Origin of the sequence: Borrelia coriaceae (assembly GCF_023035295.1) — a bacterium.
GTDB lineage: Bacteria > Spirochaetota > Spirochaetia > Borreliales > Borreliaceae > Borrelia > Borrelia coriaceae.
In genome coordinates this window covers 1-57671 of record NZ_CP075099.1, presented here as the reverse complement: position 1 = coordinate 57671, position 57671 = coordinate 1, and the positions used below count along the sequence as shown (strand labels likewise).

Sequence of the window (57671 nt, the reverse complement as noted above, 5' to 3'; positions counted from 1 at the left end):
TGTAGTGAATCTACTATAGAATTTTGCACTAGCAACACAAACTCTAAAATACGAACAATGGCCGTTGAAAAACTAAAAGACTCTGATCTGATTAAAGATTTACAAACAATAGCGGAATCTATAAAAAGTACTAATCCTCAAGCATTGAATAATTCAATTGAAAGCTTAAAACAAGCCATAGAACAAGCTTATCTTGTAAAAGATAACAATAATGCTAATTCATTTAAAACCATCAAAGATGTAGGTGAGGCTTTCATTAGTACTATAAATACTGCAGTAACAGCTTATATCGATGCCTTTGTTACCATCACTTCTAACTTTAACTCTAACAATTTCATCGAGGCTGCTCAAGCTTTTGCTAACGCTGCTAAGATCTTCCATAAAGAAGTTGACATCGTAGCTTTTAGCCCTATAATTATGACATTAAGAGGAATGGTTTTCCAACTAAACAACTCTATAGAACAAACAAAACAATATACTATCAACCTGAATGACAATCACTACACTGGAGGCACAACTTTTGCTAATGCTATTAATACACTAATTTCCGCTTATAAACATGCTACTAATTAATATATACAAATAATAATTATATAAATAAGTATAGGATCTTTATTATATAAAGATCCTTACAATTAAGCGCATATACAAACTTTAAACATAAAGTTTGTGATAAAAATTCACAGCATAAAAACTTATCCCCCCACGAAGAAAAACCTCTTTTTTATTACACATAATAGCAAAAAGCTTTATCAAAGGCCTTATTATCAATTTAAATTTATCATTAACAGTTTAAAAATACCTTTCAAATTTGGTTATATCATATAGTAAATAAAATAAAAATTTGAAAGATACTCACTTAAATAAAATAATTTAAAGAGGATCTCCCTTTTAAGAAAGACCCTCTATTTCAAAAAACCAACCTAAACCCTAATTATCCCCACATATTTTCTTATTTTTTAAAACTAGCTAGAGCAGATTTTGCTTCTTCAACAAATTCTTTAATTCTTTGAAGATCTGCCTTTCCTTCATTAATCTTGATAGAAGAAGATAATGCCTGTTCTAGTGAATTTTTTGCATATCGTCTTGCATCCATGGATAACACTGTTAACTCATATTCTCTTATTAAATATCTATTTGTCACTCTCTGTAATCTTCTGATAATAGATTCATTTAAAGTTTCTTTAGCTTTTTCAAATAGACTCTTTGCAGATTTTATATTATTTATTGCAATATCAATTCTAGTCATAATAACATCAAGATTAGAAAACTCAACTTTTAACTGATTTTGTAAACGAATTAATGCCCGCCTCTTTTCACTTTGATTCCTAAAATTTGTTCCTAACAATTCTTTTTCATATTGAACTTTCTCATATAAATCTTGAACAGACACATTAATTTGCCCGTATTTATCTTTAAGTTTATGGGCTTCTTCTATCAATAATAAAAAACTAGAATTTTGAAGAGCATTTTCTACCTCTTTAATTGCCTCCTCTGCTTCTTTTTCTTCCTTAGTATCTGGAGTTAAATTCTTATCTTTTATCTCTATTTTTTCTTGTTGAAGCACTGGCATCTCTGGTATACCATTCACACGAACTACAGAGGATTCCAAAACCTCATTAACAGGAGCAATAGGAACTTCATTAACTGAAGCAGCCTGCACAACTTGCCGTACTCCTTCTTCAGTCTTTTTAAGAATACCTACTTGTTTTTCTTTAACTTTTTGATCTTCTTCTATAGATTTTAAATTTTCTACCTTGTTATTTTCTTCTAAAAACTTTTCTCTTGCTTTGCCTAGCAATTCATTTAAAGCATTTATATCACATGATAAAAAACACAATAGTGTTAACATACATATTACCAAAATGTTTTTCTTCATATTTCCCTCCGGAGATGTCAATTTATTTAATTATCAAATCTCTACATTGAAATACAATAATTATTGGTAAATATATACCTTTTATTTTAAATTTCAAATAAATCTATTAAATTAATACAAAATTATCGGTATGACATACTTATAAGATCTGAGATAACTATTTAAATAAATAAAACTTATACAATACAACATCAAATACAAAAAAATAGATTTATCCTAACTATTATAATCAATTACATACAAATTAAACTATTTAAATAAATAATTAACATCAGCTTTACTTGCAAAAGAACTTTACTAACATACTAAGCAAAACTAATCTAATGAAACAACCAAAAAAGAATTAATAATGAAATACTTTTCTATATCTTGTTTTAGCACAAACCTTAATACTAAAAGTATCAGAAACCATATCTCCACAAAAGAAGTGAAGACAATTAAGAAATCATTACCTAAATTAACAAGTGAAGATAAGAACTGATTTTTCTTTTCAAGTTCTTCTATTCCATTATTACAAGAAAGAAATAATGTTGCACAAATACCTTTTAATCTAATATTTTTAATATTTATTTTCATATATTACGTACACCCTCTTTCCCATCCTTCAATTAAAAAGAGGCCAAACATAAAAAAAGGAAAACTACTCTCATATAGAGAAGTGTTTTCCTTTAATAACTTTATTATTTAATTTACTTATTTCTTATTATTTATTTAGTAACAGTACTAGCTTCAATAGTTTCTGAGGACAGATCTTCTTGTTTAACTCCAGCTAGTGTTTCACTTATCTTTTTTAAACCAGTATCAACGGTATTTCTAATAGCAATTATAAGAGTACTTAATATCTTATTTACAGCACTAGCTGCTACAGCATTTACTGCATGAGCTGATTTTTCTTCACTTTGCTTAGCAGAAAATTTACCATCTTTTGCCATAGCTCTTAAGGCAATGCCAGCTGCTATTACTGCATCATTTTTTACTGCGGCATTAAGATTTTGAGAAGCCTTAGTAGCAACTGCAATCTCTGCCGCATTAGTTACTGCATTAAGATTTTGAGTCTTAGCATCTCCTGACTTTGATATAGCTCTCAATATATCAGCACCAGTTACTGCTCCAATAGATGCGCTCGCTGCTGCTGCATGCGTTTCATCACCATCATTACTACTTTTTTGACCAAACAACTTACCAATTGTTATTTGCTGTGCGTTATTAGTCTTAGTAGCATTAGCGTCTCCTTTATCCTTTAAAGCAACTCCAACCATCTCTCTAATTCCTTTAACAAGTGCGTTTACACTTGCAATATCTGCCGGTACAGCATCCTGGCCATTAGTAGGAATACCACCAATAGCTTCGCTATCTACAAGTCCCACTTGCTGCCTCCTTAGCACCTGCTGCAATTCTATCTAATGTATCTGTAATAAACGTATCAACTACTTCTTTGATTTTTATATAATTCCCATTTTTAGCAACTTCTGCTAATAAATTTTCCTTAACTGATATCATAGTCTTTTCAATATTAGTGAAATACTTTCCTATATCTTCTTTTTTAGTATCAACATTAATACCCAAAGTGTCCGTCACCATATCACCAAAGGAAATAAAAATATCTAAAAACCCTTTCCCTAAATTAGCAAGTGAGGATAAGAAAGTATTTCTCTTTTCAAGTTATTCTATCCCATTATTACAAGAAAGGAATAAAGAGAAAAATAATGTTGCACAAATACTTTTTACACTAATATTTTTAATATTTATTTTCATAAGTTACATGCACCCTTCTTCCCTTTCCCTTAACTAAAAAGACTAAATACAATAAAAAAGATAAACAGCGCTCATGTGAAGCAATGTTTCCCTTAAATGACTTTATTACTTTATTTATTGCTTATTAAATTCCAATTATTGATTTTTAGAATCAGTAGTTACAGGAGTATCATTAGAATTAATTTTCATAACGACTTTAACTTCCTGAAGTCCTTCATCTATTGTTTTTCTTATTGCTATAGCTAATGTATCTAATGCTTTATTTACCGCACTAACTGCTGCTCCTTTAACAGCAACAGCAACATCATTACCAGTAGTAGTACCATTAGCAAATTTACCACCCTTAGCCATCGCTCTTAAAGCTATGGCTCCTGCTATAGTTCCATCTTTTGCATTAGACACAACACCAGAAGAAATAGCTCCAGTATTATTAGCTAGCTTAGCAGAATCAGGATTTTTAGCCATAGCTTGTAATATGTCAGCACCAGTTACTGCTCCTACAGCTTTTGCTGCATCTGCTGCTACTTGTTTATCATTAGAACTAGCTCCAGCACTACCATCAAATAATTTATCTGCTCCATCACCATTCCTTGCATTAAGAGCATCTGCTTTCTTATTATCACCAGCATCAGATTTTCCTTTATCTCCAAGTACTACGTCTACAATAGTCTTAATTCCATTTACTAAGTTTGCAACTCCAGTTCCAACAGCACCACTTTTATTGCTATTGCCAGTCTCAATATTACCAAGAAGTTCACTAGCACCATCAATAGCCTCACTAGCGGTCTTTGCACCTTCAATGATCTTAGTAAGTTTTTCATTTAAAGTTGTTACAGCAGTCTCAGTTGCAGCAGTATTAGGATTTTCTTCTCTCTTCATGTTCTCAATAATTTTATTAAGCTTACTCTTAACTCCTTCTACAGTTTTTTGAATATTTTTAAAGTAATCTCCAACCTCAGACTTTTTAGTATCCTTATTAAATCCTAAAACACCACCAAATGAATCGCCAAAAGAAGTGAAAACAGATAAGAAGTCATTACCTAAATTAGCAAGTGAGGATAAGAAAGAATTTCTCTTCTCAAGTTCTTCTATTCCATTATTACAAGAAAGGAAAAGAGAGATAAATAATGTTGCACAAATACTTTTTATCCTAATATTTTTAATATTTATTTTCATATATTACGTGCCTCCCTTTTTTCCCATTCCTTAAATAAAGAGGCTAGACATAGAAAAAGGGAAACAACTCTTATACAAAAAGAATTTCCCTTTAATGATTTTATCTAATTAATACTTACTACTTATTTAGTAACAGTACCAGATTCTGTAGCTTCACCAGTGCTCTCAGAATACTTTATTTCCTTAACAGCTTCTCTTACTTTTTCTAGATGTTTATTTACTATTTTACTAATTATTAAATCAAGTATTCCTAGTACCTTATTTACAGCACTAGCAGCAGCTGCCTTAACTGCTCCAGCATCATCATTATGAGCACTAAATTTACCCTTTTTAGTCATAGCTTTTAGTGCAACAGCTGCTACTAGATCAGCATTGGTAGCAGCCTTTGCACCATTGTTACCCGCTGCATTGCTACCAGTAGCTAATTCGCCAGCATTATTGCTGGCAGCAGCATCAAGAGCACCTTCTTTAGTCGTAGCATTTCTAATTTTGTCAATCATTGCCCATGAATCTGCTTTAGACACCTCATCAGCTAATTTAGAACCACCCCCTGCAGCAGTTACAGTCCCACCAAGTATATCAGTTGCAGTATTATCTGCAGCAGAAGCTCCAGCACCGCCATCATCTCCAGGCTTAATTTTTATGCCAGAATTCTCTGCTAAGTCAATAATCATCTTTACACTTTCAATTACAGTCTTAACATCACCAGGATTAGCAGCTACTGCAGCACCAGTACTATTATGACCAATATCAGTACTATCAACCGCTCCAGCAAGTTTAGTTATAGAGTCAATTAGCTTTGAAATCACTTCATCAATGGCTTTTTTAACTGCTTCTTTAACAGCTGCAACACCTTTGGTATCAGCATGTGGAGTAGAAGATATTTCCTTTGCTAAACCATCCAATTTCTCTTTAGTATCTTCTAATCCTTTTTTGACCTTATTAAAGTGTTCTCCTACTTTGTTTTTTGGGTCATCAGATTTAACAGCATTAAATCCTAATGCATCACCAAATGAACCAAAAATTTCTTGAAATCCATGACCTATTTTTATAAGAGAATCAAAGAAAGTATTTTTCTTCTCAAGTTCCTCTATTACTCCACTATTACAAGAAAGGAATAGAGAGATAAATAATGTTGCACAAATACTTTTTATCTTAATATTTTTAATATTTATTTTCATATATTACGTGCCTCCTTTTTTCTCTCTCCTTTAAATAAAGAGGCTAAATATAAAAAAAAGGGAACGACCCTCCTATAAAAGAAGCATTCCCTTTAATGACCTTATTTTCTACTTTAGTATCTATTTATTTAGTAGTAGGTTGAGTAGTACCAGATTCTATCGCATCACCATCATTCTCTGAGTATTGTATTTTCTTAACAACTTCTCTTATCTTTTCCAGATTGCTTGCTACTGTTTTCCTAATTATCTCGTTCAGTACTCCTAATACCTTATTTACTGCATTTGCTGCTGCTGCTTGTACTGCGCCAACCTCTTCATCATTACTATTAACACTAAATTTACCTTTTTTAGTCATGGCCTTTAGTGCAACAGCTGCTGCTAAGTCTGCAGTACTTTTTGCTCCAGTACTATTAGCGTGAGTAGTAGCTTGAGTAGCCAGGGCTACTACTTCATTAGTAGTATCATTAGCAAGTTCACCACCAGCGTCAGTCTTAGCCTTCCCAATCTTACTAATCATTGACCATGCATCTGCTTTAGCAACCTCACCTGCTAGTAAAAGACCAGCTTTAGCGCCAGCTTTATTACTATTTTTACCAACAAGTGCAGCAGGGGCCTTATCACCATCAGAATTAGCCACTGGACCACCATCATTTCCAGGTTCAATCTTTATTCCAGACCCTTTGGCAGTCTCAATTATTTCTTTAACTCCTTCAATAGTAATCTTAACGTCATCACCATCAGCACCAGTAGGTTTTGAATTATAATCAACAGCAATAGGAGTATTATCTTTAGTTACACTAGCCAATTTAATTAATGCACCAATTAATTTATCAAAAATATCATTTGCACCTTTAATTGCACTATTAATAGCTTCAACACCCTTAGTATCAGCATTTGGAGTAGCAACTATTTGTTTTGAGAACTCCTCTAATTTAGTTTTAGTACTCTTTAATCCCTCTCCTATTTTTTCAAAGTGTTTTCCTACCTTATCTCTAGTATCAGTAGATTTAACAGCAGTAAATCCTAAAGCATCATCCATAGAATTACCAAAGGAAGTAAAGACAGATAAGAAGTCATTACCTAAATTAGCAAGAGAGGATAAGAAAATATTTCTCTTCTCAAGTTCCTCTATTACTCCACTATTACAAGAAAGGAATAGAGAAATAAATAATGTTGCACAAATACTTTTTACTCTTATATTTTTAATATTTATTTTCATATATTACGTGCCTCCTTTTACCTTTCCCTTAAACAAAGAGGCTAGACACAAATAAAAAAAGGAAAACTACTCTCACATAGAAAAGTGTTTCCCTTAAATCAATTTTATTATTTAGTTTGCGTAATTTTCTTAAAAGCTAATCAATTTTTACCCTCAATTGCCCCATCAATAATAGCCTCAGAATATTTTATTTCCTTAACTGCTCTCCCTATTTTTCTAGATTGCTTACTACTGTCTTTATAATTATTAAGTCAAGTATTCCTAATAACTTATTCACTGCACTTGCTGCAGCTGCCTTAACTGCTCCAACTTCATTAGATTGAGCTTGAGAAAATTTACCATCCTTAGTCATAGCCTTTAGTGCAACAGCTGCTGCTAGATCAGCAGTAGTTTTAGCCCCAGCATTAGCATTACTAGCAGTAGCAGTAGCTAATACTCCAGCTTCAGAACTAGCAACAGGAACAGCAGGCGTAGTAGAGGTGGTATTATTAATCTTATCGATCATTGCCCACGGGTCAGCATCAGATACTGCCTTAGCTAATTTAGAACCATCCCCCTGGATAGCTTGAGCATTACTGATTAGTGCTCTAGGTCCTTCTCCATTAGCCACTGGATTACCATTATTTCCTTTTTGAATAATATTTATACCCAAATTCTTTTCTACTTCATTTGCTACATCAACAATTTTTTTTACATTTTTAATCACAGATTTCACGCTATCTTCATTGGCACCAGCAGCAGCACCCTCAGCAATATCAATTTCAGCATTAGTTACTTCAGTTAGCTTAGTCAAAGAGTCAATTAGCTTTGAAATTACTTCATCAATAGCTTTTTTAATTGTTACCGTAACATCTTCAACATCTTTAGTATCAGCATTCTTTGTTTTAGATATTTTATCAGATAAAATACTTAGTTGATTCTTAGTATTTTCTAATCCTGTTTTGACCTTATCAAAGTGTTTTCCTACTATATTTCTCTTATTGTCAGATGTAACAGCACTAAATCCTAATGCATTCCCAATAGAATCCCCAAAGGAAGTAAAGACATTTAAGAATTCATCACCTAAATCAGCTAAAGACTTTAAGAATTTACTCTGAGGAGTCTCTTCAGCAACAGCTCCACTACCACAAGAAAGGAATAAAGAGATAAATAATGTTGCACAAATACTTTTTACTTTAATATTTTTAATATTTATTTTCATATATTACCTGCATCATTTTTTCCCTTCCGTTAACTAAAGAGGCTAGAAACAACAAAAAGGAAAACTACTCTCATATAGAAAATAGCTTTCCTTAAATGACTTTATGATTTAATGATTTATAATTCTTTATTTTTGTCCACTAGCTGTTATGTCTGCTGTATTAGTAGTATCTTCAGATTTATCTTCTTGTTTAACCGTAGCAAGAACATCATTTATCTTTCTTAAACCATTATCAACAGTATTTCTTATTGCTATTATTAAAGTATTTAATGTCTTATTTACTGCACTTACTGCTACACCCTGAGCTCCCCCAACTTCAGTGTCTTTTCCAGAATCAGCACTCTTTACAAAAATATTACCACCCTTGGCCATAGCTCTTAAAGCAATACCAGCTGACATTACTGCGTCTTTTTTTGTTGCTGAATCTAAATCAGTAGTCCCACCGGAATCACATTTAGCCATTGCAAGCCCTGCTGCATCTTTGGCCTCTTTTGCTTTAACATCTACTTTATCACTACTAGAATTAGCTATAGCTTTAAGTATATCAGCGCCAGTAACTGCACCTATAGATGCACCTGCCGCTGCTATATGTTTAGCTTCTGCTCCTCCATTAGTAGTATTATCCCCAAATAATTTTCCTATTTCTTGCTTGTCATTAGAAGTAGCTTTAGTCACATCTTTTGTTCCATCACCTTCTTTTTCCAGTACCACTTCAACTATAGTTCTTATTCCTTTAACTAAGTTCCCTACACTAGTTGCATCTGCTCCTGTGCTACTATCAGCAGCTTTTTTTATATCTCCTAATTTACCAGTAGAATCTTTAAAACCACTAAATGCTTCCTCAGCGCCCTTTTCTATTGTTACTAATTTTTCAACAAATTTCTCAACCTCTTTTTTCACTTTTGAATAGTGTTCATTCTTAACAACTTCAGATGTCAATTGCTCTTTAACTGTTTTCATAGTCTCTATTATTTTAGTGAAACACTTTCCAATCTCTGATTTTTTAGTATCCGATTTAATTCCTAAAGTATCAGTAAACATCTCACCAAAAGAAGCAAAAACATCTAAGAAGTTTTGTCTTAAATTAGATATGGAGAGTATAGACTGATTTTGTTTTTGAAGTTCTTCTATTCCATTATTACAAGAAAGGAACAAAGAGATAAATAATGTTGCACAAATACTTTTTAATCTAATATTTTTAATATTTATATTCATATATTACGTGCCTCTTTCTTTACCCTATCCTTTAACTAAAGAGGCTACACACAAAAAAAGGAAAAAACTACTCTCACACGGAACAGTATTTCCCTTTTTTAATGACTTTATTATTTAGTTTTCTTATTCTATTTATTATTTACTTAACCTCACCAGCTTCAATAGTGACAGGAGTATCACTATAATTAATTTTCATTGCTTCTTTAACAGTCTTAAGGCCTGAATCAATGGTCTTTCTTATTGCTATTGTGAGTGTATCTAGTGCCTTATTTACTGCACTAATTGCTGCATTTTTAACCTCAATAGCATAATCACTAGCACCTAGATCAGAACGATTAGCACCAGGAAATTTACTATTCTTAGTCATAGCTTTTAACGCTATACCTCCGCTATAGTTCCATCTTTAGCATTAGCTTTAGCAGCATTAGTAGCAATAGATTCACCATTTGTAACTATGGATTGTAAGATATCAGCACCTGTTACTGCTCCAACAGCTTTTGCTGCATCAACACCAGTTTTCTTGGCATTATTATTAGCAATAGCAGCACTAACAAATAATTTTCCTGCCTCACCATCACCAGTCGTTCTTGCATCACCATCACTAGCTCTATGCTTAGTTCCAGCCTCAGGATTGCCTTTACCCTCTTTTAATACTATCTCTACAATTTTTTTAATTCCATCAGTAAGTGACTTAATCGCACCTGCCTCACCAGCAGCATCATTAACATCAACATTACCGAGTTCACTAGTATCATTGCCAATAGCCTCACTTACAATCTTAGCTCCTTCAATTATCTTATTAAGTGTGCCATTAACGAATTTACTTATTTCACTCCCCACCGCAGTAGCATTAGGATTTCCTTTATCTTTCATATCAGCAACAATTCTTTCAAGAGCTGTCTTGGTTCCTTGTACAGTTTCTTGAATCTTTTTAAAGTAATCTCCAACCTTAGACTCTGGAGTCTTAGTATCAAACCCTAAAATACCACCAAGTGAATCACCAAAAGAAGGAAAAACATCTAAGAATCCTTGTCTTAAATTAGATATAGAGCGTAAAGACTGATTTTCCTTTTGAAGTTCTTCTATTCCATTATTACAAGAAAGGAATAGAGAAATAAATAATGTTGCAAAAATACTTTTTACTTTAATATCTTTAATATTTATTTTCATATATTACGTGCCTCCTTTTCCCCACCTTTAACTACAGAGTCTAGATATAAAAAAGGGAGACAGTTCTCATATAGAGAACTGTCTCCCTTTAATGACTCTATTATTTATTCTCTTAATTTGCCTTATTACTTACTTGGTTCTAAAACTGCTGATTTTGGACCTCTTGCTTTATCTATTTCTCCTTTAGCTTTCCCAAGAACATTTTTTACTGTCTTTTTAATTATATCTTCTACTGCCACTAATAATTTATTTGCTGCAGTTATTCCTACTCCTTCTGATTCTTTTTGTTCGCCTGTACTACCATTGTTTCCTCCTGCTGCTAGTTTACCCTCTTTAACCAAAGAACGTAATGCTATTCCTCCTGCTACTGCTGCTGCTTTAGCGTTTTCAGAATTTGCTAGGTTACCTGCCGTTCCTCCTTTTGCAAATTTTAATGCACTTGTTGAACCATCTGCATTGCCTGATACCCCTGTATCTGCATCTCCCTCTTGTGATCCAACTATTGAAGCTAGCATTTCCCCACCACTTACACTTGCTAGTATTGCTGCTGCTTTAGCTGGAGCATTTTGTGTTGCACCTCCATTTGTAGATAATATTTTGGCTCCATCTTTATTATCTACCCCTACTCCTCCAACTTTCAATGTTGTATTTCCAGCGTCTAATGCTTTAATAACACCTGAAACTTTTGCTAATTCTACAATTTCTCTTAATGCTTTAAATATATTTTTTAACTCACCTGGATTTGCTGATACTCCTTGTGTATCACCGGTTGCCGCACAACCCACCTTGTTAGAATCACCTATGCTTTTTAAGGATTCTAAATGTCCTTTTAATGTCTCCAATGTCTTCTTAGCTGTATCAACAGCTTCTCTAATGGCTAAAGCTATTGGTCTCTCTTTAGCTCCTTCCACTTCTGACTTTTTTGCTACTTCTTCTAACCTTTCTGATGCTTTTCCAAGTTTCTCACCCAGACCACCAAAATAACCTGCCACATCACTCTTTTTTGTCTCTGCAGTTACTCTAAAGCCTAGTGTATCTGATATAAGATCAATAAAAGAGTAAAAAACATTCTCAGTACTTCTACCTACATCCATTAGTACTGAATTTAATCTATTTTCAGCTTCTGCACTCTCCCCTGAATTATTACAAGAAAGGAAAAGAGAGATAAATAATGTTGCACAAATACTTTTTACTCCAATATTTTTAATATTTATTTTCATATATTACGTGCCTCCTTTTAAACCCACCCTTTAACTACAGAGGCTAAACACAAATAAAAAAAGGAAAACATCTCTCCTAAAAATAGAAAAGTGTCTTCCTTAAATGATTTTATTATTTAATTATCTATTTCCCATTAGTTATTTATTAACAGGACTAGCTTATACAACATTTGTTCCAGTAGTTTCAGAATACTTTATTTTTCAACAGCATCTCCAATTTTACCAAGTTCAAGATTCACTGTTTTCATAATTATTAAATCAAGTATTCCTAATACCCTATTCACAGCACTTACTGCAGCTGCTTTAACTGCTTCAACATCTTGGATAACAGAACTAAATTCATCAGTTTTAGTCATCGCTCGCAATGATAATGGTGCGTCACAAATGAGGTATTATCTAAGACAGTTGGCAAAAATGTAAATGATATAGTGTCTTAACAACTATGATTAAATAGTGATGTTATTCTTAAAACATTAGCTAAGATTAATCATTATGACATTAATTCTGCCCACTAAAGATACGAAAGTAGAGATGATTCCTCAAATTTCATGCCAAATAAAATATCTCAATGCCTTTAACAGTGACATTTAATTTATTAAAATAATTACCCTAACATCAGACTTTTTATTTTTAAAATCAAAGCTAAATACCTACCTACTAAATGCTCTATTTCTCTTTTTATCTATCTTTTACCTCCCTTGTTTTTATCTATTAAGTCTAAAGAATTAAAATATATAAACTATAAATGAAATGCCATACTTAAATTAACAAATAACCAATGCATACAATAATATTGTTTTACCTTAATATACTAAAAGAGAGCCCTAAAGCTCTCTTAAATTATTTCATCACACAATCTCTTAACTACCTTTTCTTACACAACAAGTATCATAGTTATGATTACTCTAATTATTCAGTAGCCTTATTCTCCAAAACTTTCTCTCTGTTTAACTTCTCCTAATACTTTACTAATCTCTTTTAACCCAACATCCACTGTATTTCTGATTGCTATTGTTAGTGTACTCAAAACTTTAGTTACTGCATTTGCTACCACTCCATTGACTGCATTAACATTTTTGCTATCAGAGTTAGTGTTGTTACCCACAAATGTACCATTCTCTGCCATAGCTCTCAATGCGATTCCTGCGGCTATTACTGCATCATCTTTTAATGAACTACTAAACTCTTCGGAGGCTGCATTAGCAACTGCAATCTCTGCTGCATTAGTTACTGAAGTAATAGCTTTATTAGTAGCAATTCCTGACTTTGATATAGCTTTTAATATATCGGTACCAGTTACGGCTCCAATTGATGCACTTGCTGCTGCAGCTTGTTGTTCTGTTCCATCAGAAGCATTCACACCAAGCAATTTACCTATTATTTTTTGCTGATTATTATTGATCTTACTAACCTCTGCATCACCTTGTCCTTTTGATACCACCTCAACAATTGCTTTAATTCCCTTAATTAATGAATTAACACTGTCAACTTTTGCTGGAGCAGCATTTTGCCCTTGCTTAGCGTTTCCAATAGCACCTGCGCCTGTAGCTCCTTTAGCTGCTTCTTTAGCCCCTTCTGAAATCTTATCTAATGTCTCTTTAATAAATTTCTCAACCTCTTCCTTTACTTTTGGATAATTACCATTTTCTGCCACAATATCATTTAATTTTTCTTTAGTTTTGTTAATAGTGTAAGCAAACTTAGTAAAATACTTTCCTATATCGCTTTTTGTAGTATCAGCTCTTATTCCCAAAGTATCAGTAAACATCTCACCAAAGGAAGTAAAAATATCTAAGAATTGTTGTCTTAAATTAGATATAGAGAGTATAGAATCCCTTTGCTTTTCAAGTTCTTCTATTCCATTATTACAAGCAAGGAATATAGAGATAAATAATGTTGCACAAATACTTTTTACTCTAATATTTTTAATATTTATTTTCATATATTACGTGCCTCATTCTTTCCATACCCTTTAATTAAAAGAAGCTATATAAAATTAAAGGAAAACACCTCTCATATAGAGAAGTGCTTTCCTTTAATGACTTTATTATTTAGTCTACGTAAATCTTATTAAATTTTAATCAGTTCTTACCTTCAGTTGTCTCACTAGTAGTCTCTGAATATTGTATGCCCTGAATAGCTTCTCTTACTTTCTCTAAACTTTTTGATACTGTTTTTCTAATTATTTCGTCTAATACTCCTAATACCTTATTTACAGCACTTGTTGCTGCCCCTTTAACTGCGCCCTCTTCATCAGAATTTTGAGCACTAAATTTACCACCCTGAGTCATTGCTTTAAGAGCAACAGCTGCTGCTAAGTCAGCATTTGTCTTTGCTCCAACATTATTAACTCCAACACCAGCAACAGCAGTTGCTAGTTCTCCAGCATCATAATTGCTAGCAGCAAGAACAGTACCTGTTTTAGCATCTTTGATTTTATCGAGCATTGCCCACGGATCAGCTTGAGCAACTCCTCCAGCTAAAGCAGGACCAGCATTAGCATCAGCTTTATTATTACCTTTACCAACAAGCACAGCAGGGGCCTTAGACCCATCATTAGTTACCGGATCACCGGCTTTTCCAATATCAATCTTTACTCCAGAGCCAATAGCAGTACCAATTATCTCTTTAATTTCTGTAATAATAATTTTAATATCATCAACAAGAGCAGGCTTTGGCGCACCACCGGTCTCTGCATCACCAATCTTATCAGTAGCCTTAGTTACTCCAGCAAGTTTAGTTAATGCAGTAATTAGTTTGTCAAAAACATCATTTGCACCTTTAATTGCATTTTCAACGCCTTTAGTATCAGAATTTTTTGTTTCAGATATTTTACTTGATAATTCATTTAACTTATTCTTAGTTGCTGTTAGTCCATCTCCTATTTTCTTAAAATGGTCTCCTACTGCACTTCTATTATCAGTAGATTTAACAGCGCTAAATCCTAATGCGTCTCCTATTGTATTCCCAAAAGAAGTGAATATTTCTTGAAAGCTATGACCTATATTTACAAGAGAATCAGCAAAAGTCTTTTTCTTTTCAAGCTCTTCTATTACTCCACTATTACAAGAAAGGAATAAAGAGATAAATAATGTTGCACAAATACTTTTTATTCTAATATTTTTAATATTTATTTTCATATATTACGTGCCCCATTTCTTCCCTACCCTTTCACTAAAGAGGCTAGATACAAATAAAAAAAGGAAAACAACTTAGTGTTTTCCTTTAATGACTTTAATTAGTTTATACTTATATTCTTCTAATCTTAATTAATTCTTAGCCTCATTAATCACAGGAGTATCATTAGAATTAATTTTCATTGCCCCTTTAACAGCTTTAAGGCCATCACCAATTGTTTTTCTTATTGCTATAGTCAATGTATCTAATGCTTTAGTTACTGCACTTACTGCCGTCCCTTTAACTATAGGAGCAACAACTCCTCTATCATCATCACTAGGACCAGCAAATTTACCATTTTTAGCCATTGCTCTTAATGCTATAGCTCCTGCTATAACTGCATCTATTTTAGTATTACCCTGTTCATCTTGAGCATTTGCTAATTTAAAAGCACCACCAGTATCACCTTTAGCAATAGCTTTTAATATATCTGCTCCAGTTACTGCTCCAACAGCTTTCGCTGCATCGGTTGCTGATTTTTTTGCATTTCCATTATCACCAGCATTAGTATCGTTAAACAACTTTCCTGCTTCAGCATCTCGAGCATTGCCACCGGTTCTCGAGCCCGTAGTATCAGCTTTCTGATCGGTACCAGCATCAGAATTTCCTTCTTTTTCGCCAAGCACAACATCTACTATATCTTTAATCCCTTTTACTAAATTTTTCACACCATCACCTTTAGAACCTGTAGCAGCTGTGTGAACAGCAACATTACCAAGTAGTTCACTACCATCATTACCAATAGCCTCACTAACAGTCTTAGCTCCTTCAATTATTTTATCAAGTGTTTCACTAACTAATTTGTTAACAGCAGTCTCAGTTGCAGTAGCATTAGGATTATTGTCATTTTTCATGTTAGTAACAATGTTATTAAGGCCTGTCTTAGTTCTTTCTAGAGTAGTTTGAATTTTCTTAAAGTAATTAGCAACCTCAGACTTTTTAGTATCAGTATTAAAACCTAAAACATCACCAAGTGAGTCCCCAAAAGAAGAGAAGATAGATAAGAAGTCATTACCTAAATTAGCAAGTGAGGATAAGAAAGAATTTCTCTTCTCAAGTTCTTCTATTCCATTATTACAAGAAAGGAATAAAGATATAAACAATGTTGCACAAATACTTTTTATTCTAATATTTTTAATATTTATTTTCATAATTACATGCCTCCTCTCTCCCTTTTCTTTAACTAAAGAGGCTAGACATATAAAAGGAAAACGACCCCTATAAAAGAAGCGTTTCCTTTATGATGACTTTATTAACTCTTTACATCTTTTATAACAAATGATGAATTCCAGGTTATTAAAGCAGTTTTTGTGTAAAAGAGTATATAATTTATGTGATCAATTAAAGTAATCCTACCTGTTAACACAATTTTTTTAATTTATCCTTGATATTTTTAGATAAATTAATTGTACTTTTTACTCATCATTGCTAACTAAGGAACTTAATATATGATTATAATCATTTTTGTTATCTTTTCAATTTTTAATGGCATTATACATAACTACCATAGCTTGAATATCTTTCAAATGTTAACAACGTTTTTATATTTAGCGTTGATAATAATACAATTATTATCAAATTTACTGTGATCTAGTCCTTTTATTATCAAAAATTTAAATACACACAATAAAAGGTTCACCGCCTTAAAGTAAGATAGTAAACCTTATTTTATTTATTTTATATTACATATTAAACTTTTTTGAACAGCTTATTTATACATATTATCTAGATCTTTAGTTTTACTTTTTGCAGTAGTTATAGCTTGTTTTACTTCTTCAAGTACTTTGTTTACTGTCTTCATGATTAAGGTTTCTACTGCCCCTACTAACTTACTTGCTGCGGCCACTCCTACTAATTGTACTGCCTTGTTATCAGTACCAGCACTGTCTGAAGCTAATTTACCACCTTTAACTAAAGAACGTAATGCAATTCCTGCACTTACTGCCCCCGGCTTTATTCCAGCTTTTGCTACATTAGTGGCAGATTGTCCTCCTCTTGCAAATGATAACGCACTTGTGCCAGCACTTGCCTGACCGCCTGATATTCCTGTCTTCGCATCTGCTTCTTTTGAATTAAATATTTCTGCTAGCATCTCAGAACCAGTAACTGTTGACACTATTGCTGCTGCTTTACCTGAATCCCCTGCTGTTGGATTACTAGTATCTGAAGCTAAAACTTTAGCTCCATCCTGTTGTAAGGAAGCTATTCCTGTATCAGTCAATTCAACACTACTTTTTTTGGGTTCGTTAATACTTACACTTTCTGCTGCTTTTATTATTCCTGTCAATGCTTCATATGCTTTTTTCAATTCAACATCATCTGCCTGTGCCCCTTGCTTATTACTGTCTACCTCACCTATTTTCAAAGTCTCATCACCACCTATTTTGGCCAACAAACTTAAATTTTCTACTAATTTAATTAAAGTTTCATTTGCCTTGTTAACTGTTCTTGATAGAATATCTCCTTTAGATTTTTGAGAATCCCCTTCTTTTGTTATTATTTGTTTTAGTTTTTCTAATACTACTTGAATTTGTTTACTTAATCCATCAAAATGCTCTCCTACCTGTTTTTTAGTTGTATCTTTAGTTACAGTAAATCCCATAGAGCCTGCCACTAAATCTAAAAAGCCAAAAAATGTTTCTCCGGCCTTATCTAATAAATTAATAAGGTTATTATTATCAGCAGCCATATCTTGAGGTTTTGAATCTGCTTGTTGTGAACACCCTATAATAAGGGATAAAAATAAAGAGATAAATAATGTTGCACAAATACTTTTTACTCTAATATTTTTAATATTTATTTTCATATATTACGTGCCTCCTTGTTTACCACCCTTTAACCAAAGAGGCCAGACGAAAAAAGCACAACAACTATTATACATAAATAAAACTGCTTTCCCTTGAATAAATTTATTATTTAATTTGACTATTTATTTTATTATTAACACCAGCTTAAGTAATAGATAAGTATATCTTATAGATAACTACGTGTTTGAATCACATAATGATTTTAGGGCTTTGTTAACTTTTTGTTAAATCAAATTCTCTGATAAAAAAGGTTTAGTATCTAAACAAATATATACTAATCCGATTAGATATATACCATAAAAATGGCTTATATATTCTATCTCTCTATTAAAGAATAGATAACATATTGATTTTAATTTTTTGAATTCAAATAACCAAACATAAGAAGGTTTACAAATACCTATCTTATGTTTAATTTTTAATTTTAGTTATATTATTTTCTTGTTCTATCAACAACTGTTTTTATTGTATCAAGTGTTATTTTTATTGTCTTTTTAATTAACTCTTCCACTGTTCCTATTAATTTATTAGCAGCCATTGTTCCTGCACCTTGCGATACTACCTGTAAGTTTGATGTTGCTCCCAATTTGCCACCTTTGATTAACGAACGTAGAGCGATTCCTCCTGACACTGATGATACCGTTGCAGTACCTTGTGCTAAATTACTTACAGTACTTCCCTTTGCAAATGCTATTGCACTTGTGGTTCCATTTACATTGCTTGATATTGTATCACTATCGTTTGAACTAGTTATTGCTGACAATATTTCTTCTCCATTGACTTTAGATATTATCGCTGTTGCTTTTGCTTCATCATTTGCTGTTGGAGAATCGGTTCCTAATATTCTAATTCCGTGTTCTGGATTACTGCCTCCTATTGTTGATACTGCTATATCTGATGTTTTTAATTCTGTGATGGCTTTAGATTTTTTTGCTAATTCTACTATTCCTTTTAAAGCATCAGTAGCTTTTTTCAATTCACCTCCACTTGCTGCTACTCCTGCAGCTGCTGATGCTGCCCAACCTACCTTCTCACCATTACCTATATCCTTTAAAGAATCTAAATGGCCTTTTAATGTGCTTAAAGTAATCTTAGCTGCATCAACAGCTTCTCTAATTGCTAAGGCTATTGATCTATCTGCAGAACCTTCTCCATCTCTAGCTCCTTCCCCTTCAGCTTTTTTCGCTAATGCTTCTAATTCTACTGATGCTTCACCAAGCTTTTCACCTAGTTTTTTAAAATGATCTCCTACCTGTTGCTTAGTTGTCTCTGTAGTTACTCTAAAACCTAATGTATCTGAGATCAACTCTATAAAAGAATAAAATGCATTCTCAGTACTTTTACCTACATCCATTAGTACTTCAGTTAACCTTTTTTCAGCATCTACACTCTCCCCTGAATTATTATAAGAAAGAAATAAAGAGATAAATAATATTGCACAAATACTTTTTATATTTATATTTTTAATATTTATTTTCATACATTACGTGCCACCCCTTATCAATTTAGAAAAACAACTATCCCTAAATAGAGAGTAAATTGTTTTCATTTTATGAATTTATTATCTAGTTATATATGTATGACTAATTACGATTATTAATTTTTAGCTTCAATAGTTACAGTAGTATGATGAGAATTAATTTTCATAAATTATTTAATAACTATCCCCATTGAAGATTCAACAAATTTGTAAGTTTCGATAAATTTAAGATCGCAGACATATTTAAACATGTACACACTGAGCTTGAAAAATGTAAAAATAATACCAATAACAAAAACAGATTAAAAAGACCATAAAAAAATATTTCAGAAAAATGGATTAAAAATCCAATAATTTTAAATTAATGTAAAAAGTTATTCAAACAAGAACAATGCAATTAAATATTTGCACATCAAAATCACAAAAGATTCAAGCAGATTTAAATAAATATGATAATAAAAACACAGCTAAACCAAAGAAAATATATATAAGAATATACTCATTACATCTCTTAAATACTTTAAATTCGTAAAGTATATTCTACCCCCCCCTCACGTATAATGTCTGCTTATATTATAAGGTCTAACATCGTAATTTTCATACCTCTAATATGAAAATTAGTAAAAATCAAAAATTTGAAAAAACTCAAAAGAAGAGCCATACTATATGAATGGATAAAAAGTTAATTAAAGAGTACATAAATAATCTAAAAAACACTGCTATAGAAGATAAAACAGAATTTACTGATAGATCATATTTGGAAAAGCTGCTTAATGAACTTAAACCAAATCCAAACATCCAAATTCAACACGAGCCCAAGCGCCACAAAGAAAGTTTGGGCGCTCCCGATTTTATTATTAGAAATAACGGAAACATAATAGGTTATATTGAAGTAAAAAAAATTGAACAAAATTTGGATGACACATTAAAGAGCCCTCAAATTGACAAATACAAACAATTATCAAATAATATCTTACTTACAAATTATATTGAGTTTATATGGATAAAAAATGGAAATATTGACTTAAGAGAAGTCTTAGTATTTAAAACTGATTTAAAAAAAATCAATACAAAAATCGATCAGACTAAGTCAGACACAGTTATAAGTATTTTAAACGAATTTTTTAAAGCCCCTATTGAAAAGATTAAAAGTGTTGAAAAGTTAGCTAGTCTACTTGCAAAAAGAACAAAAACTTTAAAGGATTTAGTAGAACAACATTTGAATTTGTATATAGACTTAAAAAAACAAAGTACTTTAGTAGGAACTTATAATATCATTAAAGAGAATATATATAACAATGAGCTCAAAGCTAACGAGTTTGCAGACTCAATTGCACAAACTATTACATATGGATTTTTTCTTGCGAAATTAAATAATACAAATAATTTAAGAATTGATTTTGACAATATTAAAAAGTTCATACCTAATAATTTTGCATTAATACAAGATATACTAAAACTAATTGATAATATTGCAATTAGTAATGAATATGGTAATATAAAATGGATTTTAGAATCAATGTTATTAATGATATTAATAACATTGATTCTAAAACAATTTTTGAACAATTTTCATTTACTCAAAATAAAAACTCAAATGGTGAACATACAAAAGACCCATATCTATATTTTTATGAAGACTTTTTAGTTAAATATGACAAAAGCTTAAGGAAAAGTAAGGGGGTATATTACACACCACATTCAGTTGTTAATTTTATTGTGAGTAGTCTGAATAAAACTTTAAAATGTAATTTTAATTTAGAGAATGGTTTTGCAAATAGGAATAAAGTTACTGTGCTAGATTTTGCTACTGGTACTGGCACATTTTTACTTGAAGTCATTAAATGCATTTTAAAAGAAATTCCAAAGCAAACTGGAAAACAAAAAGACTACATCAATGAACATGTGCTTAAGAATATATATGGTTTTGAATATTTAATGGCTCCATATGCGGTTGCTCATTTGAAATTATCTCAATACTTAAGAGAGGTTTGTAATTTCAAGTTTGAAATTGAACAGTCAAAACCACAAATATTCTTAACAAATACTCTTGATTTAACAACAATCTCAAATCAGAAAAGTTTTAAAGCGTTCCTTCCTACAATTAGTGAAGAGAATAAAATTGTTAATGAGATTAAAAATAAACCAATTTTGGTAATTCTTGGCAATCCGCCTTACAATGCAGGATCAAAGAATAATAATGCTTATATCCTAAACTTAATTAAAAGTTATAAAACAATAGACAATATACCACTCAATGAAAAGGCAATAATTTCATTAAATGATGATTATGTCAAATTTATTAGATTTTCAGAACATAAGATTGAAAATGCTGATGAAGGTTTATTAGGTATTATTACTAATAATGGATTTTTAGATAATATAATATTTAGAGGAATGAGATATCATTTACTTAAAACTTTTGATGAAATTTATATTATTAATTTGCATGGTAACTTAAGGAAAAAAGAACAAACAGATGATGGTAGTAATGATGAAAATGTATTTGATATACAAACGGGTGTGGCGATTAGCATATTTGTTAAATATAAAGATTCAACTAAGAAAAATGAATTTGCTAATGTTTTTTACAAGAGCCTTAAAGGAAAGAGATTGGAAAAATATGAATTTTTAAGTACAAATGATATTTTTAGTATTGAATTTGAACAACTTAATGTTAAAGCTCCTTATTATTTCTTTGTTAAAAACAATTTAGATGATGAAAATTCTTACAAAGAAGGAATCTCAATTAAAGAGATATTTAAGGAATATAATATTGGAGTAGAAACCCAAAAAGATAAAATAGCAGTTGATTTCACCAAAGAAGAACTTTTAAATAAATTAAATGACTTGGCTTATCTTGATGAACAAACCGCAAGAAATAAGTATAATTTAAAGAGGGACTCTAGAGACTGGAGGTTGCCAATAGTTCAGCGGTTTTTAAAATCTACAAATATCGATGCAAAATATGTTAAAAAACTAGCTTACAAACCATTCGATAATAGATTTACTTACTACACTAACAGCAAAGGTGTTGTAAGTTGTCCATGTTATAAAATAATGAAACATATACTAAATATTGATAATAATATAAGTTTAGTTACAACAAGACTCCTGTCAACAAATAGATTTAAACATGCTTTCATTTCTTTTATCCTTGTCAATAGAGATTGTATTTCCAGTAAATCTTATTTTTTTCCATTATTTCTTACAGAAGAAGAAAAATCTTTAGAAAGTTCCCTAAAAGAAAATTTCAAAGAAAGTTTTAGAAACTTTATTAATGATAAATATCCTAAACAATTTAAGCCACAAGAAATATTAGGGTACATTTATGCAATACTCAATTCAAATATCTATAGAGTTAAATTTTATGAATTTTTAAAAATAGATTTTCCTAAAATCATTTTTGTAGATTCAGTTGAAACCTTTGAAAAACTTAGTCATTTAGGAACTAACTTAATAAACGCTCACTTACTAAAAAATACGAATAAATTAGATCAAAGTATTGGTACGCATATATCAAATAGCAATGAAAAACACATTGTACAAAAAATTGAATACATAAAAGAAACAAAAGAAATTATTTATAATAATAACAGCAGATTTACAAATGTACCTTGCAATGTATATGAATTTGTTATCGGAAATTATCAAGTAATTAAAAATTATTTAAAGTACAGAAAAGGTAGAGAATTAAATATTGATGAAATTGAACACCTTGAAAAGGTTATTCGAGTGATTCATTATACAATTGATATTCAAAATCAAATTGACTTAATAACTTGTAAACTTCAGGAAATTAATACTTAAAATTGAAAATTATAAACCGAACTATCATTTTATCACAAAGCAATAATATAAATACCTTATAAAACATCACTCTCAATAACACCACTACTTGCTGCCCCACTTACTACTTCTAGAACGTCTTCAATTATATTATCAAGTTTTCATTAAAGAATTTGCTTACAATGGCATCAACTGTAACAGCAGTAGGATTACTTCCATTCTTCATATCAGTAACAATTCTCTCAAAAGCTTTTTTCAGTTCTTTATACAGTCTCTTTAATATTTTTAATAAGATATTCTCACCTCAGATTTTTTATAGAATACTGAAACTTAAAACACCCACAAACATGTTCCAAAAGAAGTAAGAACAATTAAGAAATCATTACCTAAATTAGCTAATGAGGATAAGAAATGATTTTTCTTCTCAAGTTCTTCTATCCCATTATTACAAGAAAAGAATATAGAGATAAATAATGTTGCACAAATACTTTTTATTCTATTTTTCATACATTACGTGCCACCCCTTATCAATTTAGAAAAACAACTAACAAAGATTTGAATTAAAGGAAACAAAAGCCAAGAACACTATGCTCCTAGTTTTATATTTACTAAGAATTTAGACAATCCTTCTACTACTTCTGAATTAGACTGAGTATCTATTAAATACTTATTAAGTATAATAGTCCAACATTCTATAGTTTTAAGCTATGGCTTAGTACAAAAGTAATCAAGTATATTAGAATCATCACCTTTATTGTAATTGAAATAAAAACTTATCTATTATTTTTAAACTATTAAAAGAAATATCACCGAACTATAAATGTATCTTTTTAGACTCTTGAATAAAATGCTTGCAATAATACCTGACAGGTACCATATTTAAGTGTTTTATTGCTAAGAAGCATAAAATAATAATTAACAGATTGTATTTCCATCTTTGATTTAGCATCCGGTTTTTTAACTACTCTTAATTTAGTCCTAGTAACCTATATTTTTTTATATTTTATTCTTCAGAAATGAAATCCACATCTTCTAATTATTTTCTTACATATGATATATTCTCAAGCACTGGACCTGGTAAATTTCCACATAAACAACTAACTGTTTATTGCCTGAACATAAATATTTGTTTATCTTTCCATATAGATATATTCTTGTAACATTTACTAATGTAGCATACAGAAACTATAACGATTACCATAACAGAATTTGCATTCATTATATCTCTATTGTATTAACAGTATTTAATATATTACTTTTTATTATATTATTTGTATTTTGCATTTTTTGTTATTTTATTTGTCATATTTAACTCTTGTACCATGAATATTTAAAAATAGGTAAATATAAAAAAATTACAAATTTACAATACTTTTAACAAAAAAATTAATAAGGGCTTTAGAAAACATTGAATTTACAAAAACTTGAAATAAAAGTTTAGAGCTTAATTAAGAATTCCACTAAGAGTTCTTAATTAAGCTCTAAAGGCTACTTGAAATGATCATAGTACAGGTAGTACTCAAATAAATAGCACTACTAACGATAATTATCGTACACCAAATCCAAAATAAAATCAACTAGCTTGGGTTTTTTATATCATTATTACTTTCCAAAAAAATTTATCATTATGTACACAAAAATAGAAGTAACGATTAATATTATTATAAGTAAGATAAATTCAATACACTATTTCCCATCTTAAACGTATTGTATCAAAATTTATCATCTCTTTTCATTCATTCCCTTTAAATTTACATTGTTGTCTTGTATTGCATAACTCTTTCTTTAAAGTAGAGATATCTCCTTTTAACTCTACTTCGATAGAGGCTAATATCTCTTTTTTTGAGTTATTCTCTAAACTAACGGTCTATTGGTCAAGTGAACTTACTTTTTTCTCTTAAAATTTCAATATCATAATTGTCATTATGAAGTAAAATGAAATCTAAACACTTTTTGAGTATAAATCTTGTTCCTAAAAATCTTCTATTCTATACGTTTCATACGCTAAATTACTTATAAATATTCCTTACTTAATTTTCTCATTGAAAATTTCAAATTCACTTTGTAATTGCTTCAGCCAATCCTTTTTACTTGAAAAAAGAATATCTAATATAAAACCTGTGAATTTTGCATTTTTCTTATAAAAATCATAACTTTCTTGACTCTTCAGTTGCAAATGTAATGGTTTTATCAGGTTGTATTTGGACTTTTTCAATTTACTTGATGTGGTTCTCAAAAATGCAATCGTCTGTGTAATTCCATTTTCTATGACATAGTTCTCCTCTAAAGTTCCATTTGCCAAAGCAGTTGCTATTTTTAAATAATCATAAGCCTGACTTCTTGCTAACTTATAATCTTTAATAAAATCTTCAAAGATTCTATACCCATCTAATTTATAATATTCATTATCCTTTATTTCTTTTAAAATTTTTATAGCTTCCATTTTATAATAAATTTCTTGTTGAAAATTAGATTTTAACTTTTGTTTTAGTTTATTATAATAACTTTTCATTTCATCAACTGTCTCTAAATTTCTTTTATTTATTATAATATCCATTTATGACTCCTTTATGACTACGCTAAAAAATAATGTCCAGTTAACTGGACATTAAAATTCTTTTTAAAAGATTATTTAATATAATTTTATATTCCAATATATAATCTTTATTCAAATTAAATGAATCATTTTTTGCTATTTTTTTATTTAGATCTTCTCGTTCTGATACTAATCCTAAAAAATTTTTATCTTCTTTAAGTAAATTAAACAACTCTTTATGTGTATTATTCTTCTTAAATCTTGTTATTATTAAAAAAACAGGAATTTCTATAGCTAGGTCATCGACAGAAAAATTTAAAAGCTCCAAACTCTCAACAGACCACTTCTCAGCAGTCATAGGTACTATTATATAGTTACTAACTACAAGAGCATTGGTCAAAGTATAATCCAAACTCGGATTAGTATCTAAGATTATATAATCATAATCTAGTGCTAAATTTTGCAGTTGTTTTTGTAATTTAATCTCTTTAAATGTTATAGCTTCTTTATTAAACTTGTGCAGGCTTAAATAGCTAGGAATTAAATCTAGATTGCCTTCAATATTTATTATTGCATCACAAATGCCTAGGTTATTCTTTAAAACTTCATATATATTAACAGTTCTTAAATCAATATTTTGTTTTTCTATTTCCATAAAAAAGTAACTAGTAACTGAAGCCTGGGTATCCATATCTATTAAAAGCACCTTATAATCTTTTGCCAGAAGAGTCGCAAATATTAAACAAGTTGTACTTTTCCCAACACCTCCCTTAATTGAAGCAATAGTTATTATTTTTGTCTTTTTATTATCCATTTATTTATAAAACTCCCATCTGATAACTTTTCATTGTAGAATTCATATACTTGTTTTTCTAGATTTATAAGTTTTTCTAACAAAGATTTGTAATATTTCGTATCGATTTTTTCCTTTTTAAGTAAGTAAGCAATTCCTTTAATATAACAAAATACACTGCCTTTTTTAAATCTAAATTCTACGTAATAAACTTTTGAAAATGTAGATGACTTTGTAACTCCATTTTCTTCATATCTTGTTACGAGATTTTGTATTGGCTTCCTATAACCATAATAAATACCTAAAAATTTATCATCATCTTTCAAAGCAAATAAACTAAAAAGTTCTACTTTCGATTGATTAAATAAACCCCTAAATGCAATAAAAAACTTATATTTTTGTCTTTTATCTACCCCAAATGTAAAGAAATCCATCATAATTTTTGTATGATATAATGTTTTACTGTTGTTACTTTCTATTTTGGAGAAGATGGATTTAGCTCTTTTTCCCTTAATTTCTAATTCTTTTTTTTTGAGGCGTTCTAATACATTTTGCATCACTAATCCTTAACTTGTAATCTTTTTAAATTTTCCTTTTTCTGGATAATCTTTATCATTTTCTATTAATTTTAAAAGTTCATAGTAATAGTAGTTGTTAAATACCTTATTGTATGTCAATTTTTTTTGTTTATTCAAGTAATCTTTTAATATCGGTACTACAATTGATTTATTTATATGTCTTAATTGTTCAATGAGTATACTGAATATATTGTTCCTAATGTTTTTTTCTTCTCCTTTAGAATCTGTTAAAACATATTTGACTGTGTTTTTAAGTTTGCTTATTATCTTTTCTAAATCATTGTATTTATTGTTTTCTATGATAAAGTGGGGTTTGTTTTTATATTGTTCATATACTTTTTCTACTTGTATTTTTAACTGTTTATTATCATATCCTTCATTCTTCAGACTAGTCCTTGTATTGCTCAATATTCTATTTAATTTTTTTTGTTTACTTTGTAGCTTGTCGTTTTTTTGTTTAATTTTATTGTATACGTTATCTTCGGCTTTTTTGATCGCTTTCAATGCTTTAATCTTGAAAATTTTTTCTGTTTCTAAATCCAAAATAGTGAAGAAGGCGTTTGTCTTGAAATTGCATTTTTTAGCATATTTTTTTACTTGTAATCTTTCTATAAATTTTTTGTTTTTCTTTTCTTCTTTTTTATTATAAGTATTATAATAACACTCCTCTTTTTCTACACTACTATTTTTAGTGTAAAGTTTTTTGAGATATGCATTAACACGGTCTTTATGCCTTGTCTCTTTTTTTTCCCTAAAGTGTTTATTGATTATATAGTAACATGCTTTTTTATTGTATTTAAGTTCATAGTGTATTTCAGTACCCATATTTACGCCTAAATGTCTATGGTAGTTATTAGTTACTTTAAATATTTTTTCTAGTTTGTAAAGATAGTTTTGTAGTGTTTTAAGTTTAACAGGCTCTTGACCATTTTTTTTTATATTATTATTGAAATAATAAAGTATGTCGCTTTGGGTATACTGATCTAGGTTTGAGTTCGCGTAATTTAATGTTGATATTAAAACAATTAATTTGTGTTGGTATTTGTTTATAGGCTTTTTTGTGTTACTCATATTAGTCTCCTGTACTATGAATTTATATTATTCATAATAACTTAATATTGACTAAAAAGTAAACTGTTCTTTTGGTAAAAATATTTTTTTTGTATAGCTAATTAATTAAAAGTTAAATATGAATATAAATATGACAAAAATAAATGATAATGATGTGAACGTTAGGATGAAATATCTTTTTTGATACAGGCAAAAGATGTTTGGCGGTTTTGAAGTAGTGGCATATTAGAGTTAAGAGTAGCTTAACGGTAAGTAAAATAGGATTTAAGCTTTTAGTAATGAGTAGATTTTAGTGTTTTAAGCTTAACAATAAGATTGATAGTAGTGTAAAATCAATTTTTGATATTAAAGGTTTAAATATTTTTAAGGTTGCAAGGACTAAAGATGTTTCTGTTTAGGTATTTATACGTACAAATGAGATGTTAAGATTAATGATGATACATTAGAGATAGTCTATCAGTAACATATATGTTACTGATAGACTATCTCTAATGTATCAGATATTATATAATAAATAAGGGGATTTATATGGGACTTGTACAACCAGTAATTACACAGCAAATGGTGATATCCGAATTAATTAAAGCAGGGATAAATAGAGAGATTGCAACAGATTTATCTTATAGATATTATAAGAATGAACTTACTTATAAAGATCTTGAATATTTAGAGACTACCTTTAATGTTAAATTAGAAATGTTAGAACGTACTTTAAAGTCTGAAATTATAGCTGTGAGGAGTGAGTTAAAGTCAGATATAAAAGATTTAGATAATAAGATAGATACTAAATTTAATGAGTTAGATAACAGGATAGAGAATGTGAGGAGTGAATTAAAGTCAGATATAAAAGATCTAGATAATAAGATAGATAGTGTAGAGAGTAATTTAAATGTAAAAATAGAGAATGTGAGGAGTGAATTAAAGTCAGATATAAAAGATTTAGATAATAAGATAGATACTAAGTTTAGTGAACTAGATAATAAGATAGACCTTAACAAGATGGAACTGGATAATAAGATAGATAAGACAGCGTCAGAGTTTAGGAGTACATTAAAAGTGCATAATTGGATGTTAGGAACAATTATTACTATATGTGTAGGAATTTTATTGACACTAATCTTTAAATGAGTCACTATTTTTAAATAAGTAAATGTACATTAAGGAATTTTCTAATTAAATTCATGTTATAGATGACAATTTTATGTCAAAGTCAGTAATTTTTTTGTTTAACTTTAAAATAAAAGCACTAATGTAAAAAAGAAAATATAATTTTACATTAGCACTCTTTATATAATTTTATTTTTGTTTAATATTTATTTTTTAATTTTATTAAGTTCAGCGTTTAATATATCTATAATAATTGTGTCGATTGCGGTTACTACCTTGCTAATGGCAGTAGCTGCAGCTTTTTGAATGTTTTTTGCATATTCAGTGTTATTACCATTTTTATGTCCAGCGAATTTGCCGTCTTTACTCATAGCTTTTAGTGCAATAGCAGCAGCAAAGTCAGCGTTACTTTTTGCACCGACACCATTAGTGTTATTAGTTCTACCAACGATTAATTGTCCAGCATCGTTATTGGTGTCTTTAATATATCCTTTGTTGTCAACATCTGTTGTTGCGTTTTCTATTTTATTAAGTATGTCTAATGCATCAATTTGAGATATTACGTTAATAAGTTTGGAAACGTCTTCTTCGTTAGCACCTCCGCCTTTAAGATCGGCACCGGCACCACCGTTAATGGCAGCAATTGAGTTAATATTATTACCAGTAATATTATTATTAGTTTTTGCTTCAATGTTTATTTTAGCTTCTTTTGCAATTTTAATGATTTCTTTTATTCTGTTGATGATATCTTCAACGTTATTTTTATTAGAAATAAGAGCAGCTTTGGTACCTGTATTATTAATTGCGCCAATTTCAGTGTTGTTATTATCAGTAGTTTCAGCTAATTTTTCTATAGCATTTATTATTTTTTCAATGTTTGTAATGATATTATCATTGTTTTTAGTTTTTTCTTTTAATGCATTTTTAAGAACTGTTAGTCCTTCTGCTGTTTTTTTGAAGTGAGTGCCTATTTCGTTTCTTTTGTTATTAGGTTCAAATTTAACAATGGAAAATTTTTTGAATATTTCAATAATTTCGTTTGTAGATGGGTTATTGATATCTATGTTTTGGATAGCTTGTTGTATTTTGTTTGTTAAGTTTTCTAGTGAAATGTCATGTTTGTTTGTTATTTCTTGATTTGTAGCTATTGTTGTTAGAGTTTCTAGTGAAATTCCATTTTGATTAGAAATAGAGTCAGCAATGAGTTCACAACTAGTTAACATAGACATCATAGCAATAACACTCAAAGGTTTTTTAAGATTTTTCATTATAAATTTCCTCTCCTTAAATTATATAAATTGAAATATAGTGCATAGTTTTTAAAAAAGAGGAATTTTTTTGATAAAAATTGTTGATAGGAGACGAATATATATTAATTCAAATATTATTTCTAGAATAGTTTTAATTAGTATATATTAATACCCAACCTACTTAACCAACAATGATATTAATGCTAAAAATATACCTAAACTTATGGTAATAATCGTCCCAAACATCCAACCATGTAACTTTAATACACCTTTAAGATCCGAAATTGACTTGTCTATCTTTATATTTAAATTATTCTCAATAATACTAATTTTACTATCTAATTCCATCTTACTAATTTCTATCTTATTATCTAATTCACTAAACTTAACATCTATCCTATTATCAAGTTCTTTTATATCAGACTTTAATTCATTCCTTACACTATCTATCCTTACATTTAGATTACTCTCCACATTTTTTATATTATTATCAAGTTCACCAAATTTAGTATCAATTTTTAAATTAAGATTACTCTCTACAGTACATATCTTGTTATCTAAATCTTTTATATCCGACCTTAACTCATTTCTAACACCATCTATCCTTATATTCAGATTGCTCTCTAAATTTTCTATCTTATTATCTAATTCTGTTCTTACAGATACAATCTCCGATTTTAAACTACGTTCTGTCATCTCTATTTTTAAATTTAAATTATTTTCTATACCATTAATCTTATCTTCTAACCGTTTTTCAACTCCATTTATTCTATCTAACAACTTATCAAAATTAACACCAAAGTTAGTCTCTAAATACTCAAGATCTTTATATGTAAGCTCATTTTTATAATATCTATAAGATAGATCTGTTGCAATTTCCCTATTTATACCTGCTTTAACTAGTTCTGCTATTACCATTTGCTGCGTAATTACTGATTGTGGTAAACCCATATAAATCTCCTTATTGTTTATTATATAAAATCTTATACATTATATAAACCTTATCTTAATAAAAAACATTTTAAAATAACACTTAATTAAATTAAATAACATACTTTACAAAAACAACTAATAACAATTAATTATATAGACCAATTATCAAATTATAATATATAATAATTTAGATTAAATCTAATATTAAATAAGGGGAACATTAGATGAACAAATTCATAAAACTAATAATAGTTTGTCATACATTACTTTTATATTGTTGTAGTGGAAATAACAATCCTACGCTTAGTAGCCACAATCCCATGAAACAATATCCTACTAAGACTCAGCATAGTTCACAACCAAAAGAAAATACATTAACTGCTGATGAACAAATTAAATTTGATACTATAATTCAAGCATTTAATAAAATTATAGAAAAAGATCAACAATTAACAACAGAACACAAAGAAAAATACAAAAATTTTGAAAATTGGCTATTAAAAGATCTACAAAAACAAAAAGAACTTGCTGAACATTTTAAATATGCATACAATATATTCGAAAATATACAACCAACACAAGCAAAAAAAACCACTACTAAACAACTCATAGTAAATACCATTGATTGTGTATTATCAAATACATGTAACGGTAGAAATGATATATACTCTTCTAAAGGACAATCTGACGATTCTGAAAAACAAAGACAAACACTAACAGATTCCTTTAAAGATCTTCTATACAAAATGTTTGGTATACCTCATTATCCTACAAAACCAATGGAAATAACAACACCTAATCAGAATACAAATACAAATGAAGATATATTTAAATATCTTATATCAGAATTAATTTTCCCTGCCAGCCATATAATAAGATATAACGCAAACTACAATACTCATAACAACTCTACAGACCCTTCTCTTACTGCATTAGGATTTAATGATAATCAAATAAAAACAATACAAGAGATAATCATACCAATTTTTACTCCAAAGGGCGGCAAAATATACTCTTCTAAATACATTGACTTTATGAGATTAAGTTATTCAATAACTAAACCCATACTGGATTATATAAATAATGAACTTTCAAAGTGTAATGGAAATCAAAAAAGTATTGATGATTTTTACTCATTATTAGAGTCATATTTAGGCGCAAATGAAATCAATGAGGACACAGTAAGCAAATTACCAAACACAGTTACTATTAAATGTAGCAATGGTAGCTAAACAAACAATTATATGAACAAATCCAAAGTTAAAAAAAATATTTAAAAAAACAAAAATTAATATAATCACAATTATACATTGTTGTCCAAAAGATAAATATAAAATATAAATGAAGGAATAAATTAAACTTATTACAAAAATAACAAAAAGATAATAAATACAAAAGAAAGTTAATAAGTATTCGTAAATAGTAGGCTAAATATACTATTAAGCCTTAACCAAAGATATAAAAATATCTTAAAGCAAGATTTTGCATATAATAACACACGCCCAAATTTTAACCGCACATACAAATATTTGATACGATTTCCGTATACAAATTTATATACTTTTTTTTAAAAAAATCTACTCCTACAAGTACATGCAAAAAAACATACTTAATGCATCTAAAGCAATACGACTAACTTCCAACTCCAGTCTTGAAACATCACCTTACTCAATAAAATCATCATTCCTAGCAATTACACAATTAATAGCGTCATTGCCTATAATGAAGAACAAATTACTCTTGCTTAAACCCGTACATGCAAGCTGCATTTGAACTTGAACATAACTATTTATTTTATAGAAAATTACCGGTTTTATTATACTCAAGAATAGCACTGTTTAGATAAATAGAATCACTGCATTTAATCTCAAATAACTCTGATTCGCCTTTTTTACTAACAAACCAACAATCAATTGTAAAACCTATAAAGTGTCTTTTTCATTATACTTTTTGAAGTAATTATATATTATCTACACCATTAGCATATTTATTTTCATACAAAATTTCGATATTATCAATATATACACACAAATTCATCAAATGCTAAATTTTATAATACCCTGTCTTTTAACATGCTTAAATTATCTTGAAATGAAATTGCCCTACCTAGAGATTTTAAAATCCTTTCAAGAACAAGTTTTAAAACACTTTCAGTACCAATAAGCATGTTCCCAATTTCACTTGCTGCTCCCATACGCCTTAAAGATTGTCTTTGAACACTAAAATCAACTTTACTATTAAACTTAAAACATTCACTCTTACCAATTTTTGGTAGCTTACTACCTATTCTGTTTATTTTACTTATGTTATTTTGCTTACCCTTAAGCCTTTCTTGACTTTGATATACAACTGTTTCAAGACCTTCAAACATTTTTTGACTGTATAAACCAAGACGTTATACCTTAACCTCACTCACTTTTATTATACTTATACTTAACTTCTACTTTATGAATTACTAAATAAGTATGCTATAACAACAATTGTTTTTGTCAATTTTTTATTATACTCTTTTTTGTTAAATAAAAAAGAGTATAATAAAAAATTGACACTATATTTACTTTTCAATAAAACTCATGTATTATGAAAATAATTATAAATACAATTAGGAGCAAATAAGTGAAAAATACAAATCTTGAGGTAAGATACTATCAAATTCCATCAAAAAAATATCATGCTAGATATTATAAAATAATATCAATATCTAGATACTTTCAAAAGAACGCAATTAAATACAATCAAACAACAATTCTAAATGCATTAAACATCTTCCTAGTGAAAGACAACCTTAAACAAATTACACTCAGAACTTTACGAAAAGATTTAGCTTTTTTATGTAATAAAGGCATTATTAAAAAAACTTTATTAAGACTGGGAGAAGGAAATGGAACATATATAAGATATACAATAACGAAATACAGTGTTAAAAACTTAAAAAGAGCACTTAAAGCCAAAGAAAAAATTGTAGAACATGATGCAAATAAAATATTCAAATGTACAAAAGAAATACAAAAAGAATGTCTCAAAAATAAGAGAGTTAAAACTCTTAAATCCCAAAATGCAACTAAAAATGTCAGTCATAATATAACTATTAACAATAATAAAAAACAAAAAAACACAAATACCATCGATTGTCTAATAAACAACACATCTAAATGGAAAACAATGAGATATTTAGATAAAATAGAAGAAAACATAAACAAGAAAAGATATGAAAATAATATATCAAGAACAAAAGAATGGTTAAATAATTATAAAAATTTACATATTATGAACATCACTAAATACAATGAACCTATTAAATAAACTAGAAAAAATCAAAGGTAAAAGCAAATTAAATAGTGTATTTTCTAAAATAGAAAGTGAAAATACCAGAACAATTTACTATACAAAAATATTTAATGATATATTTGCTTTTGGGAGTAGCAAAAAGGAAAAGGGTAAATTTTTTATTTCTCTAAGGAGTTTATTTGACATTGATAAAAAGGGTGCATTTCATTTATTTAGTCTTAAAGAACAAAATGAAGATAAATTTTTAGGCATGTATTATGGATTTAAAAGATTAACAAAACCAATATTTCTTAAATATAAAGATAATGTCACAAAAACCATTGAAACTTCACCTATATATAGGCCTTATTATATAGAATTTAGATTTAAAAAGGGCAGTATCTTTTGTTATATAAAAGCAATCCATGCCTTAAAAAACAAAGAAAAGTTTAAGAAAAATTATGCTCAAAATCTGTTAGAACGAATTATTAACTTAGAAAAAGAAGTATATAAATTTTATGACAAGAAACTGCCAAATGGGGGTATCATAACCAGATGGATAAGAACAAACCAGAGATAATTAGTATTGCAAATATTAAGGGGGGTGTTGGTAAAAGTGTTTTAACCATTATTTTTGGTTATATCTTAAAAGATATCGGCAAAAAAGTTTTAGTCATAGATTTTGATCCTCAGAATAGTTTAACTAGTTATTTTTTTAAGTATGTAAAGAACTTGAGCAGAAATAATGTTTATGCTCTTTTAAAGGAAAATTCAAATTTTAGTTTAGATAAGTATTTGAGTAAGATACATGAAAATATATATCTTATACCTTCTCATCCTAATTTACACCTTTTCAATAAGGAAAACACATCTTATAAGGAACTTTGTTTAAAACATCGATTAACAAACTCTTTGTCCCATTATAATTTTGATTATGTGATAATCGACACTCCTCCTAATTTAGATTCACTTTTAGATAATGCTTTAAATATTACGGATAGACTTGTGATACCTATTCAAGTTGAGAGATTTTCTGTTGAAAGCTTGTCCATATTAATGAAATACATCGAAAGAATTTCTATGTATATAGGTAAAGATATTGATATTTCTATAGTAGAAAATCAGTTTATGAAAAATAGAAATACTTTTAAAAGTATAGAGAATTCAATTAAGAATAAATATGGTAGATATATTAAAGGAAAAATTCATTTTTATAATAAAATAAAAGTTTTTACAAATAATTTACAGGAACCTAGCTCCAAGGAGGCTTATTATCAAGAAGGTTTAGAATCTTTAAAGAATATATTAAAAATTTAGTTAAATTTGTTAGTTAACTAACCCATAGTTGTTCGCAAGCGAACTTTTCGATTTTTGTTACTTAAGGGACAGTTTTAATTTTTATTCAAAAGGAGGTTTGGGTATGTTAAAGAATACAATTGTTTTAAATGATAGAGAAGAGGGTTTAATGGATATTTCAGAGGAAGAAGAATATGAAAATTATAAACATGCTTTAAAGAAAAGCATGGTCAATGATATTGAAAATAAAATTCAAATAATGGAAATATTATACAATATAAAAGATAAAAAACTTTATCGTATTGATGGATATGAAAGTTTTAATTCTTTTATTAAAGGATTTTTAATCGCAAAAACACAAGCTTATTTATATTTAAAAGTGTATGAAGAAGTTTTGAAAGGTTGTTTGAGTATAAAAGAGATTAAAGATAAGGGAATGATAGAAGTTTATAGAAATATAAAGGCAAAAGAGATGAATAACAAAAAGTCAAAACAAAATACAATCAAACCTTTGCGTTTTCAGCTTAAAAGCCAAGCAAGTTATGATTTCTATAAGAAGAATGCAAAATTTACAGGGTTTTTATTAGATAAACTATTTGCAACTGATAGAAAATATTTAGATAAATTGTTGAAGGAATATTTTGGTTTGTCGATTAAAAAGAATCAAAGAATATAATTTGTTGCTTGAAAAAGTAAGATAATTGTTGTAATATTCTGTTCAGATTGTATTTAATCATTTTAATATAATCCTAATTGGAAATTATGTGACCTTTAGTGGGTTTTATTAATAATCTTAGTTTTAAATTATTAATAAAGCCCACTTTTGATTTAAGTATCTTTATCATTAGTTTCAGAATATTTTACTTTTTTCAGATAAATGTATGTATTATTTTGAGTTTTTGTTCTTTAAATTTCATAAAAAAAACAATTATGGCAAGTAAAGTAATTGACTTAATGGATATGGAGTTTAAGTATTAAGATGGCAATAAAATAATAAGAGAAATCGAAAATGTCTATACTATTGAGTTTGATAGATATTCTTGATTTTGTGTAATATCCAACCTTAAAAAATTTTGATGGTCTTTTATTGAACATTATTATAACACCATTTTATAGTTCTAAGAGGTATATAAAAGGATCATTTGATATATCGATATATACAAAAAAATGAACCTTAACAAAAGTAAAGGAGAAAAACACACTTCTTCAGTCTGCAGGTAAATGTGTAAGGTATTTATAATCGCTATTTTATTATAGCTGTGCTTATCAATTGGAAATGAAGTTGATACTTATGCAAGTTTTTTCTAATATAGATGGAGAGAATAATCCAACAGTATAGATAGCTTATTCATAGAAGTTATAAAGGAAAATAAATCGGCAAAATTTATTAGTGCAACAAGAACAACAGCCATTTCACAGCAATAAGGCATTATCAATAATGAAATAAAGTAATTTAATGGAAATTCATCTCTTTTAGTTAAAAGGGGGCAAGTAATATATGAGAATAAATATTAAAAATATTAAGGTAAAAAGTATTTGTGCAACATTATTTATCTCTTTATTCCTTTCTTGTAATAATGGAGTAATAGAAGAACTTGAGAAGAGGAATCAATTCTTATCCTCTCTTGCTAATTTAGGTAATGACTTCTTATCTGTCTTTGCTTCTTTTGGGGATTCACTTGGCGGTGTTTTAGGATTTAATAAGGATACTAAAAAGTCTGAGGTTGGAGATTACTTTAAAAAAGTAAAAGAGACTGTAGAAGGAATTAAGGGTAAGCTTAATGCAATTGTTGAGAACATGAGATCTGCAAATAATCCTAACGTTAATAGAGTAAATAATGCTGTTAATGAATTAGTTGATGAAAAATTTGAAAAAATAATTAGAGGTGCAAGTGATGCTGAGAAAGGTGCTAATGGAGAAAAATTACTTGGTAATATCGATGGTAGCAATGTTGGTGTTGTTGGCGATGGGATGGAAAGTCTAATAAAGGGAATTCAATTAATTGTGGAAGTAGTACTTAAAGATAAGGGAAATCCTGATGCTGGAACTGATAAAAGGGCTGAAGATGGTGGGACAAGAACCAGTGGAACTGCTGCAGGCAAGTTGTTTGATAGTAACAATGCTGGTTCTAGTACTGCAGCAAAGAAATCAGCAACTGATGCAGCGAAAGCTGTTGGGGCAGTAACAGGTGCTGATATCCTAAAAGCTATTGCGACAGGTCCTGAAGGCAAAGCTGCTACCATAGCTAAATACAATACAGGCAATGGTAATGCTGCTGATAATAAAAATGATGCAGTTATTGCAGGAGGTATAGCATTAAGGGCTATGGCTAAAGGTGGTAAATTTGCTAATGCTAGTGATTCTGATAGTGATTATGCTGATGCAGTTAAAGGGGCAGCAGTAAGTGCGGTAACTAAGGCACTAAATACATTAACTATAGCAATAAGAAAAACAATTAATGAAGGACTTAAAACTGTTAAAGAAGCAATGAAAATTAATCCTAGTGATACTCCTGTAACTATTGAAGATGGTATTTCTAATTAATAAACAATAAGAAATAAGTAAATTAAGTAATAAAGATTAAGGGAAACACTTTTTTATATGAAATGTGTTTCCTCTTATTTATTTTTAACTTCTTTAGTTAAAGGAAAGGATAAAAAGAGGCATGTAATATATGAAAATAAATATTAAAAATATTAAAGTAAGAAGTATTTGTGCAATGTTATTTATCTCTCTATTCCTTTCTTGTAATAATGGAATAGAAGAACTTCAGAAGGAAAAAGAGTCTATACTTTCTATATTTAAGTTAAGACAAAACCTCTTAGAGGTTTTGTCTTCCTTTTCTGATGTGGTTATTGATGTTTTAGGTATTAAAGAGGATCCTAAAAAAAACAGGAGATATGCAATTATTTCACTGTTAACGCTTTTTTAAATCGTCATATGAGATTAGTTTTGCTTGGTATATGAGTACATAGTTTCTGATAAAGTTTTTTCTAACTAGAGATGAATGATTTTATAAGATTAATTTTAATTATTAATAAGGTAATGAGGTTAATTTTGAGAATTAATTTGATATTAAAATAAAAGGTGCATAATTGGTAGCAATTATTTTGTCTAAAATATTCTTTTAGTAGTGTTTTGAAGTCAATTAAAAAAATTGATGTAGTTCATTGAATTGAGAATAGACTATATTTTTAGTTTTTAATTTTTATGTTTAAAGTTTACATGTGCATTTAATTGTAAGGAGTTCTATAATAAAGCCTCTTACTTATTTATTTTATGTAGTCTGTTATTTGTATATATAAGTTAGTTTAATTGACTGCCTGTTTATAAGCATAAATTAGTAAATCAATAGCATTAGCAAAAGTTGTTCCTCCAGTGTAGTTATGGTCATCCAAGTTGATAGCATATTGTTTTATTTGTTTTATAGAATCGTCTAGTTGAAAAGCCATTCCTTTTAATGCATTAACGATAGGGTTAAAAGCTACGATGTTAACTTCTTTATGGAAAGTCTTAGCAGCAATAGCGAAAGAGTGAGCAGCAGATATAAAAGTATTAGAATCAAATTTAGAAACAATTGTAACAAAGGCATCGATATAAGCTGTTATTGCATTATTTATAGTAATAATGAAAGCCGAACCAGCATTTCTAATAGTTTGCCATGCATTAGTATCATTATTGTCTTTTACAAGATAAGCTTGATTTATAGCTTGTTTTAAGGTTTCAATTGAGTTATTTAATTCTTGAGGATTAGTATCTTTTATGGATTCTGCTAGAGTTTGTAAATTTTGAATAAGATTAGAGTTATTAAGTTTTTCAATAGCATTTATTCGTATTTGAGAATTTGTGTCGCTAGTGCAAAATACCATGATAGCCTCACTACACTGAGTATAAGTCATAACTTCATTTATATATTTAATATGACTATTGTAAATAGTTTTCAAATTATCATGATAGTCTTGAGAGTCATTAAGAAACGTTTGTAAACTTTTTATATTTTCTTGTGTTAATTTTTCATGTTCTATTTGAGTTGTATTTTCTTTTTTTTTAGGGGATACAGAAATTCCTATTTCATGCAACTTATTATCTGGAATATGATTTGAAGTTTGTTTTTTCTTTGGTTTAGTAACATCATTACAAGATGTTATTCCTAAAGTTAATAATGTAAATATAAGTAAAAGATTTTTCATTAAGATATTCTCCTAGTTATAAGTATTTATTGTTAAACATATACTTATTAGTAAATATAAGGCATTAAAGTGAAGTTATCAAATTTATAATGTTTTCCTTTTTTGTGTTTAGCCTCTTTAATTAAAGGAAAGGGAAAAAAGGAGGCACATAATTATGAAAATAAATATTAAGAATATTAGAATAAAAAGTATTTGTACAACATTATTTATCTCTCTATTCCTTTCTTGTAATAATGGAGTAATAGAAGAACTTGAGAAGAGAAATACTTTCTTATCCTCACTAGCTAATTTAGGTAATGACTTCTTAAATATTTTTACTTCTTTTTCTGATATGGTGACTGACACTTTGGGTATTATAATGTTGATACTAAAAAGAGTGATATAGGAAAGTATTTTACTGATATTGAAAAAACTATAACATCTGTTAAAGTTAAATTAAATGATATTGTTGAAAAACATGGCAATTATCCAAAAGTGAAAGAAGCGGTTGAAAAATTTATTAAAGAGACATTAGAAAAGGTTGAAGAAGGTTCTAAGGAAGCAGCTAAAGGGGCCATAGGTGAGGCTATTGGAAATGCTACTTCGGCTGGGCATGGTGCTGATCCCGCTAACAAGGATTCAATTGTTTCTATAGTTAAAGGGATTAAGAAAATTGTTGAAGTGGTATTAAAAGATAAAGGTAATGCAGGTGCTACTAAAACAGGGGATGATGATAAAAAAGACATTGGTAAGCTGTTTGCTCATGCTAATGGTAAGGCTGATGCGAAAGAAGAAAATATTGCAAAGGCATCTGCAAGTATTGGAGCAGTAATCGGAGCTGATATACTAAAGGCTATAGCTGTGCTAAAGAAAACCCTGTTGCTAGTTCTAGTGAGGGAATTAATGAAGCCAAGGATGCAGCTGAGATTGCTATAGCTCCTGCTGTTGATAATAAGAAAGAAATTAAAGACCCAGCAAAAAAAGATGCGGTAATAGCAGCGGGTATAGCGTTAAGAGCTATGGCAAAGGGTGGTAAATTCGCAGCTAATCAGAATGCTAAAGATGCTGATGCAAGTCAATGGTGTAGCAGCTAGTGCAGTAAGTAAGACATTATCTACTTTTATTGTTGCAATAAGAAATACTGTTGATAGTGGTTTAAAAACAATAAGTGAAGCATTAGCAGCAGTTAAACAAGAGAATAAATTTTCGGATGCAGCTACTGCAGAATCTAGTGTAAAAAAATAAAGAATTATCTATAAAAAATACATAATTAAATATTAGAGTCATTTAAAGAAAACACTTTTCTGTCTATTTAGGGGAAGTTGTTTTTCTTTTTTGTATAGCCTTTTTAGTGAAGGAGTAGGGAAAAAGGGGTGCACGTAATATATGAAAATAAATATTAAAAATGTTAGAGTAAAAAGTATTTGTGCAACATTATTTATTGCTCTGTTCTTTTCTTGTAATAATGGAATAGAAGAACTTGAAAAGAAAAATATTTTTTCTGATTCTTTAGTGAGGATAGGACACGGATTGCAAGAGATTTTTGGTTTCTTTGGTAATGCTATGGGGGATGCATTAGGATTTAGTGCTGTTAAATCTGGATGATAAGAGAAGTGTAGTAGGAGAGCACTTTGAAAAGGTAAAAAAAGGGTTAGAAGATACTAAAGGTAACTTAGATAAGCTATCAAAAGAAATGATTTCTGTTCCACATGCTGATACTAAAGGTGTTGAGACTGTTATTAGCAGTGCTAATGAAGTTTTTACAAAATTAATTACTTCTGTAACTAAACTTGCTGGTATAACTAAAGCTGGTGGTAAGATTGGTGATACTGATACATCTAGTGCTCCTGAGGCTGCCTCTGCTGATGATGTTAAAATTGTTATTGAAGGGATTAAAGAAATAATTGAGACTGCCAAAGAGTCTGGTGTAAAAATTGGGAAAGGAACTGAAGATGATAAGGTAGTAGATCATGCCTCTGGTGCTGGTGCTACTGCTGCAGTTGTTGGTAAAAATAGTGCTCAAGCTGTTGGTGCTACTGCTGGTCCTAAGTTAGCTGAAGCAGCGTCAAAAACAGACCCATGGGCAATGATTAATAAGATTGAAAATGCTAAGACTGATGTTAAACTTACTGCTAGTAATGATAATGGAGTTGTAGCCTTAGCTACTGATATTGCTACTAGCACTAGTAGTCACAATGTTGGGGCAAAAAGTACTGCTGATCTGGCAGCAGCTGTAGCTTTGAAAGCAATGACTAAAGGAGGTGAATTTAGTGCTCAAAGTTCTAATAATGAATCTGATGCAGTTAAAACAGCTGCTGCGAGTGCTGTAAATAAGATACTAGGAGTATTGGATATAATAATTAGGCGAGCAGTAGTAAGTAATCTAGAGAAAGTAAGAGAAGCTGTTAAGAAAATACGATATTCAGATAATTGGTGAATCAACTGAAGCTAATCTTGTTAAGTAAATAATCGGAAGTAATTAAACAGAATAATAACGTCGTTTAAGGAAAGCACTTCTCTTGAGGAGAGTTGTTTTCCTTTTGTTGTATGTGACCTCTTTAGTTAAAGGATAAGGAAAAGGGAAGCACGTAATATATGAAAATAAATATTAAAAATATTAGGATAAAAAGAATTTGTGCAACATTATTTATCTCTCTTTTCCTTTCTTGTAATAATTCTGGTGAGGAATTAGAAAAACTTAAAAACCAAAATAACTTCTTATCCTCACTTGCTAATTTAGGTAATGACTTCTTAGATATTTTTACTTCTTTTGGCAATTCACTTGGGGGTGTTTTAGGATTTAATACTGAGACTAAAAAGTCTGATGTTGCTAATTACTTTAAAAAAGTTCATGATACTGTGGAAGAAACTAGAAAAAAACTTGTCAAAATTGTTGAAGATGTGGAAAAAGAAAAAAATCCTAATGCTGATGCTGTTAAAAAAGAAGTAGAAAAATTGGTTATTGAAAAACTTAGTAAAATTATTGAGGGTGCTAGTGAAGCTTTAAAGAGTGCTGATGCTAGTGAACCAATTGGTAATATCTCTACTGCTAGTGGTGCTCAGAATAATAAAGTTGTTGTTGGAGATATTGATAGTCTGGTAAAGGGAATTAAATCAATTGTAGATGTAGTGCTTCAAGGCAAAGGAAATCCTAAAGCGGGAGATGATAACAAATCTGAAACTGGTACCACAAGAAGTAATAATGGTGGTGCAATTAAATTATTTGCTAAGGATAATTCTGGTGACAGTGAGGCTAATACAAAAAAATTAGCGACAGATGCAGCAAAAGCTGTTGGAGCAGTAACTGGTGCGGACATATTGCAAGCTATGATTACAAATAGTAGTAAAGCAATAACATTGGCTAAAAATAATGAAGATAATGCTAGTGTTAATGTTGCTTCTCCTAAAGATGCGGAAGTTGCAGGAGGTATAGCACTGCGAGCAATGGCTAAGAGTGGTAAATTTGCTAATGCTAATGATTCTGATGCAGGAGTTATTGCTACTACCATTAAAGGAGCAGCTATAAGTGCAGTAACTAAGGCATTAGATACATTAACTATAGCGATAAGAAAAACAATTGATGACGGACTTAAAACTGTTAAAGACACTATGAATATCAATATTAATGATAAGTCTGTGACTACTGAGACCAAAAATCAATAATTGAAATTTGACGCTATGTAATAAAGTTATTTAAGGGGAACTTATCTCTTAATAAGAGTAGTTTTCCTTTTTTTGTGTCTAGTCTTTTTTGTTAAAGGAAAGGAGGCACGTAATATATGAAAATAAATATTAAAAATATTAGATTAAAAAGAATTTGTGCAACATTATTTATATCTCTTTTCCTTGCTTGTAATAATGGAGTAATAGAAGAACTTGAGAAGAGAAAGTCTTTTGCTGATTCTCTTATCAATATAGGTCATAACTTTCAAGAAATATTCACTTCTTTTGGCAATGCTATGGGAGATGCATTAGGATTTAGTGCTGTTACGTCTGATGATAAGAGAAGTAAGGTAGGAGAACATTTTAAGACAATAGGGAATGGATTAACTGAAACTAAGAAAAAGTTAGATGACTTATCAAAAAATATAGCTTCTACTTCATATGCTGATACTAAAGGTATTGAGGCTGTTAATAATGCAATTAAGAGGGCAAATGATGTTTTTGACAACTTAACTAATGCCCTAACTAAACTTTTTGGGGCTGTCGGTAATACTCCTATAGGCGATACTGGTGCTGCGGCTGCTGTACCTGCTGAAGTGACTAGCGTTAAAGATATTATTGAAGGAGTCAAAGTTATAGTTGAAGCTGCTATTAATTCTGGTGTAAAAATTGCTAAGGGAAATTCTGGTAGTGCTGTGGAAAAAGGTAATACTGCTGCTCCTGCCGCACTTAATGCTGCAAGTAGTGCTGCGGGCTCTGGGGCTACTGCAGCACTAGCAGTTAAAGTATCAGAAGCAGATCCATGGGCAATGATTGATAAGATTAAAGATGCTACTACTTCTGGTCTTGGTGATGCCAATGATAATAATGCTGGACAATTAGCCACTGCTAATGCTTCTGATAATAATGGTGCTAAGGCTGCTACTACCGCAGACTTAGCAGCAGCTGTTGCTCTTAAGGCTATGACTAAAACTGGGAAATTTAGTCATGCTGCTAGTGAAGATAATGCAGTTAAAGCAGCCGCAGTAAGTTCTGTAAATAAGGTACTAGGAGTACTTGATTTAATAATTAGGCAAACAGTATTAAAAAAGCTAGAAAAAGTAAGAGAAGCTGTTAAAGGAATTACATACTCTGATACTGCTGGTGAAGCGGATCAAGGTGGTAGTATTCAAACTACTGTTACTAAAAAATAATTAATTATAATTAAAAAGTTAAATAAACTAAATAATAAAATCATTAAAGGAAAACATTGCTCTCTATTTAGGGGGGTAGTTTTCCTTTTTTTATATCTAGCCTACATTTTTATTAAAGGATAGGAAAAAAGAGGCACGTAATATATGAAAATAAATATTAAAGTAAAAAGTATTTGTGCAACATTATTTATATCTCTTTTCCTTTCTTGTAATAATGGAATAGAAGAACTTGAGAAGAGAAATACTTTCTTATCCTCACTTGCTAATTTAGGTAATGACTTCTTATCTGTCTTCTCTTCTTTTGGGGATATAATGACTGAATCATTAGGGTTTAAAGCAGATGCTAAGAAATCTGATGTTGCAACTTATTTTAAAAAAGTACAAGACAATTTAGAAAATACTAAAACAGCTCTTAATAAGATTGTTGAGGACATGAAGACTCAAGAAAATCCTAACGTTGTTGGAGTAGAGACTGCTGTAAAAACACTAATTGATAATACACTTGATAAAATAATTCAAGGATCTAAGACTGTTAGTGATGCTATTGGTAATGATAGTGAGCTACTTGGTAATGTTGGTAAAGCTGCTGCCGATCAAAATGCTGCAGGTAATCGTGAGGAAGGTAAAGTTTCAAACTTAATAAATGGAATTAGGGCTATTGTAAGTATAGTACTTAAAAATGAGGGTAAACTTGATGCTGGTGATAATAATAAAGCTTTAGCTGCTAGTGGTCAAAGAGATGGTACTACTGATGATGCAATGCTTTTATTTGGTAATGCTTCTAAAGGTAATATTACTGCTAATGCAGAAAAGGCTGCAGTTGATGCTGCTAAAGCTGTTGGGGCTGTAACTGGTGCTGACATATTAAAAGCTATGGTTGAAAATACTGATTCTGTTAAATTAGCTAATGCTGATCCTAAACAGGCTATTTCTACTGCTAATGTTACTGCTCCTAAAGATGCAACTATAGCAGGCGCTATAGCATTAAGAGCTATGGCAAAGGGTGGTAAGTTTGCTAATGGTAATACTGGTAGTGATATTTCTACTGCAGTTAAAGGGATAGCAGTCAATGCTGTTACTAAAGCATTAGATACATTAACTATAGCAATAAGAAAAACAATAGATGAGGGACTTAAAACAGTTAAAGATGCTATTAAAAATTAATCCTAATGTTACTTCTGTAATTTTTGATAAGATCAATTCTGAGACATAAAATCAATGATTGAATATCCTTAAGAGGGCTTTAGGGCTCTCTTTTATTGTATTTACGCTATAAAATGTTGTACTAATTGATAAATAGTAACTTATATTTTGAGGAATTTAGATGATATGGTTAATGCATATAAAGCAGCATCAAAAGAGTAGGTTAAGTCAAGTAGAGCAATAAACTGGAGATGACATGTTAAAAACTCTATTTAGATAGATTAGTGAATTAGCTAAGGTTATAGTCTATTATTATTTTTAATAATCGTGTGCCTAAACCAGTAATTAAAAAATATTATAGCATAATGTATAGCATCACTAACAATGGCAAAATGTGGTAAATTCGCTAATGATAGTACTGGCCTACTGCTGAAGTTATTAAGGCAGTTAAAGGTGCAGCAACAAGTGCAGTTACTAAAGCATTAGACACACTCATTATAGCAATAAGGAAAACAATTGATGCGGGACTTAAGACTGTTAAAGACGCTATGAACATTAATTCTAATGATACTTTTATGACTACAGAATCTGGTGTTGTTACTAAGTAAAAGTAAATAGGATTAAAAAAAAAGATAAATAAACTAAATAATGAAAGTAATTTACGGGGAACACTTTCCATATTTCGTTATGGGAATAGTGTTTCTTTTTTTGTATGTATCCTTTTTATATAAAGGAAAGGGAGGCATGTAATATATGAAAATAAATATTAAAAATATTAGAGTAAAAAGTATTTGTGCAACATTATTTATCTCTTTGTTCCTTTCTTGTAATAATGGAATAGAAGAACTTCAAAAACAAAATCAGTCTATACTCTCCATATCTAATTTAAGACAAATCTTCTTAGATGTTTTTGCTTCTTTTGGTGATATGCTAAAAGATCCATTTGGTATTACTGCGGCTACAACTAAAAAATCAGTTGGAGAACAATTAGGTAAGGTTGGTGAGGCAGTTAAATCAGCTAAAAGTAAATTAGAAAGTATAAAATCAGGTAGTGGCTACGATTTAATAAAAGATAAAGCCGAGACCCTAATTGCTAAGGCAATTAAGACTCTGAAAAAGATAGTCAATGGAACAAATAAAATTAAGGAAGCTACTAAGGATGCTGATGATCAAATTGCTAATGCTGGTAGTAGTAATGCTGATGCAGTTAAAGCAGATGAAACAAGTGTGAAGAATCTTGTTAAAGGAATTAGTATGGTCTATGAAGCATCAAAGGATGCTGATGTTGCTCCAAAAGGAGATGCTAGGAAAGCGACTGGTAGTGACTGTAAAGCTGTTGGAAAGCTTTTTGGTACTAATGGTAGTCTTGCTGGAAGTGAATTAAAAGCAGCTAATGTTGCATTAAATGTAGCTAGTGGTGCAGATATATTGGCAGCAATTGAAGCAGCTAATAAGGATGGTCAAGAAAAACCAGCATCTACTATTAATTTAGCAAAAGATGCTTATGATATTGCTATTGCTAATAACAGTGGTTCTAATGACGCTGAGGATGCTGCTGTTAAACAGAATGCATCAGTAATAGTAGCTGGTTTAGCATTAAAGGCAATGGCTCGGGGTGGTAAATTAGCCATCAATACTACTCATGCTCCACAAGAAGGAGTAAATGCAGTATTATCTAGAGCAGTTGGTAAAACTGTGAGTGAGATAGTATTTACTATAAGGAGAACGGTTGATAAATGTTTAAAAGATGTTAGTGAGTGCATAAAAGAAAATTCTACTAGTAACGAAAAATCTAAATAGTATAAGTAGTATTTAGACTATTTATTGTTTATTGGATCAAGCTTTGTACAAGTTTTGATAAGCAGGAATGCCTTATGGGTATTCCTATTTTTTTGTTATCTAAGTTGCTCTAATCAATGAAATTGCTATTGATTTCTATGTGATTAAGCAGAAGCAAGCCTTTATTTAACTTATAGATTATTATTTAAAGATTATCTATCTGATTTCTTGAATCAAAGGATAAGTTTAAAAGGAGGCACGTAATATATGAAAATAAATATTAAAAATATTAGAGTAAAAAGTATTTGTGCAACATTATTTATCTCTTTATTCCTTTCTTGTAATAATGGAATAGAAGAACTTCAAAAACAAAGGGATTCTATACTCTCTATATCTAATTTAAGGCAAGGATTCTTAGATATTTTTTCTTCTTTTGGTGATATGATTACTGATACTTTAGGTATTAAAGCTGATACTAAGAAAGAAGATATAGGGAAATATTTTACTGCTATTGAAAAAACTATGACATCTGTTAAGGAAAAGTTGCAAGCAGAAGTTTCTAAGAATGGTAATTATGAAAAAGTTAGAACAGTCGTTGATAAATTTATCACTGAGACATTAGACAAGATTGCTGAAGGGGCTAAGACTGCGGCTAGTGGTGCTACAGGTGTTGGTGTTATAGGAAATGCTGTTAAAAATGAGGTTGCTGTAGCGGCCAATGAAATTAGTGTAAATACCCTAGTTAAAGGGATTAATCAAATAGTTGAAGTAGTATTAAAAGACAAAGGCGATTCTACTGCTACTAAGACTGCAAGTACAGAGCAAAAATCAATTGGTAAGTTGCTTAGTGGACAACAAGGCACTGATGGAACAGATGCAGAAGCTGCTGCAGCAAGTGCATCAATTGGAGCAGTAACAGGTGCTGACATACTAAAAGCTATTGCTATTTCTGGTAATGCTGATAGCAACAACTCAACGATCGAGAAAGCAAAAAATGCTGCAAGTATTGCCATTGCTAAGGTTGAGAATAGTAAAACTCTTAATGCAGTAAATAAGGATGCAGTTATTGCAGCAGGAATAGCATTAAGGGCAATGGCTAAGGATGGTAAATTTTCTGCTAAGAATGAAGATAAAGCTGAACACGCAGTAAATGGTGCAGTATCTAGTGCTGTAAACAAGACGCTTAGCACTCTTATAATTGCTATTAGAAATACTGTTGATAGTGGTTTAAAAACAATAAGTAAAGCACTAGCTGCAGTTAAACAAGAGGATGAATCTACAGATGCGACAGTGAGTGGACAGTAATAATCGATAAAATTTAGAAAAAGATCGGTAAATAAAATAATAAAGTTATTTAAGGGAAATACTTCTCTACATTAGAAGCTATTTCCCTTTTATTGTATTTCGCCTCTTTAGTCCTTTTTAGTTAAAGGGTGGAAAGAAGGAGGCACGTAATATATGAAAATAAATATTAAAAATATAAGTATAAGAAGTATTTGTGCGACATTATTTATTTCTTTATTCCTTTCTTGTAATAATGGGATAGAAGAACTTGAGAAGAAAAAGGATTCTATACTCTTTATATCTAATTTAAAACAAGGATTCTTAGATATTTTTACTTCCTTTTCTGATATGGTGACAAGTTCGTTTGGTATTACTGCAGAGACAACTAAGAAAGATGTTGGGGGACAATTAGGTAAAATTGGTGACGCAGTTAAATCAGTTAAAGATAAATTAGAGGGCATAAAGGGAAATGAGCAATATGATTTAATAAAAAAAGCTAAAGCTGATGAAGCAATTAATAACTCAATTAATATTTTGGAAAAGATAGTTGAAGGAGCAAATAAAATTAAGGATGCTACCGATGGAGCTAGTAAAAAAATAGCTAGTTCTAATGGTGATGGTGAGAGTGCAACTCCGGCAAGTGAAAAAAGTGTACAGGAGCTTGTTAAAGGTATTAGCGAGATTTATAAAGCAGCTAAGGATGCTAAGATTGATTTAAAAGGAAATGCTAATAAAACTATTACGGAGTCTAATACAATTGCAAAGCTATTTAATACTAATAGCCAGGTTGGTTCTGATGTTACTGGATTAAAAGCAGCCAATATGGCAGTCAATTCGGCTAGCGGTGCAGATATATTAGCAGCAATTGAAGCAGCTAAGGATGGTACAAGTAAGAAAGCGGGTGCGATTAGTGCAGCAACAAATGCTTATGATATTGCAGTTGCTACTAAAGATAATGCAAATGCAAATGCTAGTGTTAGTACAAATGCATCAGTCTTAGCAGCCGGTTTAGCATTAAGGGCTATGGCTAAGGATGGGGCATTAGCTACTGTTGCTACTTATGCACCAACAGACGGAATAAATGCGGTATTAATAGAAGCAGTTAGTAAGACTTTAAATGAAATAATATCTACTATAAGAAGAACACTTGATAAGTGTTTAAAAGATGTTAGTGATTGCATAAAAGAAAATTCTACTAGTGAAGGAAAAACCTAAAGCTAAATAGTATGATTTTGTGTTTAAACTATTAATTGAAGCAATTTTTTTAAGTTTTGATAAGCAGGAATGCCTTATTATGGGTATTTCTGCTTTTTTAGCTTTACTATGGTAATACTGTAAAAAATTTGGATGGTATAAGAATGGTAAGGTTGATAAAAGCATTTGCTGTTCTATTCCTACATTCACTGTAGAAACATATACATTCTGAACGTTACTTAATTTATAATGCATTTCTCCTTAATTACCTTAAATTATTTTATTATTTAGTTTGACAATTTATTATTAATTTTGGTTTGTTCTTAGTTTCAAGGGATGAGAGTTGCACTCTTATTATAAGTTATTAGTGTTAATAACAGAGGCATTATCAGCACACCATGATCATTACCACTATCATTCTTGAAAAGTAGTTAAATTAGCTTTTCATAATAATCAAGATGAGAAGAAAGCTGAAGATGCAAACACTTGTTCCTTTGTGGGTCGGAAAGTAATTTTCCTTTTTATTTATTGTATGTAGCCCTCTTTAGTTGAAGGGAAGGGAGAAAGGAGGCACGTAATATATGAAAATAAATATTAAAAATATTAAGATAAAAAGTATTTGTGCAACATTATTTATCTCTCTATTCCTTTCTTGTAATAATGGAATAGAAGAACTTGAAAAGAAAAATCAATTCTTATCCTCACTTGCTAATTTAGGTAATGACTTCTTATCTGTCTTCACTTCTTTTGGCGATTCATTTGGGGGTGTTTTAGCTTTTGATAAGACTACTACAAAGTCTAAGGTTGGTGAGTACTTTAAAAAGATTCAAGAGACTGTACAAGGGGTTAAAACAGGTCTTAATAAAATTGTTACTGATATGAAAAATCAAAATAATCCTAATGCAGAGGCTACAGGTACTGCTGTAACAACTTTAAATTTACAACTTAGCAAGATAATTGAGGGTGCTAAGACTGTTAGTGATGCTATTGGTGATACTGATAATGGTCTTATTGTTGATTTTGGTGGAGGTGGTGATGGAGTTGGTGTTGCAGGTGATTCAAAAGTAGTGCAATCCATTACTGAAGGAATTAAAACAATTTCGGATATAGTACTCAAAGGAAAAGGTAAAGCCGATTCTGGTGATAATAAAAATCCTGCTGTCGATACTAGCGGTGCCGATGGTAGTGCAAGAAATGTTGATGCTGATGATAACACCAATAATGGAGCCATAGCTCTTTTTGCTAAGAAAGCTATTGGTACTACTGCTGGTGTTGGTAAAGCCGCTAAAGATGCAGCTAAAGCTGTTGGCGCAGTAACTGGTGCTGATATATTACAAGCTATGGCTCAAGTTGGTGGTAATTCCGCTAAGTTGGCTATTAACGATAAAACTCTTTCAGATGGTCAGCCTATTTCTGCTGGTGATGCAAAAGATGCAACTATAGCAGGAGGAATAGTTTTACGATCAATAGCTAAGGGTGGTAAATTCTCTAATAAGTCTGGTGGTAGTGATGGTGGAGCAAAACAACAGATACAATATGCAGCTATTAGTGCGGTAACTAAGGCACTAAATACATTGACTATAGAAATAAGAAAAACCCTTGATACAGGACTTAAAACTGTTAAAGATGCTATGAATATAAGTGCTAATGATACTCATGTAACTACTGAATCTGGTATTATTGCTAAATAAGTAACAAGTAAACTAAATAATAAAGTTATTAAAGGGAAGCACTTCTTGTATAGGAGTTGTTTTCCTTTTTTGTATCTGGCCTCTTTTAATTAAAGGATGGGAAAAAAGGAGGCACGTAATATATGAAAATAAATATTAAAAATATAAATATAAAAAGTATTTGTGCAATATTATTTATCTCTCTTTTCCTTTCTTGTAATAATGGGATAGAAGAACTTCAAAAGAAAAATACTTTCTTATCCTCACTTGCTAATTTAGGTAATGACTTCTTATCTGTCTTTACTTCTTTTGGTGAGATGACAGGTACTGTTTTAGGGTTTAATACTGAAACTAAAAAATCTGATGTTGCAGCTTATTTTAAAAAAATTCATGATACTGTACAAGGGACTAAAGATAAGCTTAATACAATTGTTGAGAACATGAAGAGAGAAGGCAATCATAATGCTGCTGCAACTGAGACTGCTGTAACAACTTTAAGTGAAAAACTTACTAAGATAATTCAGGGAGCTAAGACTGCTAGTGATGCTTTAAAGGATGTTCCTGCTAGTGAACCAATTGCTAATGTTGCTGCTAAGACTAAAGGGGGTGATGCAGGTTCAGAAGTTGCTAGTTTAGTAAAAGGAATTAAATCAATTGTAGATGTGGTACTGGAAAATGTAGGAAATCATGAGGCTGGAACAGACAAAAAGGCTTCTGATCTTAGTGCAAGAAAAGGTGGTAGTATTCAAACTAACGGTGAGGCAGGAAATTTATTTGCTAGTTCAGCTAGTTCTGGAGTTGGTACTAGTGACACCCATGCAAAGGGGGCTGCAGCAGATGTGTTAAAAGCAGTTGGGGCCGTAACTGGTGCTGATATACTGAAAGCTATAGTTACAAATGGTGAAGCTACTGCTACTAAGGCTGCTGAAGCTAATGCTACAGATGCAACAATAGCAGGAGCTATAGCATTAAGAGCTATGACTAAAAGTGGTAAATTCCCTGGGGTTAATACTGGTGTTACTACAGCTGAAACTGACTACACTGCTGGAGTCAGAGTATCAGTTATAAGTGCTGTTACTAAAGCACTAAATACATTAACTGTAGCAATGAAAAATACAATTGATGCAGGACTTAAAGCTGTTAAAGAAGCTATGAAAATTAATCCTAATGATAATCCTGTGGCTTTTGAAGCTAATACTGTTGCTAAATAAATAATAAGATAATAAATAAACAAAATAATAAACTCATTAAAGGAAAACACTTCTTTATATGAAAGGCTGTTTTCCTTTTTTAGTGTCTAACCTCCTTATTTAAGGAATGGAATAAGAGGGTGCACGTAATTATGAAAATAAATATTAAAAATATTAGGATAAAAAGTATTTGTGCAATATTATTTATCTCTCTATTCCTTTCTTGTAATAATGGAATAGAAGAACTTGAGAAGAGAAATAATTTCTTCTCCTCACTAGCTAATTTAGGTAATGACTTCTTAACTGTTTTTATTTCCTTTTTTTGATATGTTTACTGGAGTTTGAGTCATTAAAGTTTGCACTAAGAAACAATATTATAGGAAATTGTTTCATTGCTAAGGCTTTGTAGTTAGATATAGATAATCTTTATAAGATTAACTTTAATTAGTAAAAGAGTAACTAGGTATATTTTAGTGAATTTATTTAATGTTAATATAAACGGTGTATATTTGATATTAGTTATTTATTTTTATTTAGATATTGAGATTTAATGTTTGGGTAATGTAGATAATCTAGGAGAGGAAATATGAATAAGAATGTTTTAGCAATATGTGTGTTAACACTAATGTGTTTGGTATCATGTGATATAAATTTTCTTGATGAATTGTTAGGCAAAGCAAGAGAAAAATTTTTAGAAGAAACCGATAATGCAGAAGGTTTAAATTCTAAAGAAGAAAATCAAGAGGATAAAGAAAATAAGGTAGATGTTTCAAAGGTTAAAAGGGATGTAGTAAGAAATAAAGACTTTAGGGAAAAAAGTATTAACTTATCTCAACCTAAATTAACTGCGGTTCAAGAATCTTATCTTACTGGTAAGGATGCTGAGGCCAGTGAAATTAAGAAAAAAATTGATGTTAATTTAGCTGCGGTAAATGCAATTTATGATGAGTTGGAGAAATCATTGTCAGAACTTAAGAATATGGAAGCTTTTGTTATAAGAGCTGAGTCTGATTTTAATGAGGCAAGAAGAGGTGTTCCTGGAAATAATCATGTAACGAACACTTTGCCTTATTTAGATGAAGCAATTAAGACAGTTAAAGATAGTAGACATGTTGCAGTAGTAGGGTATAATGAGCAATTTCATGCATTAAAACATGTAAAAGCTGATGCTGAGTATGCAAAGGGTCTTATTAAGTCTGCTTTAGGTGAATCGGCACAGGCAAGGTTGAGCGGTTATTATTATGTGCAGCTTATGATAGATAATATATCAAATGCGCAGCTTAGCTTGAGTAAAGCAGAAAGTATGTTTAAGAAAGTAGAATCGGAGTTAGATAATCTTAGAGTTGAGAGACAAAAAGCGGATAAAGATTTTGCTGGGTTAAAGAGTGCATATGAAGCATTATTAGCAGTTAAAAAGAAATAGTATATAACATATTTATGGTGAATTAGTATGTGATTAATAATTTAATTATTTTTTAGAGTGAGATAGGGTCTAATTTTATTAGATTCTATTTTTGTTTATATGAATACCTTTCAAATTTGGTGATGTCATGAAGTAAATAAAGTAAATGACATCACCAAATTTCAAAGGTATTTTCAAACTGTCTGTAAGGATGGAATTTTAAATTGCGGATGAGCGTTTGGACAAAGCTTTTTGATAACAGGGTTTATATTCTATGTATCCTTATCATGAACTTTATGTTTAAAAGTATGTATAAGCATTTAATTGGCAAGGATCTCTATTATATAGAGATCCTTATTTATTTTATTATTTGATGTTTAATTAGTAGCATGTTTATAAGCAGAAATTAGTGTATCAATGGCGTTAGCGAAAATTGTTCCTCCAGTATATTCATAATCATCTAAATTGATAGCATATTGTTTTAGTTGTTCTATAGAGTTGTCTAATTGAAAAGTCATAATTCTTAGTGTACCAATAATAGGCGTAAGAGCTGCAATATTAACTTCTTTATTTAAAGTTTTGGCAGCATTAGCAAAATTGTGAGCAGCAGAGATGAAAGTGTTAGAGTTAAAGTTAGAAACAGTGTTAACAAAGGCATCAATATAAGTTGTTACTGAACTATTTATAGCAGTTATAAAAGCATCAGCTGTATTTTTGACAGTTTTCAATGTATTGGTAGTGGTTTGCTCTTTTGCAAGATAGGTTTGGTGTATAACTTGTTTTAAGTTTTTAATTGAGTTATTGAATCCTTCTAGATTAGTATTTTTTAAAGATGCAGCTAAAGTTTGAAAATCTTTGATTAGGTTAGAGTTATTGAGTTTTTCAATAGCTTCTTTTCGTATTGTAGAATTTGTATTGCTAATGCAAAAATCTATGCTTGACTCATTACACTGAATATAGGTCATAATTTGATCTATATATTGAATATAATGATTGTAAATAGTGTTTAGATTAGTATAGTAATCTTTGGAATCAATGAGAAACTCTTGTAAGCTTTTTATATTCTCTTGTGTTAGTTTTTCGTGTTTTACTTGAATAGTATTTTCTTTTTTATCTTCTTTAGGATATATAGAAGTATCTATTTTTTTGTCTTGTAAGTTATGATCTTGCATATAACTTAACGTGTGTTCTTGACTTGATATAGGAGTAATATTGCAAGATATTACTCCTAAGGTTAGTAATGAAACTAATGGATTTGTCATAAAAATATTTTCCTTTTTAAATTTCAGAGCACTAATTATCAATTAATACTTATTATTATTTAATAATAAGTATATATCATAAAAGTGAAATTATCAAATTTGTGAGAAAAGTTTTTTGAGCATATAAAAGAAAGATAGGCTTATAAGCCTATCTTATTAGTGTTTATTTAAGTAATTGTTTTTAAATATAAAGATTTATCTAGCACCAGTGGTACCATAAAGTAATCTTAGTACTTCCTTTAACTCACTTTTGGTACTTGGGGGCAATATGCCTCTGAGAGAGCTTAATTCTTCGTATACTTTGTAATCATTGTGATGACTTTTTTGCACTTTTGATAATAAAATGTTTACTTCTGTTTTAATTGTATCTAATTTTGTTTTTGCTTTTTGGTCTTTTTGGAGGTTGCCAGGGTATCCAAAATCATTAGTAGTAAGATGTATAGCATCACTTAGACTTTCTTGAATTGCGTTTGAGAGTTTTGTGAGTTTTTTGGTTAATTTGTTTTTTGTAAATTTATGTAATATGTCTTGAGATTTTTGTTTTTCAGATTCTTCGGGTTTTTTTCCATAAATAGGATTTATTTTTATTTCATTAAACTTAATGGTTTCCCAGTGTTTGTTTATTTTTTTAGCTAATTTAAGAGCGTTCTTAACGCTATTTTTGGTTTTTATTAAACGTGATTTGTATTCTCTATTTAATTGAGCTTCATCCTCGTCTTCATCTTCGTTGTCAATTTCTTGGTGATTTTTTTCAATTTCATCATAGTCATTGTCTTCTTCGTCATCTTCATAGTCATCGTCATTGTCTTCTTCGTCATCTTCTATGGTTGTCATAGGTCCTGAGTATGAACCTGATTTTGTTGTTGATGGAATATAATTATTATATTCATAGTTAATAGATGATTCACCACTTATGCTGTTAAGATTATTAGTTGTACCTGATAGTATTGTAGGAGGGGTATTTGTGTGTGAGTTTGAGATAATTGTGTCATCTGTGTTTGTTGGAGTAGGGTTTTCAGTTATTTTTGTATTAAGTTCTGATTGAGTTAGTGTATTGATTGTTTGAGTGTTTTTGTTATCTTCATTAGTGTGTGGTTTAATGTTAGTAATAATTGGTGAGTTAAGAGTTTTTATACTGTCTTTGTTAGTATTTTGGTCTTTTGTTGTGATATGATTATTGCCATTGTTAGTATTTTGATTGTTATTATCAGTAATTTGGTTAATAGCTTGAGGTGTAGATTTTTCATTAATGATAGGTGAGGTGTTAAAGTTAATGATATTATCTTGTAGAGTATTGTTTGAAGGATTATTTTTTTGAGTTGGCTCCAAGATAGAGTAAGCTTTTTTTAGTAACTTAGCAGATGTATTTTCATTGCCATTGAGGATTAGATCACAGCTAATGAGACATAGGATTAGTCCCAAGCAAAAATATTTTAATTTAAACATTATATTAAATCTCCTTATAATATGTATTTGTATAAAATAATAAATATAGAGCGATGGGGGTGGTAAATCTAGGTTTGAGAGGGAAAAAAGTAGTGATATTGGGAGTTGGGGGATGTTGAGGGGGGGGGGAGATAATGGGATAGAGATCGCGCCAGCTTTATACTAATAACAACTA

At 30.0% G+C, this 57671-nt stretch carries 46 protein-coding genes and 7 pseudogenes (1 of these 53 running past the window's edge); 25 read left to right on the top strand and 28 right to left on the bottom strand.

Annotated features, from left to right (window positions below; all coding sequences use genetic code 11):
- Nucleotides 1-573, top strand: the 3' portion of a protein-coding gene (locus tag bcCo53_RS08720) for a hypothetical protein (RefSeq protein WP_028328179.1). It extends 360 nt beyond the left edge of the window; only the last 573 of its 933 coding nucleotides appear in the window; its start codon lies off the left edge, out of view; it ends in the stop codon at nt 571-573.
- A gap of 379 nt (nt 574-952) precedes the next feature.
- Here bcCo53_RS08720 and bcCo53_RS08715 read toward each other — a convergent pair whose 3' ends face one another.
- The 16 genes and pseudogenes from bcCo53_RS08715 to bcCo53_RS08640 all read right to left on the bottom strand — a co-directional run bounded on the left by bcCo53_RS08715 (nt 953) and on the right by bcCo53_RS08640 (nt 19480).
- Complete coding sequence (locus bcCo53_RS08715) at nt 953-1879, bottom strand: P12 family lipoprotein (protein ID WP_028328180.1); 927 nt, start codon at nt 1877-1879, stop codon at nt 953-955.
- 315 nt (nt 1880-2194) lie between these two features.
- Entirely contained in the window at nt 2195-2455 is a 261-nt protein-coding gene (locus bcCo53_RS08710) for a hypothetical protein (protein ID WP_028328181.1), read from the bottom strand.
- 131 nt (nt 2456-2586) lie between these two features.
- Nucleotides 2587-3634 (bottom strand): annotated as a pseudogene (locus tag bcCo53_RS08705) (variable large family protein).
- Between the two features lie 135 nt (nt 3635-3769).
- Complete coding sequence (locus bcCo53_RS08700) at nt 3770-4810, bottom strand: variable large family protein (protein ID WP_038364877.1); 1041 nt, start codon at nt 4808-4810, stop codon at nt 3770-3772.
- A gap of 122 nt (nt 4811-4932) precedes the next feature.
- Entirely contained in the window at nt 4933-5991 is a 1059-nt protein-coding gene (locus bcCo53_RS08695; RefSeq protein WP_038364880.1) for a variable large family protein, read from the bottom strand.
- A gap of 124 nt (nt 5992-6115) precedes the next feature.
- Nucleotides 6116-7210 (bottom strand): variable large family protein, encoded by a 1095-nt coding sequence (locus bcCo53_RS08690; RefSeq protein ID WP_028328184.1) that lies wholly within the window; start codon nt 7208-7210, stop codon nt 6116-6118.
- A 140-nt stretch (nt 7211-7350) separates the two neighbouring features.
- A pseudogene (locus tag bcCo53_RS08685) lies at nt 7351-8411 on the bottom strand (variable large family protein).
- Between the two features lie 126 nt (nt 8412-8537).
- A complete protein-coding gene (locus bcCo53_RS08680) occupies nt 8538-9626 on the bottom strand; it encodes a variable large family protein (RefSeq protein WP_028328185.1) in 1089 nt (362 codons plus the stop codon).
- A 139-nt stretch (nt 9627-9765) separates the two neighbouring features.
- A pseudogene (locus tag bcCo53_RS08675) lies at nt 9766-10796 on the bottom strand (variable large family protein).
- 125 nt (nt 10797-10921) lie between these two features.
- Nucleotides 10922-12016, bottom strand: a complete 1095-nt coding sequence (locus tag bcCo53_RS08670; RefSeq protein WP_051428598.1) for a variable large family protein — start codon at nt 12014-12016, stop codon at nt 10922-10924.
- A gap of 159 nt (nt 12017-12175) precedes the next feature.
- Nucleotides 12176-12393: pseudogene (locus bcCo53_RS08665) on the bottom strand (variable large family protein); the annotation flags it as partial.
- A 545-nt stretch (nt 12394-12938) separates the two neighbouring features.
- Complete coding sequence (locus bcCo53_RS08660) at nt 12939-13958, bottom strand: variable large family protein (protein ID WP_028328186.1); 1020 nt, start codon at nt 13956-13958, stop codon at nt 12939-12941.
- A 139-nt stretch (nt 13959-14097) separates the two neighbouring features.
- Nucleotides 14098-15156, bottom strand: a complete 1059-nt coding sequence (locus tag bcCo53_RS08655; RefSeq protein WP_038364882.1) for a variable large family protein — start codon at nt 15154-15156, stop codon at nt 14098-14100.
- 129 nt (nt 15157-15285) lie between these two features.
- Nucleotides 15286-16344 carry a variable large family protein gene (locus bcCo53_RS08650; RefSeq protein WP_038364885.1) on the bottom strand — a complete coding sequence of 353 codons (1059 nt, stop codon included), beginning with the start codon at nt 16342-16344 and terminating at the stop codon, nt 15286-15288.
- Nucleotides 16345-16901: 557 nt separating this feature from the next.
- Nucleotides 16902-17999, bottom strand: a complete 1098-nt coding sequence (locus tag bcCo53_RS08645; RefSeq protein WP_025408646.1) for a variable large family protein — start codon at nt 17997-17999, stop codon at nt 16902-16904.
- 434 nt (nt 18000-18433) lie between these two features.
- Entirely contained in the window at nt 18434-19480 is a 1047-nt protein-coding gene (locus tag bcCo53_RS08640) for a variable large family protein (protein ID WP_025408647.1), read from the bottom strand.
- A 391-nt stretch (nt 19481-19871) separates the two neighbouring features.
- Between bcCo53_RS08640 and bcCo53_RS08635 the strand changes: the two genes are divergently transcribed.
- The 3 genes from bcCo53_RS08635 (at nt 19872) to bcCo53_RS08625 (ending at nt 23290) form a co-directional block, all read left to right on the top strand.
- Complete coding sequence (locus bcCo53_RS08635; protein ID WP_172641935.1) at nt 19872-20012, top strand: hypothetical protein; 141 nt, start codon at nt 19872-19874, stop codon at nt 20010-20012.
- Nucleotides 20013-20150: 138 nt separating this feature from the next.
- Nucleotides 20151-21128: a hypothetical protein gene (locus tag bcCo53_RS08630; protein WP_241766577.1), complete on the top strand. Its 978-nt coding sequence runs from the start codon at nt 20151-20153 to the stop codon at nt 21126-21128.
- Entirely contained in the window at nt 21014-23290 is a 2277-nt protein-coding gene (locus bcCo53_RS08625; RefSeq protein ID WP_246938491.1) for a type ISP restriction/modification enzyme, read from the top strand. The genes bcCo53_RS08630 and bcCo53_RS08625 overlap by 115 nt, the downstream gene beginning before the upstream one ends.
- 309 nt (nt 23291-23599) lie before the next feature.
- Here bcCo53_RS08625 and bcCo53_RS08620 read toward each other — a convergent pair whose 3' ends face one another.
- The 5 genes from bcCo53_RS08620 to bcCo53_RS08600 form a co-directional block, all read right to left on the bottom strand.
- Entirely contained in the window at nt 23600-23776 is a 177-nt protein-coding gene (locus bcCo53_RS08620) for a hypothetical protein (RefSeq protein ID WP_155806419.1), read from the bottom strand.
- A gap of 1519 nt (nt 23777-25295) precedes the next feature.
- Nucleotides 25296-25826, bottom strand: a complete 531-nt coding sequence (locus bcCo53_RS08615; protein WP_025408648.1) for a chromosome replication/partitioning protein — start codon at nt 25824-25826, stop codon at nt 25296-25298.
- Nucleotides 25827-25866: 40 nt separating this feature from the next.
- Nucleotides 25867-26619 (bottom strand): ParA family protein, encoded by a 753-nt coding sequence (locus bcCo53_RS08610; protein WP_025408649.1) that lies wholly within the window; start codon nt 26617-26619, stop codon nt 25867-25869.
- On the bottom strand, nt 26595-27155 hold the full coding sequence (locus tag bcCo53_RS08605) for a DUF226 domain-containing protein (RefSeq protein ID WP_028328190.1): 561 nt from the start codon (nt 27153-27155) through the stop codon (nt 26595-26597). Before bcCo53_RS08605 ends, bcCo53_RS08610 begins: the two co-directional genes overlap by 25 nt.
- A gap of 9 nt (nt 27156-27164) precedes the next feature.
- A complete protein-coding gene (locus tag bcCo53_RS08600; RefSeq protein WP_025408650.1) occupies nt 27165-28247 on the bottom strand; it encodes a plasmid maintenance protein in 1083 nt (360 codons plus the stop codon).
- A gap of 528 nt (nt 28248-28775) precedes the next feature.
- Here bcCo53_RS08600 and bdr (bcCo53_RS08595) point away from each other — a divergent pair.
- A complete protein-coding gene (gene bdr, locus bcCo53_RS08595) occupies nt 28776-29375 on the top strand; it encodes a Bdr family repetitive protein (RefSeq protein ID WP_025408651.1) in 600 nt (199 codons plus the stop codon).
- A 185-nt stretch (nt 29376-29560) separates the two neighbouring features.
- Here the strand turns inward: bdr (bcCo53_RS08595) and bcCo53_RS08590 are convergent, their stop codons facing one another.
- Nucleotides 29561-30622, bottom strand: a complete 1062-nt coding sequence (locus bcCo53_RS08590) for a variable large family protein (protein ID WP_025408652.1) — start codon at nt 30620-30622, stop codon at nt 29561-29563.
- Between the two features lie 159 nt (nt 30623-30781).
- Nucleotides 30782-31555, bottom strand: a complete 774-nt coding sequence (gene bdr, locus bcCo53_RS08585; protein WP_025408653.1) for a Bdr family repetitive protein — start codon at nt 31553-31555, stop codon at nt 30782-30784.
- A gap of 206 nt (nt 31556-31761) precedes the next feature.
- On the opposite strand from bdr (bcCo53_RS08585), the gene bcCo53_RS08580 reads away from it, so the two are divergent.
- Nucleotides 31762-32769, top strand: a complete 1008-nt coding sequence (locus bcCo53_RS08580; RefSeq protein WP_025408654.1) for an Mlp family lipoprotein — start codon at nt 31762-31764, stop codon at nt 32767-32769.
- A gap of 432 nt (nt 32770-33201) precedes the next feature.
- On the opposite strand, the gene bcCo53_RS08575 is transcribed toward bcCo53_RS08580, so the two are convergent.
- Both bcCo53_RS08575 and bcCo53_RS08570 read right to left on the bottom strand, forming a co-directional pair.
- A complete protein-coding gene (locus bcCo53_RS08575) occupies nt 33202-33363 on the bottom strand; it encodes a hypothetical protein (protein ID WP_155806847.1) in 162 nt (53 codons plus the stop codon).
- A gap of 224 nt (nt 33364-33587) precedes the next feature.
- Nucleotides 33588-33908, bottom strand: a complete 321-nt coding sequence (locus bcCo53_RS08570; RefSeq protein WP_025408655.1) for a hypothetical protein — start codon at nt 33906-33908, stop codon at nt 33588-33590.
- A 245-nt stretch (nt 33909-34153) separates the two neighbouring features.
- Between bcCo53_RS08570 and bcCo53_RS08565 the strand changes: the two genes are divergently transcribed.
- The 6 genes from bcCo53_RS08565 (at nt 34154) to bcCo53_RS08540 (ending at nt 39033) form a co-directional block, all read left to right on the top strand.
- A complete protein-coding gene (locus bcCo53_RS08565) occupies nt 34154-34840 on the top strand; it encodes a plasmid maintenance protein (protein ID WP_025408656.1) in 687 nt (228 codons plus the stop codon).
- Nucleotides 34824-35384 (top strand): DUF226 domain-containing protein, encoded by a 561-nt coding sequence (locus bcCo53_RS08560; protein WP_025408657.1) that lies wholly within the window; start codon nt 34824-34826, stop codon nt 35382-35384. Before bcCo53_RS08565 ends, bcCo53_RS08560 begins: the two co-directional genes overlap by 17 nt.
- Nucleotides 35360-36121 carry a ParA family protein gene (locus bcCo53_RS08555; protein WP_025408658.1) on the top strand — a complete coding sequence of 254 codons (762 nt, stop codon included), beginning with the start codon at nt 35360-35362 and terminating at the stop codon, nt 36119-36121. The genes bcCo53_RS08560 and bcCo53_RS08555 overlap by 25 nt, the downstream gene beginning before the upstream one ends.
- 103 nt (nt 36122-36224) lie before the next feature.
- Nucleotides 36225-36776, top strand: coding sequence for a chromosome replication/partitioning protein (locus tag bcCo53_RS08550; protein ID WP_025408659.1), 552 nt, complete (start codon nt 36225-36227; stop codon nt 36774-36776).
- 822 nt (nt 36777-37598) lie between these two features.
- Nucleotides 37599-38645 carry a variable large family protein gene (locus tag bcCo53_RS08545; RefSeq protein ID WP_038364892.1) on the top strand — a complete coding sequence of 349 codons (1047 nt, stop codon included), beginning with the start codon at nt 37599-37601 and terminating at the stop codon, nt 38643-38645.
- 130 nt (nt 38646-38775) lie between these two features.
- The gene (locus bcCo53_RS08540) at nt 38776-39033 is read left to right on the top strand and encodes a hypothetical protein (protein ID WP_025408660.1); all 258 of its coding nucleotides are present in this window, start codon (nt 38776-38778) and stop codon (nt 39031-39033) included.
- Between the two features lie 379 nt (nt 39034-39412).
- On the opposite strand, the gene bcCo53_RS08535 is transcribed toward bcCo53_RS08540, so the two are convergent.
- The gene (locus tag bcCo53_RS08535; protein ID WP_025408661.1) at nt 39413-40291 is read right to left on the bottom strand and encodes a hypothetical protein; all 879 of its coding nucleotides are present in this window, start codon (nt 40289-40291) and stop codon (nt 39413-39415) included.
- A 154-nt stretch (nt 40292-40445) separates the two neighbouring features.
- Here bcCo53_RS08535 and bcCo53_RS08530 point away from each other — a divergent pair.
- The 13 genes and pseudogenes from bcCo53_RS08530 (at nt 40446) to bcCo53_RS08470 (ending at nt 54809) form a co-directional block, all read left to right on the top strand.
- Nucleotides 40446-41515 (top strand): annotated as a pseudogene (locus bcCo53_RS08530) (variable large family protein).
- A gap of 141 nt (nt 41516-41656) precedes the next feature.
- A pseudogene (locus bcCo53_RS08525) lies at nt 41657-42707 on the top strand (variable large family protein).
- Nucleotides 42708-42865: 158 nt separating this feature from the next.
- Nucleotides 42866-43933, top strand: a complete 1068-nt coding sequence (locus bcCo53_RS08520; protein ID WP_025408662.1) for a variable large family protein — start codon at nt 42866-42868, stop codon at nt 43931-43933.
- Between the two features lie 116 nt (nt 43934-44049).
- Entirely contained in the window at nt 44050-45126 is a 1077-nt protein-coding gene (locus bcCo53_RS08515) for a variable large family protein (RefSeq protein ID WP_025408663.1), read from the top strand.
- 150 nt (nt 45127-45276) lie between these two features.
- Nucleotides 45277-46290 (top strand): variable large family protein, encoded by a 1014-nt coding sequence (locus bcCo53_RS08510; RefSeq protein ID WP_343298929.1) that lies wholly within the window; start codon nt 45277-45279, stop codon nt 46288-46290.
- 348 nt (nt 46291-46638) lie between these two features.
- Nucleotides 46639-46877, top strand: a pseudogene (locus bcCo53_RS08505) (variable large family protein); the annotation flags it as partial.
- Nucleotides 46878-47022: 145 nt separating this feature from the next.
- Nucleotides 47023-48069: a variable large family protein gene (locus tag bcCo53_RS08500; protein ID WP_343298930.1), complete on the top strand. Its 1047-nt coding sequence runs from the start codon at nt 47023-47025 to the stop codon at nt 48067-48069.
- 246 nt (nt 48070-48315) lie between these two features.
- Nucleotides 48316-49353 carry a variable large family protein gene (locus bcCo53_RS08495; RefSeq protein ID WP_028328310.1) on the top strand — a complete coding sequence of 346 codons (1038 nt, stop codon included), beginning with the start codon at nt 48316-48318 and terminating at the stop codon, nt 49351-49353.
- Between the two features lie 153 nt (nt 49354-49506).
- Nucleotides 49507-50547, top strand: a complete 1041-nt coding sequence (locus bcCo53_RS08490; protein WP_025409067.1) for a variable large family protein — start codon at nt 49507-49509, stop codon at nt 50545-50547.
- Between the two features lie 560 nt (nt 50548-51107).
- Nucleotides 51108-52217: a variable large family protein gene (locus bcCo53_RS08485; protein WP_081725106.1), complete on the top strand. Its 1110-nt coding sequence runs from the start codon at nt 51108-51110 to the stop codon at nt 52215-52217.
- Between the two features lie 122 nt (nt 52218-52339).
- Complete coding sequence (locus bcCo53_RS08480) at nt 52340-53407, top strand: variable large family protein (protein ID WP_051480100.1); 1068 nt, start codon at nt 52340-52342, stop codon at nt 53405-53407.
- Nucleotides 53408-53538: 131 nt separating this feature from the next.
- Nucleotides 53539-53712 (top strand): hypothetical protein, encoded by a 174-nt coding sequence (locus bcCo53_RS08475; protein WP_155806455.1) that lies wholly within the window; start codon nt 53539-53541, stop codon nt 53710-53712.
- A gap of 260 nt (nt 53713-53972) precedes the next feature.
- The gene (locus bcCo53_RS08470) at nt 53973-54809 is read left to right on the top strand and encodes a hypothetical protein (RefSeq protein ID WP_025408992.1); all 837 of its coding nucleotides are present in this window, start codon (nt 53973-53975) and stop codon (nt 54807-54809) included.
- A 356-nt stretch (nt 54810-55165) separates the two neighbouring features.
- Here bcCo53_RS08470 and bcCo53_RS08465 read toward each other — a convergent pair whose 3' ends face one another.
- Both bcCo53_RS08465 and bcCo53_RS08460 read right to left on the bottom strand, forming a co-directional pair.
- On the bottom strand, nt 55166-56050 hold the full coding sequence (locus bcCo53_RS08465) for a hypothetical protein (RefSeq protein WP_025408993.1): 885 nt from the start codon (nt 56048-56050) through the stop codon (nt 55166-55168).
- A gap of 195 nt (nt 56051-56245) precedes the next feature.
- Nucleotides 56246-57496, bottom strand: coding sequence for a hypothetical protein (locus tag bcCo53_RS08460; protein ID WP_025408994.1), 1251 nt, complete (start codon nt 57494-57496; stop codon nt 56246-56248).
- Between the last annotated feature and the right edge of the window lie 175 nt (nt 57497-57671).

Bases quoted from the DNA above. Each gene is read 5' to 3' on its own strand.
- bcCo53_RS08715 (WP_028328180.1), bottom strand. From the start codon at position 1,879: ATGAAGAAAAACATTTTGGTAATATGTATGTTAACACTATTGTGTTTT.
- bcCo53_RS08710 (WP_028328181.1), bottom strand. From the start codon at position 2,455: ATGAAAATAAATATTAAAAATATTAGATTAAAAGGTATTTGTGCAACA.
- bcCo53_RS08700 (WP_038364877.1), bottom strand. From the start codon at position 4,810: ATGAAAATAAATATTAAAAATATTAGGATAAAAAGTATTTGTGCAACA.
- bcCo53_RS08695 (WP_038364880.1), bottom strand. From the start codon at position 5,991: ATGAAAATAAATATTAAAAATATTAAGATAAAAAGTATTTGTGCAACA.
- bcCo53_RS08690 (WP_028328184.1), bottom strand. From the start codon at position 7,210: ATGAAAATAAATATTAAAAATATAAGAGTAAAAAGTATTTGTGCAACA.
- bcCo53_RS08680 (WP_028328185.1), bottom strand. From the start codon at position 9,626: ATGAATATAAATATTAAAAATATTAGATTAAAAAGTATTTGTGCAACA.
- bcCo53_RS08670 (WP_051428598.1), bottom strand. From the start codon at position 12,016: ATGAAAATAAATATTAAAAATATTGGAGTAAAAAGTATTTGTGCAACA.
- bcCo53_RS08660 (WP_028328186.1), bottom strand. From the start codon at position 13,958: ATGAAAATAAATATTAAAAATATTAGAGTAAAAAGTATTTGTGCAACA.
- bcCo53_RS08655 (WP_038364882.1), bottom strand. From the start codon at position 15,156: ATGAAAATAAATATTAAAAATATTAGAATAAAAAGTATTTGTGCAACA.
- bcCo53_RS08650 (WP_038364885.1), bottom strand. From the start codon at position 16,344: ATGAAAATAAATATTAAAAATATTAGAATAAAAAGTATTTGTGCAACA.
- bcCo53_RS08645 (WP_025408646.1), bottom strand. From the start codon at position 17,999: ATGAAAATAAATATTAAAAATATTAGAGTAAAAAGTATTTGTGCAACA.
- bcCo53_RS08640 (WP_025408647.1), bottom strand. From the start codon at position 19,480: ATGAAAATAAATATTAAAAATATAAATATAAAAAGTATTTGTGCAATA.
- bcCo53_RS08635 (WP_172641935.1), top strand. From the start codon at position 19,872: ATGCAATTAAATATTTGCACATCAAAATCACAAAAGATTCAAGCAGAT.
- bcCo53_RS08630 (WP_241766577.1), top strand. From the start codon at position 20,151: ATGGATAAAAAGTTAATTAAAGAGTACATAAATAATCTAAAAAACACT.
- bcCo53_RS08620 (WP_155806419.1), bottom strand. From the start codon at position 23,776: ATGAAAAATAGAATAAAAAGTATTTGTGCAACATTATTTATCTCTATA.
- bcCo53_RS08615 (WP_025408648.1), bottom strand. From the start codon at position 25,826: ATGGATATTATAATAAATAAAAGAAATTTAGAGACAGTTGATGAAATG.
- bcCo53_RS08610 (WP_025408649.1), bottom strand. From the start codon at position 26,619: ATGGATAATAAAAAGACAAAAATAATAACTATTGCTTCAATTAAGGGA.
- bcCo53_RS08605 (WP_028328190.1), bottom strand. From the start codon at position 27,155: ATGCAAAATGTATTAGAACGCCTCAAAAAAAAAGAATTAGAAATTAAG.
- bcCo53_RS08600 (WP_025408650.1), bottom strand. From the start codon at position 28,247: ATGAGTAACACAAAAAAGCCTATAAACAAATACCAACACAAATTAATT.
- bdr (WP_025408651.1), top strand. From the start codon at position 28,776: ATGGGACTTGTACAACCAGTAATTACACAGCAAATGGTGATATCCGAA.
- bcCo53_RS08590 (WP_025408652.1), bottom strand. From the start codon at position 30,622: ATGAAAAATCTTAAAAAACCTTTGAGTGTTATTGCTATGATGTCTATG.
- bdr (WP_025408653.1), bottom strand. From the start codon at position 31,555: ATGGGTTTACCACAATCAGTAATTACGCAGCAAATGGTAATAGCAGAA.
- bcCo53_RS08580 (WP_025408654.1), top strand. From the start codon at position 31,762: ATGAACAAATTCATAAAACTAATAATAGTTTGTCATACATTACTTTTA.
- bcCo53_RS08570 (WP_025408655.1), bottom strand. From the start codon at position 33,908: ATGTTTGAAGGTCTTGAAACAGTTGTATATCAAAGTCAAGAAAGGCTT.
- bcCo53_RS08560 (WP_025408657.1), top strand. From the start codon at position 34,824: ATGAACCTATTAAATAAACTAGAAAAAATCAAAGGTAAAAGCAAATTA.
- bcCo53_RS08555 (WP_025408658.1), top strand. From the start codon at position 35,360: ATGGATAAGAACAAACCAGAGATAATTAGTATTGCAAATATTAAGGGG.
- bcCo53_RS08550 (WP_025408659.1), top strand. From the start codon at position 36,225: ATGTTAAAGAATACAATTGTTTTAAATGATAGAGAAGAGGGTTTAATG.
- bcCo53_RS08545 (WP_038364892.1), top strand. From the start codon at position 37,599: ATGAGAATAAATATTAAAAATATTAAGGTAAAAAGTATTTGTGCAACA.
- bcCo53_RS08540 (WP_025408660.1), top strand. From the start codon at position 38,776: ATGAAAATAAATATTAAAAATATTAAAGTAAGAAGTATTTGTGCAATG.
- bcCo53_RS08535 (WP_025408661.1), bottom strand. From the start codon at position 40,291: ATGAAAAATCTTTTACTTATATTTACATTATTAACTTTAGGAATAACA.
- bcCo53_RS08520 (WP_025408662.1), top strand. From the start codon at position 42,866: ATGAAAATAAATATTAAAAATATTAGGATAAAAAGAATTTGTGCAACA.
- bcCo53_RS08515 (WP_025408663.1), top strand. From the start codon at position 44,050: ATGAAAATAAATATTAAAAATATTAGATTAAAAAGAATTTGTGCAACA.
- bcCo53_RS08500 (WP_343298930.1), top strand. From the start codon at position 47,023: ATGAAAATAAATATTAAAAATATTAGAGTAAAAAGTATTTGTGCAACA.
- bcCo53_RS08495 (WP_028328310.1), top strand. From the start codon at position 48,316: ATGAAAATAAATATTAAAAATATTAGAGTAAAAAGTATTTGTGCAACA.
- bcCo53_RS08490 (WP_025409067.1), top strand. From the start codon at position 49,507: ATGAAAATAAATATTAAAAATATAAGTATAAGAAGTATTTGTGCGACA.
- bcCo53_RS08485 (WP_081725106.1), top strand. From the start codon at position 51,108: ATGAAAATAAATATTAAAAATATTAAGATAAAAAGTATTTGTGCAACA.
- bcCo53_RS08480 (WP_051480100.1), top strand. From the start codon at position 52,340: ATGAAAATAAATATTAAAAATATAAATATAAAAAGTATTTGTGCAATA.
- bcCo53_RS08475 (WP_155806455.1), top strand. From the start codon at position 53,539: ATGAAAATAAATATTAAAAATATTAGGATAAAAAGTATTTGTGCAATA.
- bcCo53_RS08470 (WP_025408992.1), top strand. From the start codon at position 53,973: ATGAATAAGAATGTTTTAGCAATATGTGTGTTAACACTAATGTGTTTG.
- bcCo53_RS08465 (WP_025408993.1), bottom strand. From the start codon at position 56,050: ATGACAAATCCATTAGTTTCATTACTAACCTTAGGAGTAATATCTTGC.
- bcCo53_RS08460 (WP_025408994.1), bottom strand. From the start codon at position 57,496: ATGTTTAAATTAAAATATTTTTGCTTGGGACTAATCCTATGTCTCATT.